This window comes from Kitasatospora sp. DSM 101779 (genome assembly GCF_025655475.1).
Classification (GTDB): domain Bacteria; phylum Actinomycetota; class Actinomycetes; order Streptomycetales; family Streptomycetaceae; genus Kitasatospora.
The window spans coordinates 1,103,397-1,161,067 of record NZ_JAHTIK010000001.1 but is presented as its reverse complement, the minus strand read 5'-3'; the positions used below and the strand labels follow the sequence as shown (position 1 = coordinate 1,161,067).

Annotated in this window: 40 protein-coding genes and 2 pseudogenes (1 of these 42 only partly in view); 17 read left to right on the top strand and 25 right to left on the bottom strand. The window is 73.6% G+C overall.

What is annotated here, in order from left to right:
• Together KSNIM_RS05390 and KSNIM_RS05385 are read left to right on the top strand one after the other, a co-directional pair.
• A protein-coding gene (locus KSNIM_RS05390; protein WP_263102072.1) for a TIGR03842 family LLM class F420-dependent oxidoreductase crosses the window boundary here: on the top strand, nt 1–136 show its 3' end. Its footprint begins 881 nt before the window's first position; 136 of the gene's 1,017 nt are visible here — the last part of the coding sequence; the start codon falls outside the window, past its left edge; its stop codon occupies nt 134–136.
• 129 nt (nt 137–265) lie between these two features.
• The gene (locus tag KSNIM_RS05385) at nt 266–1,756 is read left to right on the top strand and encodes an NCS1 family nucleobase:cation symporter-1 (protein WP_263102071.1); all 1,491 of its coding nucleotides are present in this window, start codon (nt 266–268) and stop codon (nt 1,754–1,756) included.
• A 331-nt stretch (nt 1,757–2,087) separates the two neighbouring features.
• On the opposite strand, the gene KSNIM_RS05380 is transcribed toward KSNIM_RS05385, so the two are convergent.
• Genes KSNIM_RS05380 through KSNIM_RS05370 form a run of 3 tightly spaced genes read right to left on the bottom strand, consistent with a single transcriptional unit; the run spans nt 2,088 to nt 6,903 of the window.
• A complete protein-coding gene (locus tag KSNIM_RS05380; protein ID WP_263102070.1) occupies nt 2,088–2,357 on the bottom strand; it encodes a hypothetical protein in 270 nt (89 codons plus the stop codon).
• Nucleotides 2,354–6,181 carry a DUF6531 domain-containing protein gene (locus tag KSNIM_RS05375; RefSeq protein ID WP_263102069.1) on the bottom strand — a complete coding sequence of 1,276 codons (3,828 nt, stop codon included), beginning with the start codon at nt 6,179–6,181 and terminating at the stop codon, nt 2,354–2,356. Before KSNIM_RS05375 ends, KSNIM_RS05380 begins: the two co-directional genes overlap by 4 nt.
• The gene (locus tag KSNIM_RS05370; RefSeq protein WP_263102068.1) at nt 6,178–6,903 is read right to left on the bottom strand and encodes a WXG100 family type VII secretion target; all 726 of its coding nucleotides are present in this window, start codon (nt 6,901–6,903) and stop codon (nt 6,178–6,180) included. Before KSNIM_RS05370 ends, KSNIM_RS05375 begins: the two co-directional genes overlap by 4 nt.
• Before the next feature lie 379 nt (nt 6,904–7,282).
• Between KSNIM_RS05370 and KSNIM_RS05365 the strand changes: the two genes are divergently transcribed.
• Nucleotides 7,283–8,803, top strand: a complete 1,521-nt coding sequence (locus tag KSNIM_RS05365; RefSeq protein ID WP_411543661.1) for an NCS1 family nucleobase:cation symporter-1 — start codon at nt 7,283–7,285, stop codon at nt 8,801–8,803.
• 93 nt (nt 8,804–8,896) lie between these two features.
• On the opposite strand, the gene KSNIM_RS05360 is transcribed toward KSNIM_RS05365, so the two are convergent.
• Entirely contained in the window at nt 8,897–9,727 is an 831-nt protein-coding gene (locus KSNIM_RS05360) for a siderophore-interacting protein (RefSeq protein ID WP_263102066.1), read from the bottom strand.
• Between the two features lie 660 nt (nt 9,728–10,387).
• Between KSNIM_RS05360 and KSNIM_RS05355 the strand changes: the two genes are divergently transcribed.
• The 4 genes from KSNIM_RS05355 (at nt 10,388) to KSNIM_RS05340 (ending at nt 14,667) form a co-directional block, all read left to right on the top strand.
• Nucleotides 10,388–11,629: an alpha/beta hydrolase family protein gene (locus tag KSNIM_RS05355; RefSeq protein WP_263102065.1), complete on the top strand. Its 1,242-nt coding sequence runs from the start codon at nt 10,388–10,390 to the stop codon at nt 11,627–11,629.
• A gap of 195 nt (nt 11,630–11,824) precedes the next feature.
• Nucleotides 11,825–12,625: a VOC family protein gene (locus KSNIM_RS05350; protein ID WP_263102064.1), complete on the top strand. Its 801-nt coding sequence runs from the start codon at nt 11,825–11,827 to the stop codon at nt 12,623–12,625.
• 151 nt (nt 12,626–12,776) lie between these two features.
• The gene (locus KSNIM_RS05345) at nt 12,777–13,217 is read left to right on the top strand and encodes a DUF5990 family protein (protein ID WP_263107839.1); all 441 of its coding nucleotides are present in this window, start codon (nt 12,777–12,779) and stop codon (nt 13,215–13,217) included.
• Between the two features lie 241 nt (nt 13,218–13,458).
• Entirely contained in the window at nt 13,459–14,667 is a 1,209-nt protein-coding gene (locus KSNIM_RS05340; protein ID WP_263102063.1) for a ferritin-like domain-containing protein, read from the top strand.
• Nucleotides 14,668–14,725: 58 nt separating this feature from the next.
• On the opposite strand, the gene KSNIM_RS05335 is transcribed toward KSNIM_RS05340, so the two are convergent.
• A complete protein-coding gene (locus tag KSNIM_RS05335; RefSeq protein ID WP_263102062.1) occupies nt 14,726–15,547 on the bottom strand; it encodes a class I SAM-dependent methyltransferase in 822 nt (273 codons plus the stop codon).
• A gap of 171 nt (nt 15,548–15,718) precedes the next feature.
• On the opposite strand from KSNIM_RS05335, the gene KSNIM_RS05330 reads away from it, so the two are divergent.
• The gene (locus tag KSNIM_RS05330; protein ID WP_263102061.1) at nt 15,719–16,321 is read left to right on the top strand and encodes a TetR/AcrR family transcriptional regulator; all 603 of its coding nucleotides are present in this window, start codon (nt 15,719–15,721) and stop codon (nt 16,319–16,321) included.
• Nucleotides 16,322–16,351: 30 nt separating this feature from the next.
• On the opposite strand, the gene KSNIM_RS05325 is transcribed toward KSNIM_RS05330, so the two are convergent.
• Complete coding sequence (locus KSNIM_RS05325) at nt 16,352–17,017, bottom strand: class I SAM-dependent methyltransferase (protein ID WP_263102060.1); 666 nt, start codon at nt 17,015–17,017, stop codon at nt 16,352–16,354.
• A gap of 114 nt (nt 17,018–17,131) precedes the next feature.
• Between KSNIM_RS05325 and KSNIM_RS05320 the strand changes: the two genes are divergently transcribed.
• Nucleotides 17,132–17,518, top strand: coding sequence for a VOC family protein (locus KSNIM_RS05320; RefSeq protein ID WP_263102059.1), 387 nt, complete (start codon nt 17,132–17,134; stop codon nt 17,516–17,518).
• 84 nt (nt 17,519–17,602) lie between these two features.
• Here the strand turns inward: KSNIM_RS05320 and KSNIM_RS05315 are convergent, their stop codons facing one another.
• Nucleotides 17,603–18,004 (bottom strand): nuclear transport factor 2 family protein, encoded by a 402-nt coding sequence (locus KSNIM_RS05315; RefSeq protein WP_263102058.1) that lies wholly within the window; start codon nt 18,002–18,004, stop codon nt 17,603–17,605.
• 115 nt (nt 18,005–18,119) lie between these two features.
• On the opposite strand from KSNIM_RS05315, the gene KSNIM_RS05310 reads away from it, so the two are divergent.
• Both KSNIM_RS05310 and KSNIM_RS05305 read left to right on the top strand, forming a co-directional pair.
• A complete protein-coding gene (locus KSNIM_RS05310) occupies nt 18,120–18,683 on the top strand; it encodes a PadR family transcriptional regulator (RefSeq protein ID WP_263102057.1) in 564 nt (187 codons plus the stop codon).
• Nucleotides 18,684–18,821: 138 nt separating this feature from the next.
• Nucleotides 18,822–19,223 carry a YybH family protein gene (locus tag KSNIM_RS05305; protein WP_263102056.1) on the top strand — a complete coding sequence of 134 codons (402 nt, stop codon included), beginning with the start codon at nt 18,822–18,824 and terminating at the stop codon, nt 19,221–19,223.
• Between the two features lie 4 nt (nt 19,224–19,227).
• Here KSNIM_RS05305 and KSNIM_RS05300 read toward each other — a convergent pair whose 3' ends face one another.
• The 5 genes from KSNIM_RS05300 to aceA form a co-directional block, all read right to left on the bottom strand.
• Nucleotides 19,228–19,809 (bottom strand): TetR/AcrR family transcriptional regulator, encoded by a 582-nt coding sequence (locus KSNIM_RS05300; RefSeq protein WP_263102055.1) that lies wholly within the window; start codon nt 19,807–19,809, stop codon nt 19,228–19,230.
• Nucleotides 19,810–19,944: 135 nt separating this feature from the next.
• Nucleotides 19,945–20,835 carry an SDR family NAD(P)-dependent oxidoreductase gene (locus tag KSNIM_RS05295; RefSeq protein WP_263102054.1) on the bottom strand — a complete coding sequence of 297 codons (891 nt, stop codon included), beginning with the start codon at nt 20,833–20,835 and terminating at the stop codon, nt 19,945–19,947.
• A gap of 115 nt (nt 20,836–20,950) precedes the next feature.
• On the bottom strand, nt 20,951–21,817 hold the full coding sequence (locus KSNIM_RS05290; protein ID WP_263102053.1) for a 3-hydroxybutyryl-CoA dehydrogenase: 867 nt from the start codon (nt 21,815–21,817) through the stop codon (nt 20,951–20,953).
• Nucleotides 21,818–21,842: 25 nt separating this feature from the next.
• Nucleotides 21,843–23,453, bottom strand: a complete 1,611-nt coding sequence (aceB, locus tag KSNIM_RS05285; RefSeq protein ID WP_263102052.1) for a malate synthase A — start codon at nt 23,451–23,453, stop codon at nt 21,843–21,845.
• Nucleotides 23,454–23,621: 168 nt separating this feature from the next.
• A complete protein-coding gene (gene aceA, locus KSNIM_RS05280) occupies nt 23,622–24,917 on the bottom strand; it encodes an isocitrate lyase (RefSeq protein WP_263102051.1) in 1,296 nt (431 codons plus the stop codon).
• 389 nt (nt 24,918–25,306) lie between these two features.
• Between aceA and KSNIM_RS05275 the strand changes: the two genes are divergently transcribed.
• Together KSNIM_RS05275 and KSNIM_RS05270 are read left to right on the top strand one after the other, a co-directional pair.
• The gene (locus KSNIM_RS05275) at nt 25,307–26,752 is read left to right on the top strand and encodes a short-chain fatty acyl-CoA regulator family protein (protein ID WP_263102050.1); all 1,446 of its coding nucleotides are present in this window, start codon (nt 25,307–25,309) and stop codon (nt 26,750–26,752) included.
• Nucleotides 26,753–26,807: 55 nt separating this feature from the next.
• Nucleotides 26,808–27,980, top strand: a complete 1,173-nt coding sequence (locus tag KSNIM_RS05270) for a copper resistance D family protein (protein ID WP_263102049.1) — start codon at nt 26,808–26,810, stop codon at nt 27,978–27,980.
• 108 nt (nt 27,981–28,088) lie between these two features.
• On the opposite strand, the gene KSNIM_RS05265 is transcribed toward KSNIM_RS05270, so the two are convergent.
• The 3 genes from KSNIM_RS05265 to KSNIM_RS05255 all read right to left on the bottom strand — a co-directional run bounded on the left by KSNIM_RS05265 (nt 28,089) and on the right by KSNIM_RS05255 (nt 30,938).
• Nucleotides 28,089–29,270 (bottom strand): S1 family peptidase, encoded by a 1,182-nt coding sequence (locus KSNIM_RS05265; RefSeq protein WP_263102048.1) that lies wholly within the window; start codon nt 29,268–29,270, stop codon nt 28,089–28,091.
• Nucleotides 29,271–29,738: 468 nt separating this feature from the next.
• Nucleotides 29,739–30,110 (bottom strand): hypothetical protein, encoded by a 372-nt coding sequence (locus KSNIM_RS05260; RefSeq protein WP_263102047.1) that lies wholly within the window; start codon nt 30,108–30,110, stop codon nt 29,739–29,741.
• Nucleotides 30,111–30,275: 165 nt separating this feature from the next.
• Nucleotides 30,276–30,938, bottom strand: coding sequence for an HAD family acid phosphatase (locus KSNIM_RS05255; protein WP_263102046.1), 663 nt, complete (start codon nt 30,936–30,938; stop codon nt 30,276–30,278).
• Nucleotides 30,939–32,094: 1,156 nt separating this feature from the next.
• Here KSNIM_RS05255 and KSNIM_RS05250 point away from each other — a divergent pair.
• A complete protein-coding gene (locus tag KSNIM_RS05250; RefSeq protein WP_411543845.1) occupies nt 32,095–33,522 on the top strand; it encodes an alpha-amylase in 1,428 nt (475 codons plus the stop codon).
• A gap of 249 nt (nt 33,523–33,771) precedes the next feature.
• Here KSNIM_RS05250 and KSNIM_RS05245 read toward each other — a convergent pair whose 3' ends face one another.
• Complete coding sequence (locus tag KSNIM_RS05245) at nt 33,772–34,443, bottom strand: PadR family transcriptional regulator (protein ID WP_263102045.1); 672 nt, start codon at nt 34,441–34,443, stop codon at nt 33,772–33,774.
• A 59-nt stretch (nt 34,444–34,502) separates the two neighbouring features.
• Here KSNIM_RS05245 and KSNIM_RS05240 point away from each other — a divergent pair, with 59 nt between their 5' ends.
• The gene (locus KSNIM_RS05240; protein ID WP_263107837.1) at nt 34,503–35,354 is read left to right on the top strand and encodes a class I SAM-dependent methyltransferase; all 852 of its coding nucleotides are present in this window, start codon (nt 34,503–34,505) and stop codon (nt 35,352–35,354) included.
• A 122-nt stretch (nt 35,355–35,476) separates the two neighbouring features.
• Nucleotides 35,477–36,331 (top strand): S-methyl-5'-thioadenosine phosphorylase, encoded by an 855-nt coding sequence (locus KSNIM_RS05235; RefSeq protein WP_263102044.1) that lies wholly within the window; start codon nt 35,477–35,479, stop codon nt 36,329–36,331.
• Here the strand turns inward: KSNIM_RS05235 and KSNIM_RS05230 are convergent.
• Entirely contained in the window at nt 36,297–36,731 is a 435-nt protein-coding gene (locus tag KSNIM_RS05230) for a hypothetical protein (RefSeq protein WP_263102043.1), read from the bottom strand. The genes KSNIM_RS05235 and KSNIM_RS05230 overlap by 35 nt on opposite strands.
• Complete coding sequence (locus KSNIM_RS05225) at nt 36,731–37,906, bottom strand: molybdopterin-dependent oxidoreductase (protein WP_411543660.1); 1,176 nt, start codon at nt 37,904–37,906, stop codon at nt 36,731–36,733. The genes KSNIM_RS05230 and KSNIM_RS05225 overlap by 1 nt, the downstream gene beginning before the upstream one ends.
• 112 nt (nt 37,907–38,018) lie before the next feature.
• Here KSNIM_RS05225 and KSNIM_RS05220 point away from each other — a divergent pair, with 112 nt between their 5' ends.
• The gene (locus KSNIM_RS05220) at nt 38,019–39,401 is read left to right on the top strand and encodes a glycosyltransferase 87 family protein (RefSeq protein ID WP_263102042.1); all 1,383 of its coding nucleotides are present in this window, start codon (nt 38,019–38,021) and stop codon (nt 39,399–39,401) included.
• A gap of 33 nt (nt 39,402–39,434) precedes the next feature.
• On the opposite strand, the gene KSNIM_RS05215 is transcribed toward KSNIM_RS05220, so the two are convergent.
• The 7 genes and pseudogenes from KSNIM_RS05215 to KSNIM_RS05185 form a co-directional block, all read right to left on the bottom strand.
• Nucleotides 39,435–40,109 carry a class I SAM-dependent methyltransferase gene (locus KSNIM_RS05215; RefSeq protein WP_263102041.1) on the bottom strand — a complete coding sequence of 225 codons (675 nt, stop codon included), beginning with the start codon at nt 40,107–40,109 and terminating at the stop codon, nt 39,435–39,437.
• Entirely contained in the window at nt 40,106–40,795 is a 690-nt protein-coding gene (locus KSNIM_RS05210) for a DUF2064 domain-containing protein (protein WP_263107835.1), read from the bottom strand. The genes KSNIM_RS05215 and KSNIM_RS05210 overlap by 4 nt, the downstream gene beginning before the upstream one ends.
• Nucleotides 40,769–41,455: pseudogene (locus KSNIM_RS05205) on the bottom strand (glycosyltransferase family 2 protein); the annotation flags it as partial. The gene KSNIM_RS05210 and the pseudogene KSNIM_RS05205, both read right to left, overlap by 27 nt.
• A 91-nt stretch (nt 41,456–41,546) precedes the next feature.
• Nucleotides 41,547–42,602: an NAD-dependent epimerase/dehydratase family protein gene (locus KSNIM_RS05200; protein ID WP_263102040.1), complete on the bottom strand. Its 1,056-nt coding sequence runs from the start codon at nt 42,600–42,602 to the stop codon at nt 41,547–41,549.
• Nucleotides 42,603–42,758: 156 nt separating this feature from the next.
• The gene (locus KSNIM_RS05195; RefSeq protein ID WP_263102039.1) at nt 42,759–55,796 is read right to left on the bottom strand and encodes a toxin glutamine deamidase domain-containing protein; all 13,038 of its coding nucleotides are present in this window, start codon (nt 55,794–55,796) and stop codon (nt 42,759–42,761) included.
• A gap of 4 nt (nt 55,797–55,800) precedes the next feature.
• The gene (locus KSNIM_RS05190; RefSeq protein ID WP_263102038.1) at nt 55,801–56,739 is read right to left on the bottom strand and encodes a hypothetical protein; all 939 of its coding nucleotides are present in this window, start codon (nt 56,737–56,739) and stop codon (nt 55,801–55,803) included.
• A 102-nt stretch (nt 56,740–56,841) separates the two neighbouring features.
• A pseudogene (locus KSNIM_RS05185) lies at nt 56,842–57,671 on the bottom strand (hypothetical protein); the annotation flags it as partial.

Below are 57,671 nucleotides of genomic sequence, written 5' to 3'. Positions count from 1 at the left end.
CCCCGACCGGCAGCTCGCCAAGCTGGAGGAACTCCGCGCCCTGGGCGTCGACCAGTTCGCCGTGTACGCGATGCACGACGCGATCGAACCCACCATCGACGCCTACGGCAAGAGCGTCATCCCCGCGCTCGCCTGACGCACCTGCACTCGCCCGACACACCCGCACTCTCCCTGCACGCCCGCACCAGCCCGACGCACCATCACCTTCCCCGGCGGCCGCTCCCCACGGCGGCCGCCCGGCCGTCCCCCCACAAGGTGGTAGCCCGTGTCCACAGCCCAGTCCGTGCAGCCCGACGGCCGGATCGAACTCGCGCCCGGCACCGACCTCTCCGACCCCCGGTTCGCCAACGACGACCTGAGACCCGTCCCCGTCGCGAAGCGTCGCTGGACCACCTACAACTTCCTCGCCCTCTGGGTCGGCATGGCCCACAACATCCCGTCCTGGACCCTCGCCTCCGGGCTGGTCGCGCTCGGCATGGACTGGAAGCAGGCCGTCCTGACCATCGCCCTGGCCAACCTGATCGTCCTCGTCCCGATGCTGCTCACCGGTCACGCGGGGACGAAGTACGGCATCCCGTTCCCGGTGTTCGCCCGGGCCTCGTTCGGCCTGCGCGGCGCGAACCTGCCCGCGCTGATCCGGGCCGCGGTGGCCTGCGCCTGGTTCGGCATCCAGACCTGGATCGGTGGTGAGGGCATCTTCCTGCTGGCCGGGAAGCTGATCGGCAACGGCTGGCTGACCGCCTCGCACATCGGCGGCTACCCGTGGACGCAGTGGCTCTCCTTTCTGCTGTTCTGGCTGATCGAGATGGCCGTCATCGCCCGCGGCATGGAGACCCTGCGCCGCTTCGAGAACTGGGCGGCGCCGTTCGTCATCGTCGGTGCGCTGGCGCTGCTAGTGTGGATCAGCGTGAAGGCCGGGGGCTTCGGTCCGCTGCTGGACCAGCCGTCAAAGTTGGGGTGGGGGAGCGGCTTCTGGAAGGTCTTCTTCCCGGCCCTGATGGGCATGATCGGCTTCTGGTCCACCCTGTCCTTGAACATCCCTGACTTCACCCGCTTCGGCGGCTCGCAGAAGGCGCAGATCCGTGGCCAGGCGCTGGGCCTGCCCACCACCATGACGCTGTTCGCGCTGCTGTCCGTGCTGGTGACCTCCGGCTCCCAAGCCGTCTACGGCACACCCATCTGGGACCCGATCGCGCTCGCCGCGAAGATGGACAACACCGCAGGGATCCTGTTCGCCCTGCTGACCGTGCTGATCGCCACCCTGTCGGTGAACATCGCCGCCAACGTCGTCAGCCCTGCGTACGACCTGGCGAACCTGCTGCCGCGCTTCGTCAACTTCCGTACCGGGGCGCTCATCACCGGCGTGGTCGGCATCGTCATCATGCCGTGGAAGCTGATCGCCGACCCGCACGTCTACATCTTCACCTGGCTCGGCGTCGTCGGCGGCCTGCTCGGCACGGTGGCCGGCATCCTCATCGCCGACTACTGGTTGCTGCGCCGCACCTCGCTCGACCTCGCCGACCTCTACCGCCCCGGCGGCCGGTACTGGTACGCGGGCGGCTGGAACTGGCGGGCCGTCACCGCCCTGATCGTCGGCGGCCTCCTCGCCGTCGGCGGCTCCTACGGCGGCCCCTTCCCCGCCGACGGCCTGATCCCCCTCCTCAAGCCCCTCGCCGACTACGGCTGGGCCGTCGGCCTGGCCACCTCCCTCGCCCTCCACACCCTGCTCGGCAACGGTTCCCGCAGAACGGCATGATGACGAAGGGGCGGGACCGTTGGACGCCCCATTGTCCCGCCCCTTCCTCACCGACCTGGCTTCCGAGGCGGAGCCGGCCAGGACACCGCAACCGGACCGCCTCGCCCGTCGCAACGTCCCGATCGACTCGACCGTCCCGGAGCCCAGATCCCTACCACTGGCGCCGGATGGACCGCGGATGGGTCAGGTGGTGGCGCAGAGTTCCGGCGCGGGAAGCCGGCTGCCCTCGGCGACAGGGCGGGCCAGGCACCATGAGGCCAGACGCGGTAGTCGCCCCCGGACTGGCCTTGGTGCCCTACCGGCGCTGGTCCGACGATTTGACTCCTATACCTCACCACGGCGGCGCGGCCGCGCCACTCTGCCATCGCGGTTCCAGGAATTCCTCACGGAAGACGTCGATCGCCCGACGAAGCAACGGGATATCCACCCCATCGCTGATTGCTTCGAGCCAGCAGGACTCCTCAGTCATTCGGAACTCCATGACCAGCTTCCCGCGAATTCCTCCGGTGAACTCCGTGATCTCCATGGCGTCAAATTCATTGAAATCGCTCAGAATAATCAGAGCCGCATATTCGCGGTCGCCAACACTGAAAGTTCTCATAGCCACCCTTCGAACTGGAGACCGCCACCTCGCAGGCTCCATCTTCCACCCAAGCCGGTTGTCGGACTCATGATTTCGAGAACATGCCCACCGTAGTGGGCCGAGGACGGCGATACGGTGCGCACAGCCCCCGGATCCGACAGCACGGCCCTCAGCGTATCTTTTCCAGCGGGATTGACAACCCCGGCCCGCAGTCGATCGCCACCGTTGAGGAACGGAGCGTACTTGGCGACGTGAGCAGCACTTCGCTTGATCGGGTCGGTGTGCTTCTGACTGGACCGGCCCGCCTCCGTGAGGTTGTGGTTGGGATTCCACCGCTTATTTCCCTTGGGCGGGACGCGCCGCAGGGCCGCCTTGGCGAGGCTGTAGTCCGAAGCATTCTGCAATATGTGCGGCGAGAGGCCGAGAGGGTCGGCCCAGGTGTGAGGATTGTGGACGTAGGTGTCGGGATTGGGAGCAGGAGTCAGCCCGAGGGGGTCCGGGCTCATGTAGCGGGCGGTTTCGGGGTCGTAGTAGCGGTTGACGTTGTAATGGAGGCGGGTTTCCGGATCGAAGTACTGGCCGGGAAAGCGGAGTGGGGTGTAGGTGGTGCTGTCGCTCGGCCACGTGGTCCGGCCCCACAGCGTGGGCACGGCGCGCCAGGCAACCGACTGAGTGGCCGGGTCAACGAGTTCAGTGGGAGTGCCTACGAGGTCGGTGATGATCGCGAAGAAACGCCCGTCCACCTGTGCTTGGGTCAGCTCCGCAGGTGCACCGGTGGTGATGGTCTCGCTCTGCGCGATGGGCTGGAGTCCCTTGTGATCCCAGCTGAGGGTGTGCGGACCGGGCAGGTACGGGGCGTGGGTCGTCTGCTCCGCGAGGATAAGGGCGTCCCACGTGAAGTCGGTTCGCTCTACGACTTCGGTCCCGTCACCGGCAATGCGGAGCTTTGCGATGCGCCGACCGAACGGGTCGTACAGGTAGCGCCACAGGGCGCCGTCGGGAGTCGTCACCTGGGTCAGGTGGCCCTCGGCGTCCCAGGTGAAGCGCCACGTGTCCGGCTTCCTTGACAGGCGAGCCACCTGGCGTAGGGTCATGCGACCGGCGGCATCGTACTCGTAGCGGACGCGTCCGGCCGACTGCAGCTCGGTGCCGGTGTGGATCCGGGGGCCCACAGCTGCTTCGGAGGAGCCCGTGGCTGGCCAGTCGGCGCTGGTCAAATTGCCCGTACGGTCGTACGCATAGGCCTCGGACCAGTCCGCGGCACGTACGCTGGTAACTCGCTGTGCTTGGTCCAGCTCGAAGGTCCGGGGACCGCTGAGCCGATCGTCGACAGCCCGGAGGCTGCCGTCGGCCTGATAGCTGTAGTGCCGGTCCCGGAGCGTGGATGATGTGCTGGTGAGGGCGAGCCGACTGAGTCGATGCCGACTGTCCCAGGTGCTCGCCAGACGAAGCTGACCGGCGATCCCCCGATGGCTCTCGCGTCCGATCGAGTCGTACGTGAAGTCGATGTCGCCCATGGCCGTGGCGAGCCCGGTAGGCCGCCCCGCCTCGTCGTAACTCCAGGTGCTCACATGGCCGGCAGGAGTGGCACGCCTGGTTCGGCGCCCGAGCAGGTCAAGAGTGTGCGAGAGGGTGCGCCCGTTGACCGTCTCGCTCAGCAACATGCCGAGGGCATCGAACGTGAAGGAGACATCGGCGTCCGGGTTGGTGGCTCGAATCAGGTTCCCGGAAGCGTCATACGCAAAGGTCGTCAGTCGGCCATCGGCACTCTGTGCGGTGCAACGCCCCAAGAGGTCGTAGGTGTACTCGATGCGCTGCCCGAGTGGGTTGGTCACCTGGAGAAGCTGTCCGGATTGGTCGTACTGGTACCCGGTGGTGCGACCTTGGAAGTCGCATTCACTGGTGATCCGCCCGGCTTCGTCGTACGTGTAGGACCACTGCTGGCCAAGTGCGTTGGTGACCGCGACCAGTTGCATGTCGGCATCATGGGTGAAGGTGATCCGACCGCCGTCGGGGCCTGTGCGGGCGGCAGGGGTCTCGAAGTGGGTGTGTTCGAAGGTGCTGAGGTGCCCGAGTTCATCGGCATACGTCAGCAGACTGCCCTCGCCGTCGTATGTCCAGACCTCCTTGCTGCCATCGGCGTTGGTGCGGGTAGCCGGATAGCCCTCGATGGTCCAGGTCATGCGCATGACCGAGCCGAGCGGGTCCGTCACTTCGGTTTGCCGACCGAAGGCATCGCGTTCGACGAGCGTGCTGGAGCCGGTCGGGTCGGTGAACTCAACGGGCAAGCCGGCCGCATTGCAGCGTATCGTGCTGGTGTTCCCGAGCGCGTCAGTCACACTGGCGGGGTGCCCCAGTTCGTCATAGGTGTACTGGGTGGTCGCCCCTGCCGGGTCTACGACCGAAATTTGACGACCCATGTGGTCATAGCCGTAGCGCCATAGCAAACCCCCGGGGACGGCAATCTCCACCGGCTGGTCCAGCTGATCGGCGTAGGTCGCGGTGGCCCGTTCACCGTCCGGTCGGATGACCGAGATCAGGGCCCCCACCCCGTCGTACTCGTAGCGGGTGGTGCGGCCCAGGGGGTCGGTCTCGGCGAGGAGGCGGTCGTACGCGTCGCGTTCGTAGTGGGTGGTGTGGCCGAGCGGGTCGGTGATCGCGGTGATCTGGGCGTGGTCGTTGACCAGGTATGTGGTGGTGTGGCCGAGGGCGTTGGTCTCGGTGTGGGTGCGCAGGCCGGTGGCGGGGTCGACCTCGCCGTAGGTGAAGCGGAAGCGCAGGTAGCCGTCGGTGCCGCCCTCGTCGACGACCCGGTCGAGGTGGTCGTAGACGTAGCGGTACTGGGAGTTGTTGCGGTCGGTCCAGGACAGCATCCGACCGCTCGCGTCGTTCGCGAAGCGCATCGGCTTGCCGGAGGAGTTGTAGACCGAGGCGAGGTGGCCGTCTGTGTAGCCGTAGCGCATGAGCATCGCGTCGCCGCCGGTGTCGGTGGCGTTGGCCAGGCGCAGGGCGGTGATGCGTTCCGCGTCGACGGTGACCAGCAGCCGGTAGCCGCCGGAGTGGGTGATCGCGAGAGGGACGCCGTCCTCGTCGTAGGCGAGGGTGTAGTGGCGGCCGTGCCGGTCGCGCACGGTGGTGAGGAGGGCCTCGCTGCCGTCCGGGACGAGGGTGAACTCCTTGACCAGGCCGGTGGAAGGGTCGGTGACCGTGTAGGTGCCGGTCTCGGGGCTGAGGTCGAGCTCGTGGCGTGAGCCGGCGGACGCGGTCACGGGATCACCGGGCTCGGGGTGGGGGTAGGCCTGGGTGATGCGGTCCGGGCGGATGTGGACGACGCCCTGCTCGTCGATCTCCAGGCGCTCGTCGAAGGTGCACACCCAGCGCGGGCCCATCCAGCGTCCGGCGAGGTACCCGGAGTCGAAGCTACGGGTGAACTCCAGCGGCAGCGAACCGGGCAGGGAGGCGTCGACCTGATCGATGTACATCCGGCCCGTGGCCATGTCGACCGGCTCACCGCCACCGCAGCGGGTGTCCTGCGGACGGCCCTCGGTGCGCGGGCTCTTCACCTGGTCCCGGCCCCGCCCCCGCGGGTGCGAGCCGCCGCCTCGGCCGCCCCCGCTACCGGACCGCGGGTGAGGCATGCCCTTGCCACCGTGCCCGGCCAGGATCTTCTCCAGGTCCTTGGCGTGCTTCGCCTCGACCTCGCGGACGTTCTTGGCGACCGTGGTCAGGTTGTCGCCGGCCTGCTTGTACAGCTTGTGCACGGCCTTGCCGGCATCGTCCGCGAGCGTCTTGCCGAGCTTCTGCGCGCCGTGTTCGAGAGCCTTGACGATCCGGTTGCTCATTCGAAGCTCACCCCCGCGAGCTTCGACTGGAAGGCCTGTGCGTGGCCGGCCACGGTCTCGGCGTGCTGGTGCATGGTGCGGGCGTGCGCCTCCAGCGCGTCCGGATTGATCCGGAAACCCGTACCGCCCCCACCGCCGCCGGAGACACCGAGCGCCGACTCCGCGGCCTGGAACACCAGGCCCGACACCGCACCCGCGACGACACCCACCAGCGGGTCGATCGCGGCCTCGATCACCTGGCCGATGATGTAGTCCTCCAACTGCTGCTCAAGGAACTGCACCAGCTTGCGCCCCGCCAGCACCGTCGCCGCCGCAGCCGCCTCCGCCGCACCCAGCGTCGCCACCGCCGCCGCCTGCTCGGCAATCAACGTGGCTGCCAGCACCACGAGTTCGGCGATCGCCTCCACCTTCATCGCCACGATCACGTCCGCCGCCACGTCCAGCGCCGTCGCCACCGCCCGGCACGCCTGCACCAACTCGTTCATGTGCGAGTCCGACAGCGACGCCCACTTCGCCAACAGCGCCTCGTACGACGCACCCTCGTACGCCTCCGACAGCGCATGGATCGTCGCCGTCGACTCCCGGTGCGCCTCGTCCACCTTGTCGGCGAACTCCCGGACGTGGTCGGCGAACTCACGGACCTTGTCCTCGTTCACCGACGGCCAGCGGATCCCGATGAACGCCAGGAACGACTCCACCTCACCGGGCAACTCGATCGCCATGCTGTTCCTCCCCCGTCACGGCATGAGGGTCCACGATCGCACAGGAGAACGACAGAGCTGAAGTCGTGGTCGGGGAGCCGGATGCTTCAGCGCCTTCCGCCGGTCGGCTTGCGTGCATGCCCAGGAGTTCCCCGCGGCCGTAGAACCTGGGCCGCTTCGCCCTGCCTGGTTCGCGCTCGGGCGGAGGACGACGCCGGTGACCGTAGCCGGCCGACCGTTTGTGCCTTCTGCGCGCTGTGGGTCGCGCAAGAGGGAACACGAACATCGCGGTAGGGCTGCGACCTGCAGGTCCGCCGGCTTCCCTCGTTCTTCTCCGTTCTCCTCTGTCGATGTCCTCCCCCGCGAGACCCCGAGACCCCCGAGACCCCGAGGTGGCCCCATGTCCTCCGATGCCCCGTCCATACCCGGAACGTCCATGACCCAGCAGACCTACCCCGACGGCCGGGTCGCCCTCGCCGAAGGAGTCGCCCTGGACGACTCCCGGTTCGTCAACGACGACCTCGCGCCCGTCCCGGTCGCCAGACGCACCTGGGGGGTTTACAACTATCTGAGTCTCTGGGTCGGCATGGCCCACAACATCCCGTCCTGGACCCTCGCCTCCGGGCTGGTCGCGCTCGGCATGGGCTGGAAGCAGGCCGTCCTGACCATCGCCCTGGCCAACCTGATCGTGCTCGTCCCGATGCTGCTCACCGGGCACGCCGGCACCAAGTACGGCATCCCCTTCCCGGTCTTCGCCCGGGCCTCGTTCGGCCTGCGCGGGGCGAACCTGCCGGCGATGATCCGGGCGGCGGTGGCCTGCGCCTGGTTCGGCATCCAGACCTGGATCGGCGGCGAGGGGATCTTCCTGCTCGCCGGCAAACTGCTCGGCTCCGGCTGGCAGAACGCCTCCCACATCGGCGGCTACCCGTGGACGCAGTGGCTGTCGTTCCTGATCTTCTGGGCGATCGAGATGGCGATCATCGCCCGTGGCATGGAGACCCTACGGCGGTTCGAGAACTGGGCGGCGCCGTTCGTCATCGTCGGCGCGCTCGCCCTGCTGGTGTGGATCTCGGTGGAGGCGGGCGGCTTCGGCCCCCTGCTCGACCAGCCCTCCAGGCTCGGCTGGGACGGTGACTTCTGGAAGGTCTTCTTCCCCGCCCTGATGGGCATGATCGGCTTCTGGTCGACGCTGTCGCTGAACATCCCCGACTTCACCCGCTTCGGCGGCTCGCAGAAGGCCCAGATGCGCGGCCAGGCCCTTGGCCTGCCCACCACCATGACCCTGTTCGCGCTGCTGTCGGTGCTGGTGACCTCCGGCTCCCAGGCCGTCTACGGCGAGCCGATCTGGGACCCGATCGCGCTCGCCGCGAAGATGGACTCCACGGCGGGCATCCTGTTCGCCCTGCTGACCGTGCTGATCGCCACCCTGTCCGTCAACATCGCGGCCAACGTGGTGTCCCCGGCCTACGACCTGTCCAACCTGCTGCCCAAGCTGGTGAACTTCCGGACCGGCGCGGTGATCACGGGCGTGGTCGGCATCGTCATCTTCCCGTGGAAGCTCATCTCCGACCCGCAGATCTACATCTTCACCTGGCTCGGCGTGGTCGGCGGCCTGCTCGGCACGGTGGCCGGCATCCTGATCGCCGACTACTGGATCGTCCGCCGCACCGCCCTGGAGCTCGCCGACCTCTACCGCCCCCACGGCGTCTACTGGTACGCGCACGGCTGGAACTGGCGCGCCGTCACCGCCCTGGCCGTCGGCGGCCTCCTCGCCGTCGGCGGCTCCTACGGCGGCCCCTTCCCCGCCGACGGCCTGATCCCCTTCCTCAAGCCCCTCGCCGACTACGGGTGGGCGGTCGGCTTCGCCTCCGCGACCCTGCTGTACGCCGCCCTCACCGGCCGCTCCCGCACCGCCCGCTGAACCGGCCCTCACCGCCACCGGTGCACCCGGTGGCGGTGAAGCTCGGTTCCGGAGGTCCACCGCGGTGGTGAGGCGTGACCCGGGGCTCCCGGCTCAGGGAGCTGAGGTCTCCTGCTCCGCCTCGACCCGGGCGTTCCACTCGCGCTTGGAAGCCTGCCAGCCGTCCTCGTTGTGGCCGAGCCGCCAGTAGCCGGAGATCGAGAGGTCCTCGCGGGGGATCCCGAGGTCCACGCGCAGGAACGCCCGCACCTCCTTGACGAAACCGGCCTCGCCGTGGACGAAGGCGTGCACCCGGCCCTGCGGGAATTCCAGTGTGCGGACGGCCTCGACCAGCAGGTCGCCGACGGGGCGGTCGCCGCGGTGCAGCCAGACGACCTCCGCGGCGGAGTCGAACTTCTGCTCCTCCTCGGGGCCGGCGACCTCGACGAAGGCACGGACGGCGGCGTCCGCGGGCAGGGCCTCCAGGGCTGCGGCGATGGCGGGCAGGGCGCTCTCGTCACCGGCCAGCAGGTGCCAGTCGGCGGTGGCGTCGGGAGCGTAGCCGCCGCCGGGGCCCATGAACCGGACGGTGTCGCCCGGTCGGGCACGCACTGCCCACGGCCCGGCCAGCCCCTCGTCGCCGTGGACCACGAAGTCCAGGGTGAGCTCGCGCAGTTCGGGGTTCCACGCGCGGACGGTGTACGTCCGGGTCACGGGCCACTGCTCGCGGGGGAACTCCTCACGGATCCGCTCCAGGTCGAACGGCTCCGGATAGGTCACGCCCTCGGCGCCGAAGAGCACCTTCACGTAGTGGTCGGTGAAGGTGCCCGCCGTGAACGCGGCGAGACCGTCCCCTCCGAGCACCACCCGCTGCATGTGGGGGGTGAGCCGCTCGGTGCGGACGACGTGCGCGGTGTGGGGCTTCCGGGCCGGACGCTCTGCCATGGGTGCTCTCCTCATGTCGATCTCGGGTCATGTCGATCTCGGGCCCGCCGACGACACGCCCGCCGCACGGCGCGGCCGGGAGTGCCCGCGCGGCGGGCGCTTCTCCTCGCCCCGGAGCGCTCCGGCGGCCCGGCCGCAGCCGGGTCCGCGCGGCGCGGACGTCCGCTGCCGCTCCCGTGTGCGGGCCGGACCGGGTGTGCGCACAGGACATCGGACCGGTCGTGACATGTGGATCGTAGCCGCCGGGAAACAGTCCGCACACCGTCCACTGACTGCAGGATCGTTCAACTTGCCCTGCGTTCCCGAGGCCGTCCCAGCCGAGCCGTACCGGTATCGGTGCCCGAGCCCCCACCCCACGGACGCCTTGCGCACGGCGCAGCGGTCGGGGTTGGCCCGGCGGAGAGCACCTGAACCGTCGGCCGAGGTCCAACCGTCCCGACCTCACCGGCCCGCTCCGGACCGAGGCCTGGTATCCGCCGCAGGCCCACGTGAAGCACTGACCCCGGCTGCGGCGGTGGGCCGGCGAGGAGGCCAGCCGACGTGCCGAGAGGCATCGTGCGGTGACGTGACGACAGGTGAGGAAGCGTCAGCCTGCCTCGTCCGAGACGGTGTTCGATCAAAACCGGTACCCATCGGTAAGCCCCGCCGCAGGGTGCGGCTATGACGACGAACCGAATCCGGCGGTCCACCACGGCCGCCGCCTCCGTCCTGCTCGCGCTGGCAGGGCCGTTCGCCGCCGCCCCGGTGGCCCAAGCGGACCCGGCTCCCGCCAGCACCCCCGTGCACCTGACCCTTCCGGCGCCGCACGGCCCCGACGCGGTCGGCACGACCGACCTGCACCTGGTGGACCGGAACCGCACCGACCCCTGGCAGCCCGGACGCTCCCGCGAGCTGATGGTCACGCTCTGGTACCCGGCCCGCTCCGGCGGTGCGGGCGCGCGGGCGCCCCAGCTGTCCGCCGGTACCGCGGCCGCCTTCGCCGACTCGCTGCAGCGGAAGTTCGGCCTGCCCACCGACACCGCCGACTGGGCGGTCACCCTCACCCACGGCCGCACCGGCGTTCCCGCCGGCGCCGGCCGGGACTGCATGCCCGTCGTGCTGTACTCGCCCGGCGCCGGCGGCCTGCGCGGCCAGGGCACCGTCCTCGCCGAGGAGCTCGCCTCCCGCGGCTACCTGGTGGTGGCGATCGACCACACCTACGAGTCACTGGCCGTGGAGTTCCCCGGCGGACGGACGGTCGCGGCCGACTCCGCGGCAGCCGGCGCCGCACCGCGTCGGCTCGTCGACATCCGGGTCGCCGACACCCGCTTCGTCCTGGACCGGCTCGCGGTGCTGAACCGCGGCGGCAACCCGGACGCCGAGCACCGCAGCCTCCCCACCGGACTGGCCGGCCGGATCGACCTCTCCGCCGTCGGCATGACCGGCCACTCGCTCGGTGGCGCCACCGCCGCCCAGGTGATGCACGACGACCCCCGGGTGGACGCCGCGGTCGACCTCGACGGCGGGCTGGACTTCGGCGAGGAGGGCCCGGTCGGCAGCGTCGTCGCGGACGGACTGGACCGGCCCTTCCTGCTGATGAACAGCGGCGAGTGGACGCACGACGACCCGTTCTGGCAGCCGTTCTGGGCCAACCTCCGCGGCCCGCACCGCAACATCCGGCTGACCGGCGCCGGCCACCTCTCGTACACCGACCTCCAGGTGCAGCTGCCGCAGATCGCGGCCGCCGGACGGGTGCCGGCCGCCGCCGTGCAGACCCAGGTCGGCACCATCGACCCGGCCGACTCGGTCGTGGCCCAGCGCGCCTACGTCGACGCCTTCTTCGACCTCGGGCTGCGCCACCGCGACAGCCACCTGCTGGACGGCCCGTCGAGCCGCTTCCCGCAGGCCGAGTTCGTGGAGTAGCCCGGCGCCCGGCCGGCGCCCACGGTCTCTCCGCCCGGCGTCCGCACGGCACCCGGCCGGCGCCCACCGTCGACCGCACTCCGCCCACCACAGGCCGTCCCCCGCCCGGACGGCCCGGCGGGCGGCGTGCCGACGGGCGGGCGGCGCCGGCCGCTGGAAGGCTGGGCCGCGGTGGCACTCTCGATGGGAGAAGACGTGATCACTACCGACTTCGTACCCGGCTCCCCCTGCTGGCTCGACCTCGGCGCCCCGGACGTCGCCGCGACGGCCGCCTTCTACAACGCCGTGCTCGGCTGGGAGACCCAGTCGTTCGAGGAGGAGGGCGGCGACTTCCGCGCCTTCGTGCACAACGGCAAGATCGTGGGCGGCATCGGGCCGCTCACCGAGGAAGGCGCCCGCTCGGCCTGGATGCTCTACTTCAAGACCACCGACGCGGACGCCACCGCCGAGGCCGTGCAGCGGCTCGGCGGCACCGTCCGGGTCGCCCCGATGGACGCGGGCAAGGAAGGGCGGATGGCCCAGTTCTCCGACCCGCTCGGCGGCCAGTTCGCGGTCTGGCAGCCGATCTCCGACCCCGGCCTGCAGATGGTCGACGACCCGGTCAGCCTCAACTGGACCGAGCTGTACACCACCGACGCCACGGCCGCCCGCGAGTTCTACGGCACCCTCTTCGGCTGGCAGACCGAGGCCATGCCGCTGCCCGGCGGCGTCGAGGGCACCTACTGGCTGATCACCCCCGCCGGACTGCCCAAGGACCGGATGCAGGGCGGCCTGCTGCAGCTGCCCCCCGAGCACCTGGTGCTCACCGGCGGTACGCCCTACTGGCACCCGGTCTTCGCCGTGGAGGACGCCGACGACGCCGCCGCCAAGGTCAAGGCCAACGGCGGCAGCCTCCAGATGGAGCCGGAGGACGCCCCCGGCGTCGGCCGCCTCGCCGTCTGCGTGGACCCCAACGGCGCGGACTTCGTCGTCCTCAAGCCCTCGCCGGCGGCCTGACCCGGCCACGACCCCGCCACCGCGGGCCGGCCCGGCACACCCGCCGGGCCGGCCCGTCCGCGTCCCTGCGGCCTCCCGTCCGCGTTCCCGCGGGCGGCCGACTGCGCACCGCCGGGCGGTCGGCCGGGGGCGACGACGGCATGGACTCCGGATCGAAGCCACCGACCTGCCCGGCCGAAGCTGCGCCTCCGGCCCGGCCTTCCGCGGTGCGACCGGCATCCACGTAGCGGCGCAGCGCCGCGGCCGGCCGGACGAGCTGCTGGGCCCGGTACCCGGCGACGCGCCCACCGCGTGCTGGACCCCGGAGCGCACCGCCGTCCGCACCCCGCAGGGCATCGACCTGCGCGGCCCCCACCTCCAGGGCGGCCCGCAGGCCCGGTTCGTCCACCTCTCCTGCGGCACCGTCGACGGGTCCGGCGGCTTCGCGATGTTCCGGCGCGCCAAGCTGATGCTGGACGCCGTCGACCCGGAGACCGTCGAGTCGGCCGTGGCCTCCGGTCTGCTGGTCGTCCGGCTCGGTCTGACCGACGGCAGGGGGCAGCCGCTGTGCGCCGCCGTCCGCCCGCCGGCCGCCACGGGGTCCGCCGGCTGACCACCGGACCGAGCGCCGTACGGCCCCGGCCGCCCCGCCGTACGGCCCCGGCCGGGTGCTCTCCCCGGGTGACGGCTCGCCCTGACACGGTGGCGAAACGTGCCCGTCCCCGGTCGGCTGGGTAGCGTCGGCAGTCCCAGCCGATGCCCGACGACCGACCGCCCCGGCCGCCGGGCGGCCGGCCGCCGGGGTGCACCGGCGCAGCAGCAGCCGGGCGACGCAGTCGGGGAGGGAGCCGCACGTGGTCGACGCAGCCGAGGACGGGACCGCCCGGCCGCCGGGCACACCCATCGGGCGCCGGGGCTTCCTCAAGTCGGCGGGCCTCGCCGCCGTCCCCGCCCTGCTGCCCGCCGCGGAGGCCACCGCCGCGCCGATCCTCCCGCCGCGGGAGCTGCCGCCGCTGAACCCGCCGGCCGCTGTCCCGGACCCGTCGGACGTTCCGGCGCCGCCGGCCGACGCCGATGCGGTGGCCCGCTTGCTGAGCGCGCCCGGCCCGCGCGATGTCCGCTGGATCCGGCGCGCCCTGCAGATCGCCGTCGCCGTGGAACTCGCGACCATCCCGCCGTACCTCTGCGCCTGGTGGTCGATCAAAGACCGGACGAGCGAGCCCGCCCGGCTGATCCAGGGCATCGTCGGCGACGAGATGTTCCACATGGGGCTGACCTGCAACCTGCTCACCGCGGTCGGCGGGCGGCCGCGGATCGCCTCCTCCGTCCTCGGGTACCCGGCACCGCTGCCCGGCGGTGTCCGGCCCGACCTCACGGTGCACCTCTCCGGGCTCACCAAGTCGTACGTCCGGGACGTGCTGATGGCGATCGAGGCCCCCGAGCAGCCGCTCGTCCGGGAGTCCGGGCCGACCATCGGCACCTTCTACACCGCGCTGCAGGACGCCTTCCACGAGGTCCGGCCGGCGCTCGACACCGCCGGGCAGCTCTCCGTCCGGATCGGGCCCGACATGCTGCGGCCGGTGGCCACCCTGGCCGACGTCGACGAGGCACTGGAGGTGATCAAGGAGCAGGGCGAGGGCACCTCCGCCAGCCCGGGCGTTCCCGCGGGCCACGGCGCGCCCGCCCACTACTACGCCTTCGGCGAGATCTTCCACGAGCGCCGGGTGGTCGCCTCCGCCGACCGCTGGGGCTACGACGGCGACCCGGTGCCCTTCCCCGAGACCAGGCCGATGGGCATGGTGCCGCCGGGCGGCTGGCCGGACCCGCCCGCGGCGGCCGGGCAGCTGCTCGGCCGGTTCGACCTGCTGTTCAGTCGCGTGGTGCACGCCCTGGAGGGCGCCTGGGCGATCGGCGACACGCACGCGCTGGACGGCGCCGTCCGCTCGATGCACGCCCTGGAGGAGCCCGCCCTCGCCCTGATGGAGATCCCGCTCCCCGACGGCAGCGGCGTGTACGGCCCCCAGTTCCGCGTCCTCACCCGCCGGCCGGGCGAACTGTCCTGACCGGCCGCCCGGACGAACCGTCCCGATCGGCCGGTGTCGCGGCCGAGCCGGCGCCGGCTCAGCCGCGGCGGCCCCAGGCCGTGATCAGACCGGGGGAGAGGTCCGCCGCCGTGCCCTCGGCGAGGGCGCGCTCCGCCCGGGCCAGCCGGTCGGGGGTGACCAGGCCGGTGGCCAGCATCGCGGGACGGGAGCGCCGCCAGGTGTCCAGCCAGAAAGCCGTGATCGGGCTGTCGGCCGTCAGCGGGGGCACCGTGATCTCCGCACCGACGTCCGTCAGACCGAGCTCAGCCAGCAGCCGCGGGTACCGCGGCGTCCGGCTGACATCGGTGCCGATGGTCTCCCGCAGCGCCCGCCACATCGCCCGCATCGCCAGCCGGTACGGGGTCTCCGGCGGAGCGGAGGAGGTGAGGTCCACCGCGTCGCCGAGCACGAGGTGCCCGCCGGGCGCCAGGAACTCGCAGAGCCCGGCCGCCAGCCGTCGGTGCTCGGGGACGTGCATCAGCACGAAGCGTGCGTGCACCAGGTCGAAGCGGCCCAGGTCGGGCCGGTCCGGGTCGAAGCCGGGTGCGGTGACGTCGGCGGCCAGCGTGCGCAGCGCCCCGCCGGCGTGCGGCTCCAGGAAGCGGACGTCCCGGTCGACCGCCAGGACCTCGGCGACGCCCGCCTCCTCGGCCAGCCAGCGGGCGACCGTGCCGGTGCCCGCACCGATCTCCAGGCAGCGGGTGCCCGGCCCCGCCCCGACGGCGAGCAGCCGGCGGCGGGTGGCGCCGTCGTAGGCCAGCGCGCCCAGGTCGATGCGCTCGCCCTCCCCGGGCCGCCACGGCTCGAACAGCGTCTCGCCGTACCCGCCCCGTTCCGTCCTCGCCGGATCGACGCCCATGGCGGCCTCCCGTCCCGCGGTGCACGACCTTCCGAGCGTAGGTGCGGTCCGGCCCATCCCGCCCGGCGCCGGTGCAGAGGCGGACGGTGCGGCGACGGACAGTGCGGCGGACGGTGCGGCGACGGACGGTGCGGCGACGGACGGTGCGATCACCCCTGGAATACTGGGCGGGTGATCGAAACCCCACGCGTGGACGGCCCGAGGCTCACCGGACGCGGCGCTGCCCGCCGCACCGAGCTCTTCGAGGAGCTGACGGCCCTGCTGATCGCCGAGGGGTTCGCCCAGCTGACCCTGGACGACCTGGCCGCCCGGCTGCGCTGCTCCAAGCGCACGCTGTACGGCTTGGCCGGCAGCAAGGAACAGCTCGTCCGGGCGGCCGTGGTGCACTTCTTCCGGCGCGCGACGGTGCGGGTCGAGGCGGCGCTCGCCGCCGAGACCGACCCGGCCCGCCGGCTCGCCGCCTACCTGCGGGCGGTGGCCGGCGAACTCTCCCCGGTGTCGGCCCGCTTCTTCGACGACGTGGCCGCCTTCGATCCGGCCGCCGAGGTGTACGAGCGCAACACCCGGGCCGCCGCCCGGCGGGTGCAGGAGCTGATCGACGAGGGCGTCGCCGACGGTGCCTTCCGCGAGGTCCACGTGGCCTTCGCCGCCGACGTGATCACCTCCGTGATGGTGCGGATCCAGCAGCGGCAGGTGGCCGCCGCCACCGGCCTGGCCGACGCGGACGCCTACGCCCACCTCGCCGAGCTGCTGCTGCACGGCCTGGCCCGCTGAGCCGGCGCACCGCGCGGCCCGGGCCCCGGCTCAGCCCGGCAGGGTCTGGGTGACCCGCCACAGCCGCCGGGGCAGGGCGCCCTCCTCGAAGCCGTGTACCTCGTCGAGCCGCCAGCCCTCCGCCAGCGTCTCCACCAGGGCGCGGGAGAAGAAGTGCACCGCGAAGCCGCCGTGCTCCCGGATGCCGTCGCCGTGGCCGGTGCCGACCCCGGCATGGGCGTCGCCGGTGTGCCGCACGGTGTAGACCAGGCTGCCGCCGGGCCGCAGCACCCGGCGCACCTCGCCGACCAGCGAACGGAGCTCGGCGGTGGTCAGCGCCATGCAGAACAGCATGTGCGCGAAGACGCCGTCCACCGAACCGTCGGCGAACGGCAGCGGTGCTCGGACGTCGCACACCGCAGCACCCGTGCGGTCCGCTGTGCCGCGCCGCTCGGCGGCGTCCCGCAGCTGCCGCAGACCGACCTCACTGAAGTCCGCGGCCGCGACCCGCAGGCCGCCGTCGGCGAAGAAGAGCGCGTCGCGGCCGTGCCCGGCACCGAGTTCGAGCACCTGCCGCGCGCCCGCCGCGGCGAACACCCGGGCGGCGTGCCGGGCCGGGTCCGAGGGCTCCTCGCCGTACATGCCGGGGTGCCGCCCGTACGTCCGCTGCCAGTGCTCCCGCTGCTGCGCGGCCAGGTCCTGCTGCTCGTCCGCCACCGTTCCGCCTCCCTGGGACCAGTCTCGCCGGGACGGCGATCCGCTGCCCCGGAGGCCCGCTCGGACTTCGGTGTCGCCGTCACCCGAGCGGGCCTAGCCTGGGAGGAGGAGGCGATGGACATGCTTGCTGATGCGCCGCTGCTCGCCATCATTCCGGCCGCCGACCTGGAACGGGCGAAGGCGTTCTACCGCGACACCCTGGGGCTGACGCTCTCCGAGGAGGGCCCGCAGGAGGTCACCTTCGAGTGTGGCGGCACCAAGTTCGGGATCTACGAGACTCCGTACGGCGGCCAGGCCGGGCACACCCTGGCGAGCTGGAAGGTGACCGGCCTCGACGCCGAGATGAAGGAGCTGCGCGACCGCGGCGTCACCTTCGAGGACTACGACCTGCCCGGCCTGAAGACGGTCGACGGCGTGGCGGAGGCCGAGGGGATGCGCGCGGCCTGGTTCAAGGACAGCGAAGGGAACGTCCTCTGCGTGAACGAGCGGGCCGACGGCTGAGGGGCTGAGGGGCCGGCGGGCGCCGCGGCGGACCGGTGCGGTCGCCCCGCACCGGCCGTTCCCCGTCCGCCCGCCGAGCGCCCGTCAGCCGGCGGACGCCTCCATCGCCTCGCGGGTGATCTGATCGAACCGGGCGCCCATCGCGGCGGCCAGCGCGTTGGCGCCGGACAGCGGACGGACCATCACCGTGAGGTCGTCGATCAGCCCGTCCTCGTCGAGGTGGAGGAAGTCGCAGCCGTCCACCCGCCGGCCGTCCACCGTCGCCGTGAAGGCGAGCGCGTGCCCGCGGCCGTCCTCGCTTGCGAACTCCCGGACGTAGCGGAAGTCCTCGAAGACCTGCATCACGGCGCGCAGGATCGCCGCGGTGATCGCCCGGCCCGGGTACGGCTTGAAGGCGACGGGGCTGGTGAAGACGACGTCCTCGGCGAGCAACGCCTCGATCGCCGCCGCGTCGCGCCGCTCGACGGCCTCGCGGAAGGGGTGCATCCGGCCACCTCCGGTGGGGGAGATATTCAACTTTTTGAATAGGTGTGGAGGAGACTAGGCGGCCACCTGCGCCGCTGTCCAGAGCCGCCCGCACGGACGGCGCTACCCTGTCGGGATGGCGTTGCGCAACGCGGTGATGGCCGCACTGCTGGAGGGCGAGGCGTCCGGGTACGACCTGGCCAAGGAGTTCGACGCATCGGTCGCGAACTTCTGGATGGCCACCCCGCAGCAGCTCTACCGGGAGCTCGACCGGATGGAGGCCGAGGGGCTCGTCCGGGCCCGCGTCGTCGAACAGGAGCGCCGCCCCAACAAGCGGCTCTTCTCGCTCACCGAGGCCGGCCGCCGACAGCTGCGGGAGTTCACCGCCGAGCCGCTGCGCCCCGGCGCGATCCGCGACGAACTGATGGTCAAGGTCCGCGCGGTCGACGCGGGCGACGCCGGGGCCGTGCGGGCCGCGATCGCCGAACGGATCGCCTGGGCCGAGGCGAAGATCGCCCGCTGGGAACGGCTGCGCACCCGGCTCCTCGCCGGCCGCACCGAGGACGAGTTCCTCGCCGGCGCCGAACGGATCGGCCCCTACCTCACCCTGCTGCGCGGCCTCGCCTTCGAGGAGGAGAACATTCGCTGGGGCCGGCGCGCCCTGGCCGTCCTCGACCGGCGCGCCGCCGCCGTGCAGTGACCGCCGTGCCGAGTCAGCCGTGCCGTGACCGTTAGGCGGTGACCGCCGTGCCGTGACCGCCGTGCCGTGCCGCGGTGCGTCGCACACCGGTCGGCGTGCTGCGCTCCCCGCCCGGGGGTGGCGGGGCATCATGAGCCTGTGACCGACCGTGACGACTTCCTGCACTGGGTCGGGACCGCGCTGTACGCGGCGGAGCGGTCCCTGCACGACGGCGACGCGGCCCCGCGCCGCGCGCTGTGGTCGCGGCAGGAGCCGGTGAGCGTCCTCGGGGCGTGGCGCACCGCGGTCGGCCGACGGGAGGTCGGCGAGCTCTTCGCCGCGTTGGAGGCGAGCTTCTCCGACTGCACCGCCTACCGGTTCGAGCTGCTCGTCGCCGACGTGGTGGGCGACCTGGCGTACACCGCGGGCCTGGAGCACGTGTCGGCGTCCGTCGACGGGCGGCCGCGGACGTACGTGCTCCGCGTCACCCAGATCTACCGTCGCGAGGACGGCGAATGGCGGGTGGCCCACCGTCACGGGGACACCGTCACCGGGGGATGACGCCTCAGCCGGTCGGGGGTGCGGCCCGCAGGCCGCCGAGGAGGGCGGCGAGGTAGCGCCGGGCGGTGTCGGTGCGGTCGGCGGGCGTGCCGCCGTGCACGTCGACGGCGTGGGCGATGCCGCACAGGAGCGGGACGAGGTCGGTGGCGGCCAGGTCCGGGCGGACGGCCCCGGCGTCGCGGGCCCGGTCGAGGAGCGCGGCACCGGCCGAGCGGAGGGACCGCTTGAGTTCCGCGGTGCGCGGCAGCGCGTCCTCGGCCGCGGCGTTGACCGGGGCCAGCGAGGCGTCGGAGACCTGCGCCTCGACCGTGCGGAGCAGGAAGCCCTCGAACGCGCGCCACGGCTCGGTGTCGGCCAGCGCCTGTTCCCCGTGCGCGGCAAGGGCCTCCAGGCAGGGGGCGGCGACCGTCTCCAACAGGGCCTCGGGCGTGGGGAAGTGGCGGTAGACGGTGCCGACCCCGAGCCCGGCGCGACGGGCGACGTCGTTGAGGTGCAGCGGTTCGCCCCGGTCGACCAGGTCGCGGGCGACGGAGACGATCCGGTCCCAGTTGCGGGCCGCATCCTTGCGCAGGGGCGTCGTCGTCATGGGCACATGCTAATCGGATGGCCCATCCGGATGTCTCCGCCGCCGGAGCCGGAGCCGGAGCCGGAGCCGGCGCTGCCGGACCGGGCCGCCGCCGACGCCGCACCGGACGGTCTGTCAGGCGCCGCGGCGAAACGGTCAGGCGGTGCTCAGGGGAGCGTGCCGTTCGCTGAGCCGGCGCACCGCCCCGGCGACCCGGGGGTCGGCGGCCGCGCGGAGCGGCGCCGCGGGTCGGGTGTCGGCGCCGAGGAGCAGGCCGGTCCGGCCCGCCAGGGCCTCGTCGGTCGCGGCGGTGATCGAGGGCCTGGCGGCCGCCGACGCCGGTCCCGAGGTCGAGCGCTCGAACCTGCGGCGCACCAGCGGCCACAGCAGCCGCAGCGCCGGCGAGACGATCCGCGGGTCGGTCATGGTGCCGTCGGTCATGTCGGTCGCGGCCCCGCCCGGATCGGCGGCGAAGACCGAGACGCCCGTGCCGTCCAGTCGCGCGGCGAGGTCGAGCGTGTAGGCCAGGTTGGCGAGCTTGGCGCGGCCGTACCAGTGGAAGCCGTAGTAGCCGCCGGGCGGCTCGACGGTCTCGAACCCGCGCCTGGCGAGGGCGACCGCGCCCGAGGTGACGTTGACGATCCTGCTCGGCGCCGCCGCGGTCAGCGTCGGCAGCAGCAGTTCCGTCAGCAGGTACGGCGAGAGGTGGTTGACGACGAAGGAGGCCTCGACGCCGCCCAGGCTCGTGCGCTCGGGGAACATCGCCCCGACGTTGTTGACCAGCACGGTCAGCGGATCGCCGGAGGCCGCGTGGTCGGCCGCCAGTCGCTCGGCGAGGGTGCGCACCTGGTCGAGCGAGCCGAGGTCGGCGGCCAGGAACCGGCTGCGGTGCGCCGGACCCGCCGCGTCGATCCGCCCGACCGCCCGCGCGCCCCGGTCGGGGTCGCGGCCGACCACGGTCACCGCGTACCCGGCCGCCGCCAGGCCCACGGCCGTCTCCAGTCCGATGCCGCCCGTGCCGGCCGTGACCACCGCTGTCTTCCGCATGCGTTCCTCCACCTCGAGAGATTCGGATAGCTCATCCGCTTATGCTGACGGTAGCACATGCGGATGGACTATCCGTTTCTCGGGAGCGGGCCCGGTCACCCCCCCGGGTGCCCGGTCACACCCCCGGGTGGGAGTGGAAGCCGCGGCCGGTCTTGCGGCCGAGCAGGCCCGCCTCGACCATCCGGGAGAGCAGCGGCGGCGGCGCGAACAACGGCTCCTTGTACTCCTCGTAGAGCGAGCGCGCGATCGCCTCGACCGTGTCCAGACCGATCAGGTCGGCCAGTCGGAGCGGACCCATCGGGTGGGCGCAGCCGTGCACCATGCCGGTGTCGATGTCCTCGGGGCCGGCGTGCCCGGCCTCGGCCATCCGGATCGCGGACAGCAGGTACGGGACGAGCAGCGCGTTGACCACGAAGCCGGCCCGGTCGCGGGAGCGGATGACGTGCTTGCCGAGGGCGCCCGTGGTGAAGGCTTCGACGCGTTGCAGCACCGCCGGCGCGGTGTGCAGCGAGGGGACCAGCTCGACCAGGGGCATCACCGGCGCCGGGTTGAAGAAGTGCAGGCCGAGCACGTGCGTGGCGCGGGTGGTGGCGATGCCGAGCCGGGTGACCGGGACGGCCGAGGTGTTGGTGGCGAGGACGGCGTCCTCGGCGGCGAGCACCTTGTCGAGACGGCTCAGCACCTCGGTCTTGACGCCCTCGTCCTCGACGACGGCCTCGACGACGAGTTGACGGTCGGCGACCGCCTCGAGGTCGTCGGCGAACAGCAGGTGGGCCCAGGCCTCGGCGCGCCGGTGCTCGTCGATCCGGCCGCGGACGGCGGCGCGGTGCAGGGAACGGTCGATGCGGGCGCGGGCGGCGCGCAGGGCTGTGGTGTCGCGTTCGCAGACGACGGTGTCGAGCCCGGCGCGGGCGAAGACCTCGGCGATGCCGGAGCCCATCTGTCCGGCGCCGACGACGGCGACACGGCGGATCTCGTTCATGGCACTGCCTCCGTGCTGGGGCGGCTCAGGCCGCGGTGCGGACGCGGACGAGGTGGCGGGCGTACGCCCCGGTGGTGAGGAAGGCAGGCAGTTCGGCGCCGAGCGCGGTCTCCTCGAGGATCCGTACGGCGTCGTCCACCCGCGTCGGTTCGGCGCCCTCGGCGAGCAGGGCGGCCCGCTCGCGGTCGGCCAGGCGCCGCACCAGGTCGGGGGTGGCGAGGGAGCCTCCGGAGAGGCGGGAGCAGTGGTGCTGCCACTGCCAGAGCTGGCAGCGGGCGATCTCGGCGGTCGCGACGTCCTCCATCAGGCCGAACACGGCCACGGCGCCGGAGCCGCCGAGCCAGGCCGTCAGGTACCGCAGGGCGACGGCGACGTTCGAGCGAACGCCCTGCTCGGTCGGGAGGCCGACGCTCAGCCGGTGCACTCCGAGCAGGTCGGCGGCGGTGACCTCGACGTCCTCGCGGGTGCGGTCGAGCTGGTTCGGGCGTTCGCCGAGGACGGCGTCGAAGGCGGCGCGGCAGGTGGCGACCAGGCCCGGATGGGCGACCCAGGACCCGTCGAAGCCGTCGCCGGCCTCGCGCTCCTTGTCGAGGCGGACCTTGGCGAGCGCGGCCCGGTTCGCCTCGTGGTCGCGCTGCGGGACCGCCGCGGCCATGCCGCCGACGGCGTGGGCCCCGCGCCGGTGGCAGGTGCGCACCAGCAGGTCGGTGTAGGCGCGCAGGAAGGGCTGGGTCATGGTGAGGTCCGCCCGGTCCGGCAGGACGAACCGCGGGCCGTGGTGGGCGAAGTTCTTGATCAGGCTGAACAGGTAGTCCCAGCGCCCGGCGTTGAGCCCGGCGGCGTGGTCACGCAGCTCGTGCAGGATCTCCTCCATCTCGAAGGCGGCGGTGACGGTCTCGATCAGCACGGTGGCCCGGACCGTGCCGTACGGGATGCCCAACTCGCGCTGGGCGAAGGTGAAGACGTCGTTCCAGAGCCGGGCCTCGAAGTGGTTCTCCAGCTTGGGCAGGTAGAAGTACGGGCCGCTGCCGCGGTCGATCTGCCGCCGGCCGCAGTGGAAGAGGTAGAGGCCGAAATCGACCAGGGCGCCGACGGCGGGGCGGCCGCCGATCAGCAGGTGGGCCTCGTCGAGGTGCCAGCCGCGGGGGCGGACGACGATCGTGGCCGGGTCGTCGCCGATCCGGTACCGCCTGCCCTCCGGGGTGGTGTCGTCGATCCGGCGCTCGATCGCGTCGAGCAGGTTGAGCTGGCCGGAGACGATGTTGTGCCAGGTGGGGGCGGTGGCGTCCTCGAAGTCCGCCAGCCACACCTGCGCCCCGGAGTTGAGGGCGTTGACGGTCATCCGGCGCTCGGGCGGTCCGGTGATCTCCACCCGGCGGTCCTCCAGGCCCGGTCCGGCGCCCGCGACGCGCCACGTCGGGTCCTCGCGGACGGTGCGGGTCCCCGGGAGGAAGTCCAGGGTGCCGCCGTCGGCCAGGTTCGCGGCACGGCGGGCACGTTCGGCGAGGAGGGCGGTGCGGCGGTCTGCGAAGGCGTCGTGCAGACGGGCGAGGAAGTCGAGCGCCTCGTCGGTGAGGATCTCCTCGAAGCGGTCCTCGGCTTCGCCGAGCACCTCGGTGCGGACGGTGCGGCTCATACGGCTCTCCAGGAAGCGGGAAGCGGGAAGCGGGAAGCAGGGAGCAGGGAGCGGGAAGCAGGGAGCAGGGAGCAGGCGGTGGCGGGCCCGGGGCCTCGTCCCTCAACGAGGCCCCGGGCGGGGGAGCGGCGGCCGTGGAGCCCCCCGCAGGGCGGCCGCCGGCTTCGGTCAGTGGAACTGCTCGGCCTCGGTGGAGCCGGTCAGTGCCAGCGTCTCGGCGTTCGGGTTGAGCGCGGTGGAGACCTGGTCGAACCAGCCGGTGCCGACCTCGCGCTGGTGCTTGACCGCGGTGTAGCCGTCCGGCACCGCCGCGAACTCGGCCTCCTGCAGGTCGACGTAGGCGGTCATGCCGTGCTCGGCGTAGCCGCGGGCCAGCTGGAACATCGAGTGGTTGAGCGCGTGGAAGCCGGCCAGGGTGATGAACTGGAAGCGGTAGCCCATCGCGCCCAACTCGCGCTGGAACTTGGCGATCTCGTCGTCGTCCAGGGCCGCCTTCCAGTTGAAGGACGGCGAGCAGTTGTAGGCGAGCATCTTGTCCGGGTACTCGGCCTTGACCGCCTCCGCGAACGCGCGGGCCTGGGCGAGGTCCGGGGTGCCGGTCTCCACCCACAGCAGGTCGGCGTGGGGCGCGAAGGCGAGGCCGCGCGAGATCACCGGCGCCATGCCCGGCTCGACCCGGAAGAAGCCCTCGGCGGTGCGCTCGCCGGTGCAGAACCGGGCGTCGCGCTCGTCCACGTCGGTGGTGAGCAGACTGGCCGCCAGCGCATCGGTGCGGGCCACGATCACGGTCGGCACGTCGGCGATGTCGGCGGCCAGCCGGGCCGCGTTGAGGGTGCGGATGTGCTGGGCGGTGGGGACGAGGACCTTGCCGCCGAGGTGCCCGCACTTCTTCTCCGAGGCGAGCTGGTCCTCGTAGTGGATGCCGGCCGCACCCGCCGCGATCATGCCCCTGGTCAGTTCGAAGGCGTTCAGCGGGCCGCCGAACCCGGCCTCGGCGTCGGCCACGATCGGCACCAGCCAATCCGGCCCGTCGTTGCCCTCCGCCGCGTCGATCCCGTCCGCCCGCAGCAGTGCGTTGTTGATCCGCCGTACCACCCGGGGAACGGAGTCGGCCGGGTACAGGCTCTGGTCCGGGTAGGTCTGACCGGCCTGGTTGGCGTCGGCGGCGACCTGCCAGCCCGACAGGTAGATCGCCTGCAGCCCGGCCCTCACCATCTGTACGGCCTGACCACCCGTCAGCGCACCCAACGCGTGGACGTAGTCCCGCTCGTGCAGCTGCCGCCACAGCCGCTCCGCTCCGCGCCGGGCCAGCGTGTGCTCCTCGCGCACCGTGCCGGACAGCCGCACCACGTCCTCGGCGGAGAAGCTGCGCTCGATGCCGGCCCAGCGAGGGTCGCTCGCCCACCGGGCGGCGAGCGCCGCCGCCTGCTGTTCCTGCTGCTGTTGCCGAACCGAGATGGCCATGGTCTGCTCCCGAGGGTGCTCGTTGCGGGGAATGCGCGTCGCGGCGGATGAACGTCGCGACAGGTGTGCTTTGCGAAGGATGTGATGCGTCTCACCGCCGGGGGTGAGCGGGCGGCCGGGTGGCGCCGGGCGGCGGTGGGACACCGCGAGACGGGATCGCCCGGGCAGCCGCGCCAGGGTGACCGAGCTGGTGTTTCGCTGCTGCTGCGCGCACCTCCCGGCCGCAGCAACGACTCTGGCACCTCGGCAGGCCGCCGTCACCAGTGGCCCGTTGCCACGTTCTGCGAAGCCGGACCGGCGAATCCGCGAAGCCTGCGAAGGCCCGCCCGTCGATGCTCCGGCTAGGCTGCGGCATCGGCCGGCAGGACCGCGGGACAGGGGGGACGACGATGGGCAAGGCCTTCGCCGGGGCGCGACTGCGCCGCCTGAGGGAGGAGCGCGGGCTGAGCCAGGCCGCGACGGCCAGGCTCGTCGAGCTGTCGCCCAGCTACCTCAACCAGCTGGAGCACGACGCCCGTCCGCTCACCGTCCCCGTCCTGCTCCGCCTCACCGAGGCGTTCGGTGTCGAGGCCGGCTACTTCGCACCGCCGGACAGCGCCCGGCTCACCGCCGAACTCCGTGAAACGCTCGGCGAGGAGATCGCGGCCGGCCGCGTGACCCCGGGCGACCTCGACGAGCTCGCCGCCCGACTGCCCGCCGTGGCAAGCCTGTTGACAGAACTGAGTCGCAGCCGCCGAGCGGTCGCCGAACAGCTCGCCGTCCTCGCCGGGGATCGCGGGCCCGCGGCGGAGACGCTCACCCCGCACGAGCAGGTCCGCGAGTTCTTCTACCGGCGCAAGAACTACCTCCACGAACTCGACACCGCGGCCGAGGAATTGGCGGCCACGATCCGGCCGAGGCGCGGCCGCGTCCGGTCGGTACTGGCCGAGCGCCTGGCGGACGCCCACGGCGTCCGGACCGCGACGGGAGGCGAGCAGCTCCACCGGTACGACCCGCACGACCGGGTGCTGCACCTGTCGGACCGGCTGCGCCCCGGCCAGCAGGCCTTCCGGATGGCCACCCAACTCGCCTACCTGGAGCACGACCCGCTGCTCTCCGAACTCGCGGCCGAGGACGGCCCGGAGGGCTCCACCGCCTGGTCGCTCACCCGGATCGGCCTGGCCAACTACTTCGCCGCGGCGCTGGTCCTGCCGTACACCGCCTTCCACGCCGAGGCGGAGGCGGCCCGCTACGACATCGAGCACCTCGCCGACCACTTCGGCGTCGGCTACGAGACCGTCTGCCACCGGCTGAGCACCCTCCAGCGGCCTGGGCTGCGCGGTGTGCCGTTCTCCTTCGTCCGCGTCGACCGCGCGGGCAACGTCTCCAAGCGGCAGTCCGCGACCGACTTCCACTTCTCCCGCACCGGCGGCACCTGCCCGCTGTGGAACGTCTACGAGGCCTTCGCCTCGCCCGGCCGGGTGCACGTGCAGGTGGCCTCGATGCCCGACGGGCGGCGCTACCTGTGGACGGCCCGCGCCGTCACCCGGTCGCCGGGCGGATGGGGCCGGCCGGGCAAGACCTTCGCGATCGGGCTCGGCTGCGAACTGCGGCACGCCGCCCGGCTGGTGTACTCCACCGGACTGGACCTGGCCGACCCGTCGGCGGCCACCCCGATCGGCCTCGGCTGCAAGGTCTGCGAACGCCCCGCCTGCCCCCAGCGCGCCGCCCCGGCCATCGGCCTGCCCCTGGCGGTCGACGAGCGCACCAGCACCTTTGTCCCGTACCCCGTCCGAACCGGCGATCACGAGCACTGGCGGAGCCGTGCGGGGGCGCCGCGGGTCGAGGACAGGTGAACAAAGGTAGGCGGAAATAAAGATAGGCTAACCTCACTAAGGCTAGCCTGTCCTCATGAACAGTCTGCTCTTGGCCGCGAACACGGCCGGATACACCACGCCCCCGCTCTGGCGGGTCCTGACCAAGACCGGCTACTTCATCGGCCTCGCCGGTGCCATCGGCACGGCCGTCACCTACGCCACCACCGTCCGGCCCGCCCTGCGGAGCGCCGCCGACGACGGGGACGCCGCCGCCCTGCGCACCAGATCGGCCGCCCACATCGCCTGGGCTGGCGTCGTCCTGCTGGCCGCCGGATACTTCCAGCTCGCCGGCCGGGTCGCCCGCGCGGGCAAGGGCATGCCCTTCGGTGACGCGCTCGCCCCCGGCCGGATCCGGCACTTCCTCCGCGCCCCCGCCGCCGAGGGCGCCTGGATCGCCCAGGGGACCGTCTACCTCGTGCAGAACCTCGTCCTCGCTGCCACGGCCGCGGCGATGATCGCCCTGTTCGCCCCCGCGGCCCGCCGCCACCTCGACCGCATCGCCCTCGCCGTGCTGCCGCTCTCCCTGGCCGTCACGTTGATCGCCGCGGTACCGACCACCACCCCGGACCAGCTGGACCGCTGGCTCGACCTCGTCCTCGACCAGACCCACATCGTCTCCGGCACCGTCTGGCTCGGCGGCCTCGCCCTGCTCGTCTCCCTCGCCGCCACCCGCAGCCGCCTCGGCGGCGCCGCCGGCCTGCTCTGGGCCGACGTGTGGCGCCGTTTCAGCCTCGTCGCCATGGTCTGCGTCGGCGCCGTCACCCTCTCCGGGCTGTGGCTCACGTGGAAGCACGTCGGCGCCGTCTCCCAGCTGTGGACCACCGGCTACGGCATCGCGCTGCTCGTCAAGGGCGCCCTCGTCCTCGGCCTGGTCGCCGCCGGAGGTGTCAACCAGTTCTGGCTGATGCCCCGCATCGCCCGGGCCCGCCGCGCCGACGGCACCACCTCGCTGCTCCACCTGACGCTGCGCCACTTCCCCGCGGTCGTCTGGGGCGAGGTCGTGCTCGGCGTCGCCGTCCTGGTGGTCCTGCCGTTCGTCACCGGATCCGCCCGCAGCGAGGCCGGTGACGCCAAGGCCGTCTCCTCCGGCAGCGTCCTCGCCGCCGGAGCCGCCCTGGCCGCCGCGCTCGCCGTCTCCCTGTACGCCACCGCCAAGGCCTCCGACGCCCTGTCCCGCCGACCGTCGCCCGCCGCGGCCGCGGTCTGACCGCCGGCCCCGGTCCGACCGCCCGCGGCGCACCGAGGGGACGGACGGCTCCCGCACCGCCCGCGGCCGGTGCGGGAGCCGTGGGCGGTGCGGGCCGGGAGGGAGCCGTCAGGCAGTGACCAGGGTCAGGCCGTAGCGGGAGAGGATCTCGTTGACGGGCTGGAACCAGGTCTGCCCGCCGGACGAGCAGTTGCCCCAGCCGCCCGAGGTGACGCCCTGGGCCTGGTCGCCGGTGACGAACGAGCCGCCGGAGTCGCCGGGTTCGGCGCAGACGCTGGTGCGGGTCAGCTGGTAGACCGCGCCCTGGCTGTAGTTGACCGTCTCGTCGAGCCCGAGGACGCTGCCGCAGTGCCAGTGCGTGGTGGATCCGGAGCGGCACACCGAGGAGCCGACCGGTGCCTGCCAGGAGCCGCGGACGAGCACGTCGCTGACGGTGCCCCAGCCGAGCACGACCGGCACCGTCCACCAGCCGTTCCCGATGCGGATGTAGGAGTAGTCGTTGCCGGGGAAGGACGAGTCGACGAACGACCCCATGGCCGAGCCGTCCCAGCCGACGACGCTGCTGCCGGCCCGGCCGCAGTGCCCGGCGCTGACGAAGCCGCCCTGGACGGCGAAGCCGATGGAACAGCGGGTGTTGCCGTTGATGTAGTACGGGTCGCCGCCGACCACCCCGGCCGAGAGGGTCCGCGGACCATGCTCCGCGGTCTCCTCGACCGTCACCGGCCCGGCCGCGGCCGCGGCGTCGAGGAACGCGTTCACCCCGCTGTCCGCGCGGGCCCCGGCCGCGACGGAGACGACGACCGCGTTGCGGCGGGGATCGACCCGCCATCCGGTGACCGCGGCGGGGGCGCGGCGGTTTCTGCTCACGGTGTCGACGGCGGCCTTGGCCCGGTCGAGCGCGGCCTCCGTACGGGCCACGGAGGTGGTGGCCGCGCCCGCGGCCCGCACTGCCGCGGCCCGGGCGGGGTCGGTGAGTCCGACGACCAGGCGTCCCTGGGCCGGGTCGAACCAGGCGCCGCCGTACGCGGAGCCGGCGAGGTCGCGTACCCGGGGCAGCAGCCGGGCCGCAGTCGCCTCCTGGTCGAGACGGGTGAGGGCCTGGTCCCGGGTCAGGCCCAGGTCGCGCCGGAGCGCGTCGACCAGCCCGGGGCCGGGGGCCGGGGTGGTCCGTACCGTCGAAGCGGCCGGTGCGGTGTCCGGTGCGGCCGTCGCGGGGGAGAGGCCGAAGCCCAGGGAGGTGAGGGCGAGCAAGGCGGGCAGGACCGCCCGTACGCCGTTGACGTGCCTCATTGCGTGAGTTCTCCTCAGTTCCGGGCAGGCGGGGAGGCCTGCAAGGGGAGAGCGCTTTCAGAGGTACTGGTCCAGACCGGTGTGACGAGCTTTACAGCGCTGTATGTCCACGTCAAGAACTTCAACAACCGTTCCCGAAAGCTGAGTTGTCGCTCGATCCCTCAACTTGCCGGCGCTGTGCCGGGCGGCCGGCGATGGCGCCGGCCCGGTGCGGCGGCCGGGCGCAGGGCTTGCGAGGCGGACGCTTCGGGCCCACCTGCCTGGCATCGTGGCTGTTCAAGGTGGGGGAGCGTGGCGCATGGTGGGCGTGATCGCGCTCTCAGCCGTCTGCGCGGGGGTGGCCCCCGGGAGCGGCCGAACGTGGGGATCCGGGGCGCCGGTGACACCGGCTCCCTGCGGCGGAACGCGTCACATGTCCCAGCGGCTCGGCTTCGCCCGCATCACCGGGACTCGGGACCGCCGCGGTCGTCAGAAGCGGACGCCGGTGTGCCCGAGGATCCAGCCGAGGGCCTGCGCCGCGCCGTGGGCGAAGTCCCGCTGCTCGTGGCTCCGCGCCGTGTCGTGGGCGACGGCGAGCGCGGCGCGCTCCTCCGCCCCGAGCCGTTCCCGGTCCGCTGCGGGCCCGGCGGCCGGAGTGCCGCGGACACCGTCGGAGGGTCGGGGGCTGCCGGGGTCGAGCGCCCAGCGGTAGGCCGCGGCCGCGCCCCGGCCGCCCGGTCCGATCTCCTCGATGCGCGAACACGTCCCGAGCCATTCGAGGGCCTCGCGGACGTCCTCGGCCGACCGGACCCCGACCGTGCGAAGCGCGTTCTCGCCCAGGGTTTCCGCGTCACCGTCCACCGACCCACCGTATGCGGCGACCGTGGTGCGTGCCCTGCCGGACTGCTGCGGCCGGGCCGACGCGTGCCGGCGACTGGTCTGTGGGGCCGGTGACCCGAGCGCGGGGCCGTCGATCCGGGCGCGGGGCCGGCGCGGCGTGCCGCGCCCGGATCGGCGGTCGGGGGCTCAGGAGAGCGTGCCGCCGTAGTCGGGCAGCTTGAACGTCCGCTCGGCGTGGCCGCCCACCAGGTCCGTCGTGTTGTTGCCGATGTTGGCGACGATCGTGTAGCCGTTGCGCTCGATCTCCTGGCGCTTCGCCGTCTTGAAGGCTCCGGTCTCCTGGAAGAGGTCCCAGAACGACCGGCCGTACAGCCCGTCCACCGGGTATCCCACCTTCGTCAGGTTGTACCGGGTGAACGCGTCGACGAAGTCCGGCCGGGCGGTGACGAAGAAGACCTTCACCCCGCGGTCGTGCGCCGCCTGCACCACCTTCAGCACCGCGGCGATCGCCGGCGTCGGGTAGGAGGGCGTGTAGTCGGTCTCCAGCGAGGTGTTGTCGATGTCGAGGACGACCGCGGGCCGGTACGTCGTCGGCGCCTGCGGCACTCTCGCCTGCAGGTACGCACCCGCCGAGTCAGCCACCACCTGAACGTCCTTCAGCCAGGTCTCGTACGGCACGCTCGGCCGGCCGAGGCTCTGTGCGGGGGCCGCTACGGGGGTGGCCGCAGGGGCCGCGGCCGGGGCCGGTGCGTTCGTGGCGGCGGTGGCCGGCTGGGCCACCCCGACGAGCAGTACGCCCCCGGTCGCCGCCGCGACCGCGAGATGCCGCACACCGATTCGTCCTGCCATGCTCATGCTCCTTTAGTGAGGATGGGAGCAGGATGGCCCATCGGGGTTACCTGCCGGTAGACATCGGGCGAAGATCGTTGCGGAGTGACCGCTCCCGCGTGCCCCACCGGACTTCACCCGCCGGAGCTGCATCGCCGCCCGGCCGCCCCGTGCACTCCCGGTCGACGTCCGTCTCCCCCCTCGGACGCCGTGCCGGTTCTCGAACTGTTCGGCGCAGCAAGGGAATCGGGATTGTTCGCAGGGGCGCAAACGGCAGACGGCGGGGTCCGGCAGCGCGGGGGCGGTCCACCTGGGGCGCTCGAACGGCGGGCGGACGGTCGCGGTCAAGGTGTTCGGGCCCGAGGCCGCGGTGGGCGGCGCTTCCAGGGAACTGCTCCGGGCTGCGGTCGGTGCGGCCCGTTCGGTCACGGGGGCTCCTCGCGCCGGTGGTGGACGCCGACCCGGACGGGCCCGTCCCGGCGGTCGCGACCGCGTTCGTCCCGGGGCCGACGCTGCGCCGGGCTGTACCGGGGCCCGGGGTCCTGCCGGACCGCACCTTGGGCATGCTGGCCACCGGCCTCGCCGAGGCGCTGGCCACGATCCACGCGGCCGGAGCGGTCCACGCCGGCCTCCGCCCGGACGCCGTGGTGCTGTCGGGCGGTCGCCCCGTGGAACCTGAACGTCGACGATGCCGTCCGGCGGATCTGTGCGACCACCGCCGGTGCCCTGGGCCCGGACCGGGGGAACCAGTACGTCCCGCAACTTCCGTACGCCTCACCCGGCCCGGACCCGTACCGGTGGGTCGAGCCGCCGCGGGCCGGACGACCCGGGAGGGGGTGGCCGTCCGCTCCGGCCCGTTCGTCCCCGGTGGCCGCCGTCCTCGCGGCGCCTCTTCGAGGTGCACGTTCGCGGTGCCGGTCGCGGCTGGGGGTGAGGGGGAGGGGCGGGGTGACGAAGGGTGACGGGCCGAACTCTTGACGGGCACTCATCAGCACCCTACGGTCAGCGCAGAAAGTTTCCAGCAAGTTTCATGAGTCTTGCAGCAAGGGCGTCCGGCCCCCACCGGCGTTCGGGCTCGCAGGGCCGCTCCACCGGCCTCCGGCCGTCCCACCCACCCGGCTCCGCCCCCACAGGAGACTCCGTGGACAACGTCGTGCTCGGCCACGATCCGCGTCGCATCCGGCCCCGTCGCGCCCGTCGCGCCACCACCCTCGCCGCCCTCGCCGTCCTCACCGGCGGCACCGGTCTGGTGGCCTGCCCGCCCGCCGCGCAGGCCACCACTCCCGGCACCAAGACCGTCACCGCCACGCTCTTCGAGTGGTCCTACGCCTCCGTCGCCAAGGAGTGCACCAACTTCCTCGGCCCCAAGGGCTACGGCTACGTCGAGGTGTCGCCGCCGCAGGAGCACATCCAGGGCGGTCAGTGGTGGACCTCGTACCAGCCCGTCAGCTACAAGATCGCCGGCAGGCTCGGCGACGCCACCGCGTTCACGAACATGGTCAACACCTGCCACGCCGCAGGCGTGAAGGTCGTCGTGGACGCCGTCGTCAACCACATGAGCGCGGGCAGCGGCACGGGGACCGGCGGGACGGTCTACTCGAAGTACACCTACCCGGGCTACTACCAGGACTGGGACTTCCACTCCTGCCGCAGCAACATCAGCAACTACGCCGACCGCGCCAACGTGCAGAACTGCGAGCTGTCCGGTCTCGCCGACCTCGACACCGGCAGCGACTACGTGCGCTCCACCATCGCCGGCTACCTCAACACCCTGATCGCCAAGGGCGTGGACGGCTTCCGGATCGACGCCGCCAAGCACATCGCGGCCGCCGACCTCTCCGCGATCAAGGCCAAGCTGACCAATCCGGGCATCTACTGGGCCCAGGAGGTCATCTACGCCTCCGGCGAGGCGGTCCAGCCCGGCGAGTACACCGGCACCGGCGACGTCGACGCCTTCATGGGCGCCTACGACCTCAAGCGGATCTTCACCGGCGAGAAGCTCGCCTACCTCAACAACTGGAACGACTCCTGGGGCGCCGGCTACCTGCCCAGCGGCAACTCCCGCACCTTCACCGACAACTGGGACACCGAGCGGAACGGCTCCACCCTCAACTACAAGTACGGCAACACCTACACCCTCGCCAACGTCTACCTGCTGGCCTGGCCGTACGGCTCGCCGAACGTCTACTCCGGGTACGAGTTCACCGACATCGACGCCGGCCCGCCGAACGGCGGCACCGTCACCGCCTGCTACCAGAACGGCTGGAAGTGCCAGCACGAGTGGCGCCAGATCGCCAACATGGTGGGCTTCCGCAACGCCGTGAACGGCACCGCGGTGACCAACTGGTGGTCCAACGGCAACAACGTGATCGCCTTCGGCCGCGGCAGCAAGGGCTACGTGGCCATCAACCACGAGACCGGCCCGATCACCCGGACCTTCCAGACCTCTCTGCCGGCCGGCGGCTACTGCGACGTCCAGCACGCGGACCCGAGCAGCGGCGGAGGGTGCAGCGGCACCCGGTACACCGTCGCGGCCGACGGCACCTTCACGGCCACGGTCGGCGCGGGCGACGCGATCGCCCTGTACGTCGGCGCGGGCAACTGACACCGGGGCCGGGGTGGGTCAAGGCCCGGGCGGTCCTCCGGACGGAGCCCGCAGTCCCACCCTGGCCCCAGGCGCTCGCCCCGGGCGAGGACCTGGTCGACGTGCTGACCGCATCCCGCCTAGCCGGCCTTGCCGCAGGCGCGGCACACGGTCCGCCGGCACATCGCGCACACTGACGGTCTCGTTCCGCGCGCCCCGACGGGCCTGCGTTGCGCGAGTGCACCCCGGGGGGTATGCGGGACCGATCGGTCAGCCGGCCGGCGAGCCGGAGGGCGGGGCGGGTCCGTCGCCGGCTGCGCTCCAGGCGGCCCGTCGGGCCGTCTCCGTCAGCTCGTCCGGGTCGGCGGCTGCGTCGCGGGGTTCGTCGGGCCACTGCTCGACGGCCGCCGCGGCCCAGTCGGCCCAGTCGGCGACCAGCCGGTAGTAGTCCGTGAGGAAGCGGCCGACCAGCAGCGTCTGTGCGGCCCGCTCGGGGAAGGGGCCCTCTCCGGCGGCGTAGGCACGGGCGGCGGCGAGGTTGTCCCGGTTGCGTTCGACGGCCCAGGCCCGGGCCGCGCGCAGGGTGGCCAGGGTGTCGGCGGTGCTGCCGGAGTCGGCGAAGAAGACCTTCAGCAGCTGTTCCGATTCCAGGACCGGGCCGACGCCGGGCTCGCCGAGCCAGGCGGCGAGTGCGTCGTGGCCCGCGGGGGTGATGGCGTAGACGGTGCGCGGGCGCCGGCCCACGGAGCCCTGCTCGGCCCGGGCCAGCCCGTACCGGACCAGCTTCTTCGGCTCCTCGTAGATCTTGCTCTGGGCCCGTGGCCAGATCCGGCCCAGGCTGCGGTCCATCTGGCGGGCGAGTTCGTAGGTGCTCCACGGTCGGACCGCGAGCAGTCCGAGGACGGCGTAGGAGGTCGTGGTGAGCGAGGGTTCCCTTGACATCGCGACCTCTCGGGGTTAGACCGGAATCGTCCCATTGGGAGTATAGGGCGGTGGTCGAGATGACCGGGACGCTGCAGGTCGACCCGTCGAACGCCGAGCAGGCCCGGGCCTGGGACGGCGACGAGGGCGCCTACTGGGCCGAGCACGCGGACCGCTTCGACCGCTCGCTGCGCGGCTACCGGGGCCGCCTCCTGGAGGCCGCGGCCGTCCGCCCGGCCGACCGTGTGCTCGACGTCGGGTGCGGGGCCGGCGAGATCACCTGCGAGGTCGCCCGCCGGGCCCCGGAGGGCCGGGTGCTCGGCGTGGACCTGTCCGCGGCGATGCTGCGCGTCGCCCGGCGCCGGGCGGCGGAGCAAGGGCTCGCCAACGTCGGGTTCGAGCAGGCGGACGCCCAGATCCGTTCCTTCCCGCCCCGGGAGTTCGACCTCGCCGTCAGCCGGACCGGAACGATGTTCTTCGCCGATCACGCCGTCGCGTTCCGCACCGTCGCCCGCGCCGTGCGGCCGGGCGGACGGTTCGTACAACTGGTCTGGCAGCCGCCCCCGCTCAACGAGTGGTTCCTCGCCCTGACGACGGCGATGGCGGCGGGCCGGGACCTGCCGGCACCACCCCCCGACGGCCCCGGCCCCTTCTCGCTGTCCGATCCCGACCGGGTGCGCCGCCTGCTCACCGGAGCCGGATTCACCGAACCGCGCGTCGAACCGCTCACCGCCCCCATGCACTTCGGGTCCGACGCCGACGACGCCCACCGGTTCGTCAGCGGGCTGCTCGGCTGGATGCTGGCCGACCTCGACGACTCCGGCCGCGCCCGCGCGCTGGCCGACCTGCGGACGACCCTCCGCGCCCACGAGACGTCCGACGGCGTGCTGTACCCCTCGGCCACCTGGCTGATCACCGCGACACGGGCCTGAAGCCCCGGCGCCGTCCGCGCCCGTCCGGGAGCGGCGTTCGTGAAACGTAAGGTCGTGCACCGCCGCCCGGCCCGGCTCCCGCTCCTACAGTGGCGGCACATCGACCGGGAAGGACGAATCGCGTGACGGACATTCAGGAGCGGCCCACGGCCGAGATCGGTGTGATCGGCGGCTCCGGACTCTACGAACTGCTGGCGGACGTGACCGAGGTGAGGGTGGCCACACCCTACGGCGAACCGAGCGACGTGCTGGCGGTGGGCGAGGTGGCGGGCCGCCGGGTCGCCTTCCTGCCGCGGCACGGCCGGGGGCACCGGCTGCCGCCGCACCGCATCGACTACCGGGCGAACCTGTGGGCCCTGCACTCGCTCGGCGTGCGGCAGGTGCTCGGCCCGTGCGCCGTCGGCGGACTGCGGCCCGAGCTCGGCCCCGGGACGCTGCTGGTGCCGGACCAGTTCGTGGACCGCACCTCCGGCCGGGCGCAGACCTACTACGACGGGCGGCCGCTGCCGGACGGCTCGGTGCCGGAGGTGGTGCACGTGTCCGCGGCGGACCCGTACTGCCCGCACGGGCGACGCTCCGCCCTGGCGGCGGCGGCCGGTTCGGCCTGGGAAGCGGTGGACGGCGGAACGATGGTGGTGATCGAGGGCCCGCGCTTCTCCACCCGGGCCGAGTCCCGCTGGTTCACCGCCAACGGCTGGTCGGTGGTCGGCATGACCGGCCACCCCGAGGCGGTCCTCGCGCGCGAACTCGGCCTCTGCTACACCTCGATCGCCCTGGTGACCGACCTCGACGCGGGCGTGGAGAGCGGTGAGGGCGTCACCCACACCGAGGTGCTCGCGGAGTTCGCACGGAACGTGGAGCGGCTGCGGACGGTGCTCTTCAAGGCAATCGAGCTGCTGCCGGTCGAGCGCGCGTGCCCGTGCGCCCGCGCGCTCGACGGCCTCACGACCGGTCTTCCCGGGGTGCCGGGCGCCTGACCGGGCGGGTCCTGCGCCGCCACCGCCGCACCAGCCCGACGCCCAGGGCGACCACGGCGGTGGCGGCCAGCACCACCAGCCAGTTGCGCAGGTAGGGCAGCGGCAGCAGCGAGGGATTGCCGTGGTCGTCCCCGGCCCGCAGCACGGCCGGCAGGCCGACCGCCGTGACCGCGGCCGTGACGGTCAGCCAGCCGCGCAGCACCGGGCCGCGGGCCAGGTACGCACCGACGAGGCAGAGCAGCGGCACCCACAGGGCGTCGTGCAGCAGCAGACCGCCGACCGCCCACACCAGGACGTCCACCGGTGCCGTGATGTAGGTGTCGTTCAGCAGCCCGTACGTGCCGAAGCCGATCAGTGCCAGACCGGCGGCGAGGACGGTGCCGCGGAGCAGGGCGGCCATCAGACCACCTCGATCCGGGCGACCCACTTCGTCTGCAGCACGCCCGGCCGGTTCGGTGCGACGATCCGCGCGGGGAAGCCGTGGTCCGGATTCAGGGTGGCGCCGTTGACGCGCAGCGCCAGGAGCGTGAACGGGTCGCGGGCGTACTGCGCCGGCATCTCCATGACGCGGTAGGGGCCGTCGGCCTCCAGCGAGGTGACGCGGACGGCGGAGCCGGCGGGCGCGCCGGCCCGGGCGAGCAGGTCCGCGACCCGGACCCCGCCCCAGCGCGCGCTCGCGCTCCAGCCCTCCACACAGGCGATCGGCAGCACGGCCTCGGACTGGGGGAGCCGGCCCAGCTCGGCGAGGCCGATCCGGTAGGGCCGCGGGCCGACGACCTCCAACTGCCAGTCGGCGGGGACGACCAGGGTGCCGGCCTGGGCCGCGGTGCGGTTGACCGGCAGACCCTGGCTGCCGATGTCCGGGCGGCGCGGCGCCAGCAGGTCGAGGCGCCGCAGCCAGGGCACGCTCTGCCCGGCCGTGGTCAGGGTGACCAGCCCGGTGGCCGCGGTCACCGAGGCGAGGAAGGCGCGCCGGCCCGGCAGCGGCACCCGGGGCCGGCGCCAGTTCCGGGCGATCAGCGGGGCCTTGACGGCGACGTGGACCAGCAGGCCCCCGGTCGCCAGCCAGCCCAGCCAGAAGTGGGTCTGCCGGAAGGGGAACGGCCACGGGTACCACTGCAGCGTGTTGAGGAGCCCGGTGAACAGCTCCAGCAGCACCGCGGCGACCAGGACGGCGATGCCCAGCCGTTCCAGTGCGTGGAGCACGCTGCGTGCCGGCGGCCACTCGAAGAGCCGTGGGTAGACCGCCCAGAGCTTCGCCCCGGCGAGCGGGATCGCGGCGATGCCGCTGATCACGTGCAGGCCCTGGGTGACGCGGTAGCCGTTCACCGGGCGTGCCGGCAGCAGACCGGACAGCCAGGTCGGCGGGGACTGGAGCAGATGGCTGCCGAGCCCGGTCAGGAAGCAGACCAGCAGCGCCGCGCCGAGCCAGCGGCCGAGGACGACCGTGGTCCGCGGCTCGTGCAGCGGGGACCGGAACGCGTCCGGCCGGAAGGGGCCGCGGCGCAGGAACGCGGGCGGCGGCGGCAGGGCGGGGTCGAATCGGCGGGGGCCGCCGGAGGGCTTGGATTCCACCCCTTCATCGAAGCGCTCCGGGGCGCCCGGAAGGAGGTGCGACGTGCTTACGGAATCCGAACGGCGGCCTCGCCGCGGCCGGCGCGCGGGCACCGGCTGGCAGGGTGGGCCCGTGACGACCCGGACCCGCCTGCCCTGTGTGCTCGCCCTCGCCGCCCTGGTGGCGGCCCTGGCCCTGACCGTGACCGTCGGCGGAACGCTGGGCGACCGCACGGCGCTCTACGCCTGGTACGCGCTCGACGCGGCGCTGTTCGCGCTCGCCCTGGTGCTGCTGCGGCGGGTGCCGGCCCGTCAGGCGGCGCCGCTGGTCCTGGCGGGAAGCGTCCTCGTCGCCGCGGTCGGGCTGCTGGCACCGCCGCGCACCAGCGACGACGCGTACCGGTACGTGTGGGACGGGCGGGTGCAGGCGGCCGGGATCTCGCCCTACGTGCACGCGCCGGACGATCCGGCGCTGGCCGGGCTGCGCGACGGCGACCTGTTCCCCGTGGCGGACGGCTGCCGGGGCTGGGACGAGCGGCGGACGGCGGCCGGGGACTGCACCAGGATCAACCGGCCCGCCGTGCACACCATCTACCCGCCGGTCGCCGAGGCGTGGTTCCTCGCGGTGCACCCGTTCGGTGGCGGAGTGCGCGGGGTGCAGGGGGCAGGGGCGCTGCTGGCGGTCGCCACCACCGGTGTGCTGCTGACCGCCGGACGGGGGAGCCGCCGGGCCGCGCTGTGGGGGTGGTGCCCCGGGATCACCGTGTGGGCGGTGAACGACGCGCACGTCGACACGCTCGGTGCCCTGCTGATGGTCGCGGGACTGGGCCGGGTCGCCCGCCGGCGTCCGCTGAGCGGCGGCCTGCTGACCGGCGCGGCGGTCGCCGCCAAGCTACTGCCGGCGCTCGCCCTGCCGGGCACGCTGTCCGGGCTGCTGTCCGGCCGCCCGGCCAGGAGGGACTTCCTCCTCGCTGGCGCCGCCGCCGGGGCCTTCGCCGTGGCGTACCTGCCGTACCTGGCCCTCTCGGGCACGGCGGTCCTGGGCTACCTGCCCGGGTACCTGCAGGAGGAGGGGTACGGGCAGGAGCACCTCGGCCGGTTCGGGCCGGTGCGCCTGGTCCTGCCGGACGGCTGGGCGCCCTGGGCGGCGGGAGCGGTCCTGGCGGGAGTGGTGCTGTGGGTGCTGCGGCGCGGCGACCCCCGGCGCCCGTGGAGCGGCGCCCTGCTGGTGACCGGGACGGCGCTGCTGCTCGTCGCGCCCGCGTACCCCTGGTACGGACTGCTCGTCGTCGCACTGGTGGCGCTCGACGGCCGCCGGGAGTGGCTCGCGGTGCCGGCCGCCGGCCAGGTGCTCTACCTGGCCGGCGGCGAGACGGTCCAGCAGGCCGCCTACGGCGCGGCCCTGCTGTGCGTGCTCACGGTGGCGCTGTGGCGACGTCTCCGCCGGCGGGCCGTGGTGCGCAAGAGGGCCGACGCGTCGCGGGCCGGGGGGACGGCGGTGCCCGAACGGGCTTGAGCCGCCCCGGCGGGCCCCCGGTCCGACCGCCCCTCAGGGCCGGCCGGCGTTCGGGGCCCGGTGCAGGGCGAGGAAGCGGCGTCCCTGCGAGGTCCAGCGTTCCGCCTCGGCCAGTCCGGCCCGGCGGGCGCGACGGACGGTCGCGGCGGTGCCGAGCCGTGCCCAGGTGAACGGCGGTCCCAGCCGGCCGTCGGGGCCCTCGACCCGGACGGTCGTCCGCTCGTCGACGTCCTCGGGTTCGACCTCGACCAGCAGGGTGCCGCCGGGGGAGAGGAGTTCGGCGCTGCGGCGGAGCACGGCATCGGGGTCCCCGCCGATGCCCAGGTTGCCGTCGGCGAGCAGGACACCACCCCAACGGCCCTCGCCGGGCAGCCGGTCGAAGAGGGAGCGGCGGAGCGCGAGCCCTCCGATGCGGCGGGTCCGGGCCACGGCGGCGGCGGTGATGTCGACCCCGAGCGTGGGCACGCCGAGGGCGAGCAGGGCGGCCACCAGTCGGCCCGGCCCGCAGCCGACGTCCAGAACCGGTGCGGAGAGCCGGGCGCAGCGCAGCAGCAGGTCGTGGTCGGCCCCGGCGGCGGGCCCGCACCAGCGTTCGATGTCCAGGGCGATGCGGCTGCCCTCCGGGCGGCGCAGCCACAGCGGGCCGCGTCCGGTCCGCACGGCCTGGCTGAACGGGTCGTCCACCCACGGGACGGCGGGGGCGGTCATGCGGTCGCCTCCGGGGCCGGGGTGAGCGAGCGCAGGCAGGCGGCGAACCGGCCGGCGGGTGCCTCGGCGGCGGCCAGCCGGACGTCCTGGTGGGTGTCCACGTCGGTCATGGGCGGTAGGTGCCGGACCGTCAGACCGGTGGCGGACAGCCGTTCGAGCAGCGCCGGACCCGTCTCCCCGGTCGACATGGGGACGCCGAGCAGCAGGTGTCGGGCCAGCCCCGCGCTGGGGCGGGCCAGCCCGAGCGCCCAGAAGCCGCCGTCGGTGGCGGGCCCGTACCAGGCGTCGACACCGGCGCGCTCGACGGCGGACAGCGGGGCGGACAGGGTGTCGGCCCGCAGGTGCGGGGTGTCCATGCCGACGAGCAGCGCGGGAGCGTCCGGGGCCAGCCGTTCGGCGTGTGCGAAGGCGTCGGCCAGGCGTGCGTCCAGGCCTCCGCCGTCCTGCGGCACCACCTCCCAGCCCGGCGGCAGCCAGTCACCGGGCCGGCCGTCGAGCACGACCACGCGGCGGCCCGCCGGGACGGCGGAGAGCGTGTGCAGGGTGTCGGCGAGGGCGGCCTCGGCCAGCGCGGCGGCCTGCTCGGGCGTCCAGGGCGGCGTGAGCCGGGTCTTCACACGTCCGGGTACCGGCTCCTTGGCGATGACCAGCAGGGTCGGCGGGGGAGCGGCCAGGACCGCCCGCATGTCGTGCACGGCCCGGACGGTACCGCGGACGGTGCCGGTGACCTTGGAGCGGCCCGCCCGGGGCAGGTAGTCCACCGGCGTCTCGGTGATCCGCATGCCGGCCGCGGCGGCGGTGAGCACCATCTCCAGCGGGTAGCCCGAGCGCCGGTCGCCGAGACCCAGGGCGAGCAGCCGTTCCCGGCGGGCGGCCCGCATCGGGCCGAGGTCGTGCAGCGTGGCGCCGGTGCGGGACCGCAGACGGCCGGCGAGCACGGCGTTCGCCAGCCGGGCGTGCACCGGCCAGGCCCGCGGGGAGGTCGGGCGGCGGCGGCCCAGGACCAGGTCCGCCGTGCCCGACAGGACCGGGCCGGTGACCCGGGGGAGTTGGGCGGGGTCGAGCGAGCCGTCGCAGTCCATGAAGCAGACGAGGTCGGCGGTGGCGCTCAGCAGCCCGGTGTGGCAGGCGGCGCCGAAGCCGCGCCGGGGCTCGCTCACGACCGTCGCGCCGAGCTCACGGGCCAGCTCGGCGGAGCCGTCGCGGGAGCCGTTGTCGACGACGATCGCCCGCCAGCCGGCCGGGATCCGGCCGAGCACCCACGGCAGGGCGGCGGCCTCGTCGAGGCAGGGGAGGACGACGTCGACGTCCGTCGGGAAGGAAGGGGGAGGGGTCACACGGGCCACGCTAACCGCGGCCGGTGGGCCGGCGCCGCACTCCACGCCTTACGGAATTCCGACGTCGTCCGACGGGTGGGCGCCGCCCCGTCCGGGGTGCTCACACCCGCTGCGGGGCGGCCGCGAACTCCACCATGCCGTCCACGAAGGGGACTTCGGGCCGCCAGCCGAGCTCCCTGCGGATCCGGGACGAGTCCGCGGTGATGTGCCGGACGTCGCCCAGGCGGTACTGGCCCGTCACCACCGGTTCGGGGCCGCCGCAGGCGGCCGACAGCGCCCAGGCCATCTCGCCGACCGTACGGACGTCGCCGCTGCCGACGTTGTACGCCCGGGAGCCGCCCTCCGGGCAGGCGTCGATGCCCGCCAGGGCGGCGAGGTTGGCGGCCGCCACGTCCCCGACGTGGACGAAGTCGCGGCGCTGGCCCCCGTCCTCGAACACCCGTGGCGCCTCGCCCCGGGCGAGGGCCGAGCGGAACAGCGAGGCCACTCCGGCGTAGGGCGTGTCACGCGGCATCCCCGGCCCGTAGACGTTGTGGTACCGGAGGGCCGTGACCCGCCCGCCGCAGGCGCGGGACCACGCCGAGGCGAGGTGCTCCTGGGCGAGTTTGGTCGCGGCGTACACGTTGCGCGGGTCCGCCGGCGTGTCCTCCGCCACCGATCCGGGCCGCAGCGCCCGGCCGCACACCGGACACGGCGGTTCGAACCGCCCGGCGTCCAGGTCCTCCGGACGCCGCGCGGCGGGCGCGACGTCCCCGTGCACCGGGCAGGCGTACCGGCCCTCGCCGTACACCACCATGGAGCCGGCCAGCACCAGCCGCCGCACCCCGGCGCCGGCCATGGCGGACAGCAGGACCGCCGTGCCGAGGTCGTTGCAGCCCACGTAGTCCGGCGCGTCGCGGAGGTCGAGTCCGAGACCCACCATCGCCGCCTGGTGGCAGACCGCGTCCACCCCGGCCAGGGCCCGCTCCACCGTGTGCGCGTCGCGCACGTCCCCGTGCAGGAACTCGACGCCCTCCGGCAGGTCGGGCACGGCCTGCGGGGGATGGACGGCCTCCAGCAGGGCGTCCAGCACCCGCACCTCGTGGCCCGCCGCCACGGCCGAACGCACCACTGCCGAACCGATGAAGCCGGCACCGCCGGTGACGAGGATCCTCATGCCCTGCGACGCTACCGGCCGCACCGCGCATCGGGCCGGTGCCGGGCAGGGCGTCATGCTTCGGTAAGGCGACCGGACCCGTGTCGCGTCCCCGCCCCGACGACGCGGCCCGAGCCGGGCGGGCGGCGGCGGGATGCCGCCGCCCGCACGGCTCGGTCAGCTGTCGTCGTCGGGGTTCATCCGCCTGAACTGTGTGGCGAGGTCGTCGCCGATGGCGTCGCCCGCGCGCTTGCTGCCGGCGACCCGGGCGGGCGGCGTCATGGCCAGCGCCAGGGCCGCCTGCTCGTTGGCGCCGCGGCGGCCGCCCGCGGCCATGGCCGCGTAGTACGCCGTCAGGCCGTTGACGGCGGCTGCGGCGTCGCTCGGCCGCTGCGCGGTGGTCAGCTGGTCGAACCAGGTCTCCACCTGCCGGCGGACGGCGGGGTTGGCGGGGCGGCCGAACCGGTCGACGGTGAACTCGTGACGGTGGGCCTGCCAGGTCGAGGCCACCGCGTTTGCGCCGTCGTTCGGGAACGCCGTGGTGACCCCGCGGTCCCACGCCAGGACGCCTTGCAGGTACCGCTGTCCGGTCTGGTGGTCCACCGGGTTCAGCAGGGCCGATGCGCGCAGCCGGGCGAGGTTCTTGTCCGTGAAGGTCCGTCCGGCCACCTGGTCGACGGTCCCCGGCCCGACCGGGCCCAGCGTCTCCGCCATGGTCTGCCAGCTCCGGTAGGAGCGGACGAGCTTGTCGCCCCCGCCGTTGAACGGCGCCGCCCCGTCGAAGTGGCTCGCCACCAGTTCGTCGTGGCGGGGACCGCCGCGCAAGTCGAAGTCGAGCTCGCCGCTGGAGGTGGCGCTGCCGTGCTGCAGGCCGTCCACGAAGGTGGTGTGCGGCAGGCTCTGGTGCGCACTGACGAAGATCCGGACGAGGTCGCCGACCCTGGTCTCCCGTTCGTGCGGCGGGTACGTGTCCAGCCTGGCCAGCTCCCGGCGGGCGTGGTCGACCGCCTGCGACATCGGCCCCTCGACGTGGTCCTGCATCTCGTCGAACCGGTTGCCGAGCCAGCTCTCCAGCTCCTGGCGCGGCCTGCCCTCGAAGGAGAGCAGCGACTCCCGCATCAGCGACCAGGAGGCGGCGTGCGAGTACTGGTTGCTGCCGAACTGGGTGTCCGGGCGCGACTGCTCGCTGAGCACGATCCGCCCGATCCGCGACGGGTCGTTCGGGTGGGCGCCGATGTCCGCGACCAGCTCGGCCTTGAGCGGATAGCGGGAGAAGGCGGTCGTACCGTCCGGCAACTGCCCGGGTGGCTGCACCGTCACCGGCTGCAGACCGAGCTGGCGCTCGATGTCGGTGCGGTTGGCCGGCGTCATGTAGTCCGGGTACGCCCGGTGGAGACTGCGGATCAGGTGCTCCTTGGCCGTGACGACGTCCTTCTCGGAGAGCGAGGCGGTCTGCTTGATGTCCAGCAGGGTGCCCACGACCTCGTCGGTGCGCGGCGCCGGGCCCTCACCCCGCTGGAAGGCGCCGAGGCGGTCCAGCATCCCCGCCTCACCGTGCCCGACCGCCCGGCCGTCCGCGAACGAGGCGAAGGAGGTGATCTGGGAGAGCTCGATGTAGCCGGACACCAGGTCGCCGAGGTCGCGGTGCCACTCCTGGAGCGACTGCTGGCGGGACGGGTCCGAGGGCAGCTTGTCGAGCCGCGCGACGATGTCGTCCCAGCGTGCCTTGACCGCCGGGTAGTCCTTCTCCGCGGCGCCCTTGGGCTCCGGCGGGAACTTCTTGAACTCGGTGATGTCGTGCGTGAGTTCGGCCCACACCGACTCGGCGGACCGCCCGGCGAGACCGCTCGCCGCCCGCCGGGTCAGTGCCCACGGCACGGTGTGCGAGCGCTGGTCGGTGCCGAACCTGGTCATCGGCCGGTCGTTGGAGGGCAGCACCTCACTGAGGAAGACGTCCCGCCCGTGCGGCGAGGCGTGGTCGGTGCCGACGACCACGGTCTGCACGGCGACCGCCAGCGGCCGGCGCGAGGGCGCGGCGGACGGCGCCGGCGAGTCGACGTCCATCGCGGTGTGGTCCGTCGTGGTGTGGTCGGTCATCGGATGGTCGGTGGTGGTCGGCGGCGGGGGCGGCGGGACGTGATCGCCGTGCGACACCGGGCCGGTGCGGAAGGCGGGCGGCGGGGGCGGCGGCGGAGGCGCGTCCCCGGAGCCAGGGGCCCGGGTCTCCGACAGCCGGGAGCCGAACCCCTGCTGGGCGCCCTGCACGGTGCCGAAGCCGTCGACGTCCATCGGCTCCGGGGTGTGCTCGGTCCGGGGCCGGGAGAAGGTCGAGTAGGTGTCCATGAAGTTCGGGTCGTGCGGGCCCGAGATGTTGTTCTCGCGCGGGTCGGCGACGGACGCCCACACCGTCCAGTCGGAGCGGAAGTTCTCCGGCATCCCTCCGGTCGCGGGAGTGACCTTGCGGTCCGTCAGGTCGGCCCACCGCAGCCGCCCGTCGCGGTCGTGGACCAGCGCGACGGCGTGTCCCGCGCCCTCCTTGCCCGCGCCGAGCACGGTGGCGAAGCTGCCCGGCCCGCCGGCCTGCACCTTCTCCATCAGCTTCCGGACCGCGGCGTCGCCCTCACCGAACAGCGCCGGGCCGTCGTGCCGCTTCCACAGCGTGTTGCCCGGATTCGGCTCCACGTTCCCGTGCAGCGTCTGCCCGGAGACCCGGGGACGGCCGAAGTGGGTGTCCCGGTAGGCCTCCACGTTCTCCAGGCAGGCGTTCAGGTCGTTGCCGGGCCGGAAGCCCTCACCCGGGTGAACCGGCGCGGCATGCGGGTTCACCTTCCCGAGCAGCGAGGAACTCATCGGCGGATGCACCTTCGGCTCGCCACCGAGGTAGCTGATCAGGTCCTGCGTCAACGGGTGCCGGGCGCCCGCTGCCTGGTAGCCGCGGTCGTGCATCACCGCGTCGCTGTTCTCGTACGACGGTGTCCGCCGCCGCTTCGCCTCCCGTTCGTCGACGGGCCGGTCGTCCTCGTCCCGTCCGCGCTTGCGGCTGTTCGACTCGGTGCGCTCCTGCATCACGGTGTCGCCGTCCGCGTCCTGCCGGTGCGGGACGGCCGGGGCGGGCTCGTCGACGTCCATGGCACGGGACTGCCGGTGCTCGGACGCACCGGTGTCGTGGGTGGCGGCCGGCGGCCGGGCCGAGGGCAGCGAGCCGAAGCCCGGCGCGGGGTCGTGCTGGTGCTGTTCCTCGGCCAGCCTCTGCAACTGACCGGCGCTGTCACGCGACATGACGGACAGCCAGGAGCGGTCGTCCTGCGGCGCGAACTCGTCGAACAGCTGCCGCTGCAGTGCCTCCAGCTCGTGGAAGCGCGGGTTGGCGTGGCCCAGCGCGCTCATCCGGGCGGTGAAGAGCATCGACTCGCCCTGGGCGTGCTGCCGGTCGACGGCGGCCTGCTGCTGCAGTGCGGCCGCGCCGTCATGGACCTGCTGCATGGTGGTGCCGGGCTGTGTGAGCGCGCCGACGGCGTCGGCCTGGGCGACCAGCCGGCCCCGCAGGTCGCGGAGTTGTTCGAAGAGGTCGTTGCGGGCCGTGCGGAACTTCGGGTCGGTGGCCGGCGGGAGCTTGCTCTGCAGCTTGTTCGCCAGGTCGTCGAACCGCTCCACCTGCTCCTTGGCGTTGATGTGGTACGGGCCGACCGTCATCTGCACCCGGTCCGCCTCGCTGGGCGGGTCGAGCCTGAACGGGCGGGTGGTCTGCCTGCCGATGTGCGGGTTGCCCTGCTCCTGCACCGACTCCTGGCTGGTGACGTGCCAGCCGTCGGGGCCGTGGTGCAGGACGTTGGTGACCTCGAAGGTGAACGGGTGCGGCGAGCGGTACTCGTCGGGGCCGAACCAGTCGGTGACGGTCTTGTCCGCCCGGAACTCGGCGCCGCCGACCAGGTTGTTCTTCGCCGAGTACGACTGGAAGTGCCACAGCCGGAAGGTGTCGGTGTGCGGGTTCACGTCGGTGGCGACGAACGCGCAGCCGTTCATGCCGCCGGTGACCACCAGCGCGTCGCCCGGCCGCGCCGGGTCCGGGTGCAACGGCACCTCGACGTGCCCGATGGTGTGGTCGGCGCCCGCCGTCCCGGACTTGTACGGGGCGTACAGCGCGGTGACGTAGTGGTGGTCGGGCATCGGATCGGGCAGACGGACGCCGGCCGGGGGCCGGAACTCCTCGCTGTGCTGGGCGTACTTCTCCCACGCCGGGGTCAGCACGAAGGCGTCCTTGTCGGGCGTGCTGCGGGCGGGGTCGCGCACGAGGGCGAACCAGTGCCGGTCACTGCCCTCGAACTTGGCGAGGAAGGAGTTGACCTGGTGCTGCTGCAGCCCCTCGGTGCGGAGCCTCAGCCCGGAGCCGAAGTCCACCCCGAGCGGGGTGTCCCGCAGGAAGCTCCCCGGGTCGTGCATGATCCCGTACTCGGGGGTGCCCACCGGCGGGAGCAGCGGCTCCACGGGCGGTACCTGCTGGTCGTCGTGCGGCTGCTGGTCGGCGTCCTCGTGGTGCTGATGCGGGTCGGCCTCGTGCTGCGGCTGCCCGTGCTGCTGGCCCTGGTGCTCCGGCGCGCCGTCGTGTCCGGCCGCCGGCTGGTGCGGAGTCCCGGACCCGGCGGCCTGGGCGTGGCTTCCGTTCGGCGGCGGGGGCGGGGAGGGCAGCGAGCCGAAGCCCCGGGTGCCGGTGCTCTGGTGGCCGCCCCCGACGGGGTGCGCGACCGGCGGCGGGGGCGGCGGCGTCGGCACCGCGTCCGTCGCGCGGCGCTTGGCCGGCGGCGCGTCGGGCATCAGCATGTCGTCGTCCGGGTCGACCCGGCGCTTCTCCGGCCGGACGGTCTGCTGCGAGGCCATCGGGTGGTCCTGGCTCTGCGACAGCATCGGCACGTCGTGGCTCTGCGAGGGCATCGGCGTGTCGTGGTCCTGCGACGCGGTGGGCGTGTCGTGGTCGGCCATCACCACGTCGGTGTCCCGGCTCGCCGGGGGCTGGGGCGTGGCGGGGGGCGGAGTGGTCCCGATCTCGTGGCCCTCGGCGCCCGGCCGGGCGTCCCGGGCCGGGTCGTGCAGTCCCTCGGAGCCGACCACCGGGTTCGCCGACTGGCCGGGCTGGCGGGTGAAGTCACCGGACGAGGAGACCGGGGTCTTCCCGCCCGCGTGGGTCAGCATGCCGTGCTCGTCGGCGATGTTGACCGCGCTGGCGCTCGGCTTCTGGCCCGGCTGGTGGAGGTCCACCATGTCGGCCTCGGTCTTCGGGGCCATCAGGTCGCGCAGACCGCGCGGGGCCAGACCGGTGTCCTCCAGCGTGCGCAGGCCGCGCAGCAGGTCCAGGGTGTGCGGCGAGTAGAGCGCCTCGGGCGGCAGGTCGCCCTTGGCCACGGCGGTCAGCACGTCCTGGTCCCGGATCACGTGCGGGTCGAGGAAGTTCTGGATCCACTTGTTGGTCAGCTCGTCGCCGAAGCGCAGGTTGGACGCGCTGTTGGACAGCCCCGCGGTGATCTCCTCGATCAGCTTCGGCACGTCCTCGATCTTGGCCTGCACGGCCCGGTCGAACAGGCCGGCGGGGTGGTTCTCCCCCGCGCCCGCCCGGGGGAAGGCGCCTCCGTACTGCTCGCCCACCGTCCTGATGTCGGCGTCCGCCTTGGGCAGCAGCTTCGCGGCGGCCGACTTGATCGCGGCCGGGGTGCCGCCGGGCTTGAGGGTCTCCCCCGCCTCGTCGAGACGGTGCTGCACCTCGTCCCGGCGCAGCTGCTCGCGCTCGTTCGGCAGCTTGTCGGCGAACGCCTCCAGCTGCTCGGGCCGCACCGCGTTGGGATCGTTGCGCAGGTCGTGCGCCAGGCTCTTCAGGTCCTGGCGGTCCTGGCCGAGGCGGTCGTACGCGCCCGCCAGGTCGTCGAGCCGGTCGGCGAGCCTCTCGTGCGCCGGCGAGCCGCCCGGGCCGCCGGGCGGCTCGGCGGCCGCCTGCCGCGCCGCCGCGACCGTGTCGTCCAGGTGGCGCGGCCCGGTGACGCCGTGGACCACTCCGAGATCCTCGACGGCCTGCTCGCGCACCCTGGTGTGGACGGCCGCGAGGGCATCCTTCATCTCCGCCAGGTGCTGCGGTGAGGGATCGTCGGAGAACTTCGCCACGGTGTCCGCGTACCGGTCGAACTCCGCCTTGGCCGGGCCGTCCAGGCCGGACCGGTTCAGCTGGTTCTGCAGCTCCTGCTTGGCCGCGCCCGCGCTCGCCGGATCGTCCATCTTCGCCGGGCTGAAGGCCGGCGCGAGCTTGTCGTTGCCGTAGGCGGCGCGCAGGTCGACGTCCTTGGCGGTGTAGCCGAGGTCGCGCCAGGTCAGCGCGGCGTGCTCCACGCCGCCCTTGGCGTCGAGCCGCTTGGCGGCCCGCTTCCCGTCCTTGTCGTAGACCCGGTGCTGGTCGGGCGCCATGGTGTCGGCGAAGTCGGAGAAGGTCTTCGACGCCTCCACCCGGTGCTGCTCGTCGCCGAACGACCTCGCCTTGAACACGGCGGCCGTCACGTACTTGTGCACCATGTAGTCGGCCACCACGTGGTTGCGGTTGACCACCGCGGCACCGAGCTTGACGTCGCCGTCCACCATCCGGCGAACGGTCTTCTCGGCGTGCGGCTCGCCCGCCATCACCCCGTGGTCCGAGTAGCCGAACGCGGCGCGGTAGGCACCGTCGGTCAGCTCGTGCTCGGCGCCCTTCTTCGGCTTGGGCGGCGTCGGCCCGTAGTTCCCGGCGAGCGCGTCCTTGCGCGCCTGCAGGTCCTGCGCGAGCTCCTCCTCGCGGACCCTGAGGTCCTCGACCCGGCTCGCGAAGACGTTCCGGGTGGTCTTCGCGGCCGCCTCCGCCGCGGTCTCCTTGGTGGAGCCGGCGGCGGTCCGCTTGCTGGTCTCGTTCTGGTAGGCGGTCTCGGCGTCGTTGAGCCGCCGGTCGGCCTCCTGCCGGAGGTCGGCGACGGCCTTGCGCTGCTCCTCGATCCGCGCCATGGCGTCCTTGGCGATGCGCGGTTCCGCCTGCTGGCGGGCGTCCTGCAGCGCCTTCAACTCGGGCGTTCCGGGCTTGGGTTCGCCCTTGAGCCGGGCCAGCTCGTGCTCGTAGACGGCGAGCCGGTCCCGCTGCCCCTCCAGGTTCGCCCTCGCGGTCTCCAGGTTGTGCTTCTCGCCTGCCAGTTCGGCCTGGCGGTCCGGTGTCTGGTGGGCGATCTCGTCCAGTCGGCGGTTCACCGCGTCGAGCGACTCGGGGACGTTGCGGCGCAGCACGTCCACGTGCAACTGCTTCTGCTGCTGGTACGAGTGCAGGATCGCGTCGGTGTCGCCGTCGATCAGCGCGGACCGCTCGTACTTCTTCAGGCCGTCCTTGACCTTGTCGAACTCCGCGGAGTCCGGCAGGAAGTCCTTGATCGCCTCGAAGGTCTTCTCGCCGTCGATCTTGTGCGAGTAGCCGTCGCCAGCCGCGGGCTTGCTGCCGAAGCCCGGCGCCTTCGGCGGCGGCGGGGGCAGGTGGGAGGAACTCCCGCCGTGCTGGCCGGGGTTGCCCGCCGGCGTGGTCGGCGGCGGCGCGGTCGGCGGCTGGTGGGCCGGGGGGTTGCTCCGGTCGCCGTCGACCCGGTCCATGAAGTCCCGGAAGCCCTCGTACATCTGGTTCTCGGCCGTGGTGGCGTGCACCGGGTTGGCCGGGCCGGCGTGCACCGCGCCCGGGTCCTTGCCGTACAGCTTCTCCAGCAGCGGCAGCATGGCCGGCTCGTTCTGCCGCACCCAGTCCGCGCCGTTGTTGCGCGGCTGGCCGGTGTACGGGTCGGTGCCGTGGTTGGTGCCCAGGTACGCGTTGGTGACCTGCGCGAAGTACTCCTGTTCGTCGCGCGAGGAGTAGTTGTCGACCGGCTTCCCGCTGCTGTCGTGGCGCGGGCCGTCCGGCCAGGCGGCGTTCGGGTCGCCGTGCTTCTGGTTGAAGGTGTCGGTGATCAGCTTCTGGTCGTTCGCGTCCAGACCGTACCGGTGCACGGTGTGGGTGAACTCGTGGGTGGTGGTGGAGTACCCGTCCTCGTAGTGCCCGCCGTGCCCGATCGCGGTGTGCTCGCCGAGCAGGTTCTCCTCGGTGACCGCAGAGTGCCGTCCGCCCGAGCCGCGCATGTCGTCGTAGCCGCGGCCGGCGCCCGCCGAGGAGTTGTTGTGTACCCCGCGCAGGTTGTTCAGCTCCGGGACGTCCGGCATCCGCACGTCCTTCGGGACCACCACGACGTCGGCGCCGTTCTTCAGCAGCCGCGCGGCGGTCTCCGGGTCCTGGAGCATCCGGGCGATCTGCTGCTGCGCCTCCTGCCGCGCCGAGGGCGCGCGCTCCGCGCGCGGGTCGACGTGCACCATCAGCTCCGCCGCGGTCTTTGCGAACTCCTTCGGCGGCAGCCCGTTCTTCAGCGCGTCCACCGTCTGCGGGTCGCGGGCCAGCCAGCGCCGGTTCTCCGGGGTCAGGCCGGCCAGCTCCCGGGTCCGCTCCTGCGGCGACATGGACGGCAGGTCCTGCCGCAGCCGGTCGGCGCCGGGCGGCGGCGTCGCCACCGCCCGCTGTTCGCGACCGAGCTGGCCGACCGCGTCGCGCACCGGGGACTTGCCGGACAGCGCCTGCAGTTCGGCGTCGCGCGCCTGCTTCTGCCGGTCGAGGAACTGGTCGTGGGTGCTGGTCGACGGTGCGTTGTGCTGGCCGGTGGCGGGCGGGTTGGTGGGGCCGGCGGCGGGCGCGTTGGTGTGACCGGTCGTCGACGGCGCGGGGTGGCCGGTGGTCGACGGCGCGTTGTGGCCAGGGGCCGGCGATGTGTTCGGCGTCGTCGTGGCCGGGGTCTGGTGGCCGGGCTGCGAGGACCCGGCCGTGCTGTGCTGGGTAGGCGTGGCAGGCGGAGGCGGCGGGGTGGTGTCGCCCCCGAGGCTCCGGGTCGACTGCGACGGGCTGCCCCCGCCCTGGTGCGCCGCAGGCGGGGCCGGCGGCACCGGCGTGCTGTCGCCCCCGAGGCTCCGGGTCGACTGCGAGGAGCTGCCCCCGCCCTGGTGCGGCAGCGGCGGGGCGGGCGGGGCGCCGTTGCCGTGCTGGTTGGCCGCGTCCGCCGGGTCGCGCCCGGTCGTCGCAGGGTCGACGTAGCCGAGCCGCATGTTCCCGGAAGCGGTGCCGGCGGACGCGTCGTGCGGTGCGCCGTTCGGGTTCGACTGGCCGCTGTCGGTCAGCCGCACCCCCGGCACACCCAGCATCTCGGCCACACCGGGGATCCGGTGGTCGTTGCTGCTCGGGTGCTCCTGGACGTGCGCCTTGCCGGCGACCAGCACGTACTTGCCGGTCCCGCCGCCCTCCGTAATGGCGTGGTTCATGTAGGAGTTGAGCAGCCGCGCACGCTCCTGCATGGCATGCGGGACACCCTGCGGCGCCCGCGCCGGGTAGCCGTCCACCGCGTGGACCGTCACGCCCTCCTGCTTCGCCCGCACCACGGTGTCGTACAGGCCGTGGCCGGCCGGGGAGTTCCAGTCGCTGTCGTACGTGCGGAGCATCCGCTCCAGGTTCGGCGACATGGTGCCCCCGGGACGCTGGAAGGCGTCCAGGTGCTGCTGGAAGGCGTCGTCGCGGAGCGACTCGACGTAGATCCGGTCGACGCCCGCGGCCTTCAGGTCGTGCATGTTCTCGTTGAGGAACCGCCAGCTCGGCGACCCGCCGTGCGACTCGCCCAGCACGATGCCGTCGAAGCCGGGGTGGCCGTTGTGGCCGCCCAGCAGCCGGTTCACGCCGTCCATCGCGGACGTGGAGCCGGTCAGGTGGTCGTTCACCCGCTGCTCGCCGACCGGGCTCCACGTCTTCTCGGAGTCCTGGCGGGCCAGGCGCTCCAGCACGTTGCGGCGGAACTCCTGCTGCTGGAAGTGCTCCTGCGTACGGAAGTCCAGATTGCCCGCCGCCTCCAGAATTTTGTTGCCGTAGTACACCTGGGCCTCCGGACCGAGGTGGTTGCGCAGCGGGCCGGTGACCGCGTTCGCGGTGTCCTTGTGCAGGGCCTTGAAGGTCAACGGGTCGAGGTGCGTCTTGAGCGACTGCGAGTAGGGGCTGACCTTGACGTCCGGCCTGCCGCTCGGCGTCTGGACGCCCGAGTCGTGCCGCCCCCACGAGCTGTTCGGCAGGGTGTCCGCCGCCGTCCGCAGTTCGCCGGTCAGCTTGAAGTTGAACTTGTTGTCGCTCTTGTACTGGGCCAGTGCCGCCGGATCCGCCTTGGGCGGGTGGATCAGCGACGGGCCGGCCGGGTGCTGGTGCAGCTGCGCCAGCTCGTCCTGGTTCGGTGCCTCGTCGATCGGACGGATCCGGGAGTTCCCCGACGGCGGCGGGGGCGGCGGCGGGAGGTGCTCGTCGCCGGTCCGACCGGTGCGGGGAGCGGACGACGAGGACCCGTTCGGGTCGCCGAGGGTCCGCGGAGTCCCGCCCGCCTGGTGCTGCGGCGGCGGGGGCGGGGGCGGAACATGGGTGTCGGACGTCCGGCCCGCGCCCGGGCGGACGGTGCCGCCGCCACCGGGCTGCGAGGTCGGCTCCACCGGACGCTGCGACACCGCGTCGGTCGGAGCGTGGGCCGACGGCGTACGGGTGCCGCCGCCCGCCGTGTGGGCAGCGCCGCCACCCGGCACCGGACCGGGCATGAAGCCGCCCGCCACCGGCGGCGTGCCCGCCGGCTGCTGAACGGTGGAGGCGGCGGCGTCGGGACCGATCTGGTTCGGCACCGCCTCCGGCACCGGCGCCGGCCTGGTCGGGGTGTGACCGCCCGAGATCCGGGTACCGCCGTCGAGGTGCGTGTCGCCACCGGACGCGGCCGGGTGCGCGGCACCGCCGGGCAGGCCGGTGCCGTCCGGCGGGCTGGACGCCCGTGCCGGGGAGTCCGACTCGGGAGCCGGGGCACGGTGCGCGCCGCCACCCCCCGCGGCATGGCTCTGCGCCGGGACCGCGGCCGGAGCCGCCACATGCGGCACGGCCGCCGCCGGGCGCGCCGCGTCACCCTCGTGGACGGGGGTCGGGGTCTCGTGGACGGGCGTGGCCGCGGTGTGGACGGGCCCGGTGCCCGGCTGGGCGTGGGACGGGGTCTGCTGCGCGGGGGCGGGCGTCTCGTGGACAGGCGTCGCCGTGTCGTGGACGGGGCCGTTCGGCTGCTGCGTGTGCGCCGGTGTCTCGTGCACAGGTGTCTCGTGCGCGGGGGGCACGTGCGCAGGCGTCTCGTGCGCGGGGGGCACGTGCGCAGGCGTCTCGTGCACAGGCACGGAGGTGTCGCGGGTCGGGACGGGGGTCTCGTGCACAGGGGCTGCGGTCTGCTGCGTGTGCGTCGAGGTTTCGTGGACGGGGGTCGGTGTTTCGTGCGCGGGCACGGACGGCTCGCGGTTCGGCGCCGGGGCCTCGTGGACCTGGGCGGTCGTCGGCCGGTCGGCGGCAGGCACCCGGTCGCCGGCGTGATCCGCGGTGGCGGGCCGGGACTCGTGCGCCGGGGCCGGGTCGGCCGGCACCGTGCGGCTCTCGGCCGTGGACGCGTGCGGCGACGGCTGGACGTCCTGACGGCCCTGCGGCTGTGCCTGCTCGTGGACCTGCCCGGGGGCCTGCTCGTGCGCGACCGGTGCGTGCTCGGTGCCCCGGCCAGCGGTCTCGGGGGCGCGCGGCGCGCTCTCGGAGACCTGGTGCAGGGGCTCTGCGGGACGCGGCGCCGGCTCGGCGGAGTCGCCACGGGCGGCGGCCGGGGCCGCAGCGGTCTCGGGCGCGGGGGTGTGCTCGGCCGCGGGCGCAGGACGGTCGGCCGCGTGGGGGGCCGGCTGCGTCGTCGCGGTGGTCTGGGTCGGCGCCGGGCGGTCGGAGGTGTGGACCGGCGTCTCGGCTGCCGGGGCACGCTCCGCGGAGGGCGCAGGACGGTCGGAGCCGAACGGGACCAGTCCGCGGGTACCGGAGGCCGGGGCGGGAGCGCTCTCGGCACGGCTCGCGCCGCCCTCGCCACCGCTGTGCGCCGTACCTGCCGATCCGCCTGTACCAGCCGAACTTCCCGAGCCGGTGGATCCGGCCGAACCGATGGTCGGACCGGTGTGCCCGCCGCCGGAACTGCCGGCCGAGCTGGTCGAGTTGGTCGAACCGGTGGAGCCCGTCGAACCGGGCGTCTCGTGCGAGCCGCCGCCGGACAGCCCCTCAGCCGACGGACCCCGGTAACTGGACGACCCGGAGTCCGGCTTGGAGAAGACCGGTGCGCCGCCCGCTCCGGCGGTGGTGCCGCTGCCGGCGCCCTCGGGGCCGGCGTGCGGGGTGGGGATCTTCGGCGGGCCGTTGAAGTGGCCCTTCACGGCGGCCGCGCCGCGGTGCAGGCCGACCGCGGCACCACCGCTCAGGCCGGAGCCGAGCAGGCTGCCGCCCTCGACGTGGCCGGTGGTGATGAGCTGGGTGGACACGTCGGCGCCCACACCCACGGCCGCGCCGTGCGCCATCCGGCCCGCGGTGGTCTCCATGACGCTGCTGAGGCCGAGCTTCGAACCGCCGGCGCTGAGGCCCTTGCCGATGAGGTGGCCGCTGGCACCGGCGACGGCGCCGCCGAGCGCGTTCTGGCCGAGCTCCTTCATGTCGATGTTCTTGCGGTGGCCCTCCGCCACCTCGATGCCCTGAGCGAGCAGGTTGATCGCGGCCATCTGTGCGGCCTGCTTCGCCGCGAACTGCAGCGTCTCCTTGAGCAGTTGCTTGAGGATCTGCTGGACGGCGGTGCGGCTGATGCCGACGAACACCGGGATCTCCGCCAGCGAGGCGCCCGCGGTGAACGGTGCCTCCGCCTCGGCGGTCGCGATCTCGAAGGCCAGGATGCCGAGTTGGGCGATGATCTGGATCTTCGCGGTCTCCGCGGAGTTGGCCATCGCCTCCAGCATGTCGCCCATGCCGTTGCAGGCCTGGACGAGTCCGGGGAAGTAGCCCGGGTCCTCCTCGGTGCCCTTGCCGGTGGTGAACTGCGACCAGTGCTTGGCCAGTGCGTCGGCTGCGGCGCCGCGCTGGCCGTCGAGCGCGCGCTTCACCGCCGAGTCTGCGGAGCGCCCGGCGTCCTCCAGGGTCTTGGCGCCGTCGCGCCAGCGCTCCGCCATGTCGCGGAGCATGTCTTCGTCGGCCTCCGGCCAGCGGGTGCCCGCCAGCAGGAGGAGCACCCACTGCAGGGGCTCGGGGAGTTCGACCGCCATCGGATCAGGCCCTTCGGGTGGTGGACGGGTGGGCCTGCGCGATGTTCCGCAAGGTGGCGCCCGGCGAGGTGACGTTGACGGGCGCGCTGTACGAACCGGCCTGGGGGACGGACACGTCCTCGGCGCCACCGCCCTGGAAGACGGAGGTGGTGCCCTCCTCGGCCGCCCGGTAGTTCTCGGCCATGGCCTTGAGGCCGTCCGCGACGTAGCGGACGGCGTCCGGCATGCCCTTCAGCCCCTTGAGCGTGTCGGTGCTGTACCTCAGGTAGCCCTTCTCGCCCTCCGCGAACTTCTTGCCGGACTCGTCGTTGCCCCACGGCGCCGTCGACTGGGTGTGGTCGAGGAAGGCGGAGAGGCCGGTGACGAGCTGGGCGAGCTGGTCCGCCGCCGCGAGCACCGGGCTGACCGCGGCACGGTACTGCTCCGGGTTCACTTCGAAGCCGCTGCCTGCGGATCCGCCGGACTGCGTCGCGGCACCGGTGGTCGGCGCCAGTCGCTTGACCTGGGCGTCGGTGGCGGTCCGGGGCGTCGCGGCGAGCGCAGTCGTCCGGGTCGGCGACGCCTCCACCGCATCGGACCGTAGCCGGGCGGTCGGCTCCGCCATCGGGACGCCGCGTTCCATGGGCTGGAGGCGCGCGGTCGGTTCGGCCAGCGGGATGCTCTCGGTGGGCTGGAGGCGGGCCGCGTGTTCCGCCATCGGGACGCCGCGTTCCATGGGCTGGAGGCGCGCGGTCGGTTCGGCCAGCGGGATGCTCTCCATGGGCTGCAGACGGGCGGTCGGCTCCGCCATCGGGACGCCGCGTTCCATCGGCTGGAGGCGCGCGGTCGGCTCCGCGACCTCCGACGCCTCGGTCGGCTGCAGTGCGACGTCCTGCTGGCGGGGGCTGATCACGGTTTCGCGCAGTGCGGCGTGAGCCTGTTCTGCGCCTGTCTGCTCATCCATGGTTCGTCCAGTTCGTGCTGGCCGTCCGCCCGCTCACGGGAGCGGGCGGACGACGGCGGGAGGGCTGCGGGGTGTGCGACGTTCCGTGCGGGGGCGGGTCGGTTACGAGGCCGCCGCTCCGCCCGGGGCGGCACCGTCCGCGCCGCCGGAGGTCGCGAGTCGGGCGAGTGCGGCCCGCAGGAACGGGCTGGGCACCTGGTAGCCGCCCTCCTCGCGGAGCGGGGCCCGCTCGGCGGGCTTGCCGGCGCCGTCCGTCCCCGACCCCGTGCCGGTGGTGGAGGCCGCCGGGTTGTCGTCGTCCGGGCGGCCGCGACGGGCAGCCGCGGACCGGGCGCGGTCGAGGTAGTCCTCGTCCGGCGAGGCGGAGGTGCCCGTGCCGGACGCGCTCTCGCCCCGGGTGCCGTGCGCCGACCGGTCGCCGCCGGCCGGCGCGGTCCCGCCCTCACCGCCACCGTTGGCGTTGCCCGTGCCGGTGGTGCCGTCGGCGGAGGAGTCGCTGCCGATACCGGCCAGGGCGGTCGCGCCGTCCGTGCCCGCCTCGGGGCCGAGCAGAGCGGTGGTCAGCTGGTTGAGCAGGGTGTTCTGTTCCGCCGGGGTTTCCCCGCCGGCGGCGGGCTGGGCGTGCGGGGCCGGGCCGTCGGTGCGGGCCGAGTCCAGCCACCTGCGCCGCATCCGCTCCCAGTGGCGGTCGCCCTCCTCGTGCCGGACGGCCTGGCCGGTGATGCCGCGATCGCCGAGCAGCATCTCGTCCTCGTCCTCCAGCCCCTCGCAGCCGAAGCGGGTGGGGCGGACGAAACGGTTGCCGCCGCGCTTCTCGCCGCGGCCGCCGGCGCCGCCCATGCCACCCGGGGCGTGGGCCCCGGCCATGCCGGCGGGGCCGGTGGTCCGGCCGGTGCCGGTGGCGCTGCCGGCCTCGCCGCGGCCGAACCCGG

Excerpts from the sequence above, each read along its gene's own strand:
- KSNIM_RS05380 (WP_263102070.1), bottom strand. The coding sequence starts at position 2,357 with ATGAGAACTTTCAGTGTTGGCGACCGCGAATATGCGGCTCTGATTATT.
- KSNIM_RS05375 (WP_263102069.1), bottom strand. The coding sequence starts at position 6,181 with ATGAGCAACCGGATCGTCAAGGCTCTCGAACACGGCGCGCAGAAGCTC.
- KSNIM_RS05370 (WP_263102068.1), bottom strand. The coding sequence starts at position 6,903 with ATGGCGATCGAGTTGCCCGGTGAGGTGGAGTCGTTCCTGGCGTTCATC.
- KSNIM_RS05365 (WP_411543661.1), top strand. The coding sequence starts at position 7,283 with ATGTCCTCCGATGCCCCGTCCATACCCGGAACGTCCATGACCCAGCAG.
- KSNIM_RS05360 (WP_263102066.1), bottom strand. The coding sequence starts at position 9,727 with ATGGCAGAGCGTCCGGCCCGGAAGCCCCACACCGCGCACGTCGTCCGC.
- KSNIM_RS05355 (WP_263102065.1), top strand. The coding sequence starts at position 10,388 with ATGACGACGAACCGAATCCGGCGGTCCACCACGGCCGCCGCCTCCGTC.
- KSNIM_RS05335 (WP_263102062.1), bottom strand. The coding sequence starts at position 15,547 with ATGGGCGTCGATCCGGCGAGGACGGAACGGGGCGGGTACGGCGAGACG.
- KSNIM_RS05320 (WP_263102059.1), top strand. The coding sequence starts at position 17,132 with ATGGACATGCTTGCTGATGCGCCGCTGCTCGCCATCATTCCGGCCGCC.
- KSNIM_RS05315 (WP_263102058.1), bottom strand. The coding sequence starts at position 18,004 with ATGCACCCCTTCCGCGAGGCCGTCGAGCGGCGCGACGCGGCGGCGATC.
- KSNIM_RS05310 (WP_263102057.1), top strand. The coding sequence starts at position 18,120 with ATGGCGTTGCGCAACGCGGTGATGGCCGCACTGCTGGAGGGCGAGGCG.
- KSNIM_RS05300 (WP_263102055.1), bottom strand. The coding sequence starts at position 19,809 with ATGACGACGACGCCCCTGCGCAAGGATGCGGCCCGCAACTGGGACCGG.
- KSNIM_RS05295 (WP_263102054.1), bottom strand. The coding sequence starts at position 20,835 with ATGCGGAAGACAGCGGTGGTCACGGCCGGCACGGGCGGCATCGGACTG.
- KSNIM_RS05290 (WP_263102053.1), bottom strand. The coding sequence starts at position 21,817 with ATGAACGAGATCCGCCGTGTCGCCGTCGTCGGCGCCGGACAGATGGGC.
- aceB (WP_263102052.1), bottom strand. The coding sequence starts at position 23,453 with ATGAGCCGCACCGTCCGCACCGAGGTGCTCGGCGAAGCCGAGGACCGC.
- aceA (WP_263102051.1), bottom strand. The coding sequence starts at position 24,917 with ATGGCCATCTCGGTTCGGCAACAGCAGCAGGAACAGCAGGCGGCGGCG.
- KSNIM_RS05275 (WP_263102050.1), top strand. The coding sequence starts at position 25,307 with ATGGGCAAGGCCTTCGCCGGGGCGCGACTGCGCCGCCTGAGGGAGGAG.
- KSNIM_RS05270 (WP_263102049.1), top strand. The coding sequence starts at position 26,808 with ATGAACAGTCTGCTCTTGGCCGCGAACACGGCCGGATACACCACGCCC.
- KSNIM_RS05265 (WP_263102048.1), bottom strand. The coding sequence starts at position 29,270 with ATGAGGCACGTCAACGGCGTACGGGCGGTCCTGCCCGCCTTGCTCGCC.
- KSNIM_RS05255 (WP_263102046.1), bottom strand. The coding sequence starts at position 30,938 with ATGGCAGGACGAATCGGTGTGCGGCATCTCGCGGTCGCGGCGGCGACC.
- KSNIM_RS05245 (WP_263102045.1), bottom strand. The coding sequence starts at position 34,443 with ATGTCAAGGGAACCCTCGCTCACCACGACCTCCTACGCCGTCCTCGGA.
- KSNIM_RS05240 (WP_263107837.1), top strand. The coding sequence starts at position 34,503 with ATGACCGGGACGCTGCAGGTCGACCCGTCGAACGCCGAGCAGGCCCGG.
- KSNIM_RS05230 (WP_263102043.1), bottom strand. The coding sequence starts at position 36,731 with ATGGCCGCCCTGCTCCGCGGCACCGTCCTCGCCGCCGGTCTGGCACTG.
- KSNIM_RS05215 (WP_263102041.1), bottom strand. The coding sequence starts at position 40,109 with ATGACCGCCCCCGCCGTCCCGTGGGTGGACGACCCGTTCAGCCAGGCC.
- KSNIM_RS05210 (WP_263107835.1), bottom strand. The coding sequence starts at position 40,795 with ATGCGGGCGGTCCTGGCCGCTCCCCCGCCGACCCTGCTGGTCATCGCC.
- KSNIM_RS05200 (WP_263102040.1), bottom strand. The coding sequence starts at position 42,602 with ATGAGGATCCTCGTCACCGGCGGTGCCGGCTTCATCGGTTCGGCAGTG.
- KSNIM_RS05195 (WP_263102039.1), bottom strand. The coding sequence starts at position 55,796 with ATGGCGGTCGAACTCCCCGAGCCCCTGCAGTGGGTGCTCCTCCTGCTG.
- KSNIM_RS05190 (WP_263102038.1), bottom strand. The coding sequence starts at position 56,739 with ATGGATGAGCAGACAGGCGCAGAACAGGCTCACGCCGCACTGCGCGAA.